Origin of the sequence: Actinotignum stranguriae, from assembly GCF_051265215.1 — a bacterium.
Lineage (GTDB): Bacteria > Actinomycetota > Actinomycetes > Actinomycetales > Actinomycetaceae > Actinotignum > Actinotignum schaalii_C.
In genome coordinates this window covers 1-57190 of sequence record NZ_JBOZCJ010000013.1, presented here as the reverse complement: position 1 = coordinate 57190, position 57190 = coordinate 1, and the positions used below count along the sequence as shown (strand labels likewise).

Here is a 57190-nt window from a genome sequence, read left to right as displayed (position 1 = left end):
GGTGGGGGATAAGGAAATTCGCGAGGGTTTCGCCGGCCAGGTAGCCGGCCGCCCCCACCACCCCGGTGGCCGCGCCCCGCGCGGGTGTGCTGGAAGCCAGCTAGCTGCGCCGTCGTTCTTAAAAACGCAGGCTGCGCATTTCCGGACCCCGCAAACTCGCGTAGCCGGCCGCGCAGATGAGGGCGGTAAGAGCGAGGCTCGTGTAGGCGACCGTCCAGCCGTAGCTGGTCACCAGGTGGGGGATAAGGAAATTCGCGAGGGTTTCGCCGGCCAGGTAGCCGGCCGCCCCCACCACCCCGGTGGCCGCGCCCGCCACATTATCGGGAACGAGCGACAGGGTAAGCATATTAATACTCACCTGCGGTCCGTAAATGAGGGCGCCCAGCAGTAGCGCTCCGGCCACCGAAGAACTGCTAAAAGCCAGGTGGGGCCAAGCGACGAGTACCACGGCGAGGGCAAGCATCGCTTTCATGGCGGCGGAGGAGGCCCGGTTGGGGTGGCGGGCCGCGTAGGCACCGAAGGCGAAAGAAGCCGGGATGGCGGCCAATTCGGCGCCCGCCAAGGCGATTTCTCCGTCGTGGTCGGTGGCGTGCTCGGCGGCGAAAATAACCACCCAGTTAATAACGCCGAAGCGGATGCAATACAGCAGGGTATTAATGCCGACCAGGGTGAGGATCCAGCGGTTGGTGAGGACGGCCCGCACCACCGTAGGCCAGTAGCCATCCGCGCGGGTGTTCAACTGCGGGGTACCGGCCGAACCGAACAGCATGGTGAGAGTGGGGAGGCCCTGGCGCCAGGGGCGGTCGGCACCGGTGCGGTAAGCCCATATTCCCACCGCGATGGTGAGCAGTCCGGGAATGAGGAAAATATGGAAACGGGCCAGGTGCCAGCCGGTGAGTGCCCCGGCTAGCAGCGGGAGCAAGGCGGCCCCGAGGTTCTGGGAAGTATTCCAGATCGCCACCCGTGCACCGCGGGAAGAATTGGGATACCAGGCACCCAAGAGCACCAGGGCGGCCGGGGCAAGAGCCGATTGCACCAGCCCGTTCGCGAAGGTGAGGGCCGCGAGAGCGCGGGCGGAGCTGGGAATCCCGGTGAGGATGCATAGAATTCCCGATATGATGAGCGCCCCGCCGAAAAGGCGGCGCAGCGAGACGCGGTCCGCCACCATCCCGAAAATAATTTTCCCGGTCCCGTACGCGAGGGTGAAAGCGCTGAGCACAAAGCCGACCTGGTAGAGCGACCATCCCTCCTCCGTGACGAAACGGGCGGAGACCACTTTGAGGTTATTGCGGGTGGTGTAGGCAAACACATAGCCGATATACACGACGAGGAAAACGTGGGCACGCCAGCGGTAGTAATCCGGGGCCGGGGTGGGGCCCGGTGGGAACCGCGTGGCGGCCATCATCCCTCCTTTTGGTGTATGCGGCGCGTGGGCGCGTGGAAACTGGCATTCGCGCGGGCAACCTTGCCCACCCGCCGCCAGCTGGCGCACGCGATGGCGTAAAATCACATTGGAAACTGACAGTCAGTTTACCTAGGATAAGGCGAGAGCGGGTACTCGCCCCGCTTGTTATCCCGCGCGATGGAAAGGAGCGCTTATGGCTCGCCGGCTTGCCGATGATCTGGCTGACCACCTGCGCGAACGTATCCTTTCCGGAAATATCGCGCCGGGGGAGCGCCTGGCCGAAGCCGCGATTGCGGAGGAGTATTCGGTGGCGCGTTCCACCGCCCGCATCGCGGTGGAATCGCTTATCGCGGATGGATTAGTGGAGCGCGAAGCGCGTAAACACCCGCGGGTCGTGACCGTGCGCAGCTCCGAAATTCCGGAGATTGTGGCGCTCTTGGATATCAGTGAATCCCTGGCCCTGGCGCGGATTATGGCCGGCCACCCGGATCTGCGCCCGCTGCGCGCGGCCCGCGGGGAGCAACCCAGTCGGGTGCTGCACACCCTGGTGGAAGTGTCCGGTTCCAAACGCCTGGAAATACTCCACCGCCCGCTCACGTTCCACACTATTTTGTATGCGGCTAGCTGCGCTGATGCCGCTTCTCCGAATACCGGGGTGCGCGGCACCGATACCGGCCGCGCTCATACCAGCCATCCCGCGGTTGAAGATCCCGCCGTGGCTCAGTCTCAACATCAGCTGATTGACGCGGTTTTGCTCGGGCAGGAGAGCGCCTGGGAGGCGCTACGCGCTTTGCAACGGGCGCGCCAGGCCCGGCTCGGCGTGGAGGCGGGCGCGGCGCTTTCGGGTACCGGCGGCGTTAGCCAGCAAAAGGCAAGGTAGGCTGGCCGGCTACCGGTCCGTCCATCCACCACAGTGCTCCCGCGCCCCGCGAATCATCATTTTCGCGCGAGACGGTCACGAAAACATCCTTGCCGTCCTTCCCGCCCAGGGTTACCGCGGTGGTCCCGGTGACCGGGAGTTGGTATTCCTGCACGGTCTGTCCGCTCGGATCAAGTACGCGGATGATTCCAGCCCGGTTGAGGGCTACCCACACACTTCCTTCGCTATCCACAGTCAGCCCGTCCGGGCTCGCGCCTTCCACGCGGTGGAAGTCGCTGCGGTGGTGGAGGTTGCCTGCGTCGTCGACCTCAAAAACAGAAATGGCGCGCGTGGAGGTGTCGATGTAGTAGGCGCGGGTGCGGTCTGGCGAAAAGCCGATGCCGTTCGAGGTGGTGACCGAATCCAGCACCACGCTGACCTCGAGGGCGGGGGAGATACGGTAGAGACGCGCGGTACCGCGGGTGGTGGCATCGCGCGTATACGGCATGGAGCCGGCGTAGAGGTAGCCCCACGGGTCCGCGGTGCCTTCGTTCATGCGGTAAGCCGGGCTGTTCCACAGGGTGGTGGCTTCGCGCGGGGCGGCCGTGGCGGTATCGGCTAAGGCCAGGCCGCGTTCGGTGGCGACGACGTAACCTCCGCCGGTGCGCGGGCGCACAAATGCTGCGATTTTCGAGCCGGTGGCCAGGCGATCCACCCCGCCATCGCTACGCAGGGTAAGCAGATCGCCGGCGAGCATATCCACGAAACGCAGCCCGCCCCAGGAACTCGACCACACCGGGCCTTCGGCGTGGAAAGCAACCACGTCGGTAATTTGTTCAAAAGCCATGGTCTCCAGCGTAGGCGAGCGCGCCGAGGCTGGCTAGCCGCACACGGTAGCGCGCCGAGGCTGGCTAGCCGCACACGGGTAGTGCGCCGGGTCTAGTTAGCCGCACACGGTAGTGCGCCCGCTACGCGGTAATGAAGCCGAGCACCCCGCTCGCCGCCAGCACAACGACGATTGTGAGGAGGGCGAGTAACCCGAGGGAATACGCAGCGCCGCGGCGCAGAAGCTCGGGTTCGCTACCCGGGGCGCGCACCGCGGTAGCCGCAATCGCGAGGTTTTGCGGGCTCACGATTTTCCCGAGCCCGCCCCCGAGCTGGTTGGCGGCCAGGAGGAGATGCGGGTCGATGCCGGCCCCGGCCGCGGCGGTGGCTTGCAGGTTCCCGAAGAGTGCGGCCGAGGAGGTGGCCGAGCCGGTCACCGCGGTGCCGATCCAACCCAGGAACGCGGAGAGCGCCGCGAAAGCGGTGCCGGCCAGGGCCATGAAAGCGCCGATGGCCTGGGTCTGACCGGAGAAATTCATGACGTAGGCGAGGGCCATAATGGTGGCAATCGTTCCCACGGTGACGGCCAGGTTCGCCACGGTGGCACCCAGGGTAGCCAAGCCGGTGCGGAAAGAATAGGGGTAACGCCCGCCGGAGGAGCAGCGTGCGTACACGGCAGTGACCACCACTCCGGTGAGGAAAAGCATTGTCCCCGGGGAGGAGAGCCAGTTGAACGTAAAGGTGGTGGTGCTCAGAGCGTTACCGGCCTGGTCCACCAGGTGCCCGTGCAGGCCGGGCCAACCGAAGCTGATATCGGTTTGGGCCAGGAATTCGATGCGGCGCGGGCCGGTCGGGCCGGGCACGGTGACCCGCCACAACTTCGTGACCGCGAGGACCACCACAACCAGCAGGTAGGGAAGCAATCCCAAAAATACCCTGCTCGCGGAAATCTTCTCGCGGGCGGGGGCACTGGCGAATTCGGCCGGGGTGTGGGCCGGGTGCCAGCGCGTGAGCAGCACTGCCGTGAGCGCGAAGGAGAGGAGGGAGGCGATCACCGCGATAAGTTCGTGCGAAATGAAATTCGAGGCGATCACGTGCCCGGCCACCATGCCGATTCCGGCGGTGAGGGCCACCGGCCAGGTGTCTTTTACCCCGCGTTTGCCATCCACGATAAAGACGAGGAGGAGGGGAACGCCCACGGCTACCACGGGGATAATGCGCCCGGCCACCGCGGCTACGTCCATGGGATCGGCCACCCCGCCCATGCGGGCCACGGTGGTGAGGGGGATACCCATCGCGCCCAGGGCCACGTTAATACCGTTGCCCACCATGGTGGCCAGCGCGGCCTTGACCGGGGGCAAGCCGATGGCAAGTAGCATGGCGCAGCTGATGGCTACCGGCGCGCCAAAACCGGCCAGCCCTTCGATGAGGCCGCAGAAAATGAAGCCGATGAGGATGGTTTGCACTCGCATATCACCGCGGCCCAGCGCTGCGAAAACGGCCTGGACGTCTTTGCTGCGCCCTGAACTTTCGGTGAGGTTATACAGCCACACCGCCATGATGACGATGTAGCAAATGGGGAAGAGTCCGAATGCCGCTCCTTGGAGTGCGGAGAGCCCCGCTAGCTCAGCTGGCATCCCGAAACCGGTCACGGCGATGACCAGGGCCAGACCGAGGGAAATAAGGGAGCACCAGTGGGTGGCGACGGAAAATACTCCCAGGAGCACGAAGAACACCAGGAGCGGAAGCGCCGCCAGGAGGGCGGAAAGCCACAGTTGGCCGCCGACCGCATCGGGCGCGGGCGTGAAGGTAGCGCTGGTGAGGAGCGTGGAAGGGGGGAAGAGTGCGGAAAGCGGGCTCGGTACGGCGAGCAGCGCGGGGCTACAAGGCATTCCTTTATCGTACCGGGGCGGGAGCTGCCTTTATGATGACCTTATGGCTAGCCCGGACGTGAGATTATCCGCCGCGATGCGCGCGGCGCTGGCGCAAGATGCGCGGCTGGCTCTGCCGCATTGCGGGCACGGAGAACCCGTTGCGATGCAGGCACGCTACGAAGCCGAGCACCGCTGGTGGAATGAAGGCGGCTCGGAAGTGGCCTGGCACGCGGAGCAGCTTTCTACCCGGCACGGCGTGGTCCCGGTGCGCTTTTATCGGCCCGGATGCCGGTCACTTTCACCCGCGGGATCAGGTACGACGACGCAGTTCCCGGCGGGTGCCACCCGGCCTATCATCGTGTATCTGCACGGCGGGAGTTACTGTGTGGGCAGTCCGGCCACCCATGACCGCCTCACCCGCGAACTTGCCGCGGCTACCGGATGCGTGGTGGTCAGCGTGGACTATACGCTGGCGCCCCGAGCGCGCTATCCGCGCATATCTGAGGAATGTGAGGATGCGGTTGTGGAGCTGGCCCGGCGATACCCCGGGTATCCCATCGTGCTGGCGGGGGATTCGTGCGGGGCAACCTTGAGCCTGGGAACCTGGTGGCGGCTAGCGCGGCGGGCTGGTGAGGATGGGGCCGGTGCGGATGCGTGCCAGCGCGCGGCCCGGAGGCTGGCTGCTAAGCCGATAGTCGCGCTCGTTTTGTACTACGGTGAATATGGTTTGCCCGCCGCTGCCGTGCCGCCCGATAGCGTAAGCGGTGCCGATGGCACAGGCGGCGCCGATGGTATGAGTCCCGCTGACCGCGCCTACTATGATTCCCTCTACTTTTCTTCTCCCACCGAACGGGCCGCGGCCCCGGATATTGCGCTGCTGCGCACCGAGCTGCGCGGTTGCCCTCCCGTTTTCCTCGCGGCCGGGGAGTGCGATCCGCTCGTGGCCGATACCCGGGCCCTCGCCGCGCATCTCGAGGCACGCGCCGTGCGCACGCACCTGGAGGTCGTCCCCGGGGTGATGCATGCTTTTCTCCAGCGGGTGCGGTTACTGCCCGAAGCTGAGCGCATCATCGCTCATACCGCAGCGTTTCTAGCTGACGTTCTGGACCGCTCTGGCGGTCGCACCCGCAGCAATCGGTAGGTGGTAGCGGCCAGCAACTTCCTGGGCGAGGCCGTCCTCGATGAGTGAGGCGAGGGCGGGAACGAATCGCTTTTCACTCAGGTGGCTAGCCCGAAGCAAGTCCGGGCGAGTATATCCACCACGGTGTTCACGCAAAACCGCCATGATTTTTCCGCGTGCTTCCCGCTGGGTTCCGGTGAATTTCTGGGTGGTGCGCGGGGCGGCATTCTGTGGTTTCCCAGCCGCTAGCCAGCGGCATTCCGCGCGCAGCGGGCATATTGCGCAAGCTGGTTCGCGTGCCGTGCACACCAGGGCACCCAGCTCCATCAGAGCAGCGTTCCAGCGTGCCGCGCCCGGACCGTCCGCGGGAACAAGCGCATCGGCCAGGGTGCGTTCCCGGACTGTTTGATGGGCGGGCGGCAGAGCGACGCCGTCGTACACCCGCGCGAGCACCCGGCGGATATTCGTATCGAGCACAACTGAGCGTTGCTGAAAGGCGAAGGCGAGGAGGGCGTCGGCCGTATAGGGACCGATGCCGGGGAGCGCAAGGAGGTCCTCGCGGGTGCGCGGGATCTGGCCGCCGTGCCGTTCCACCAGGGCGATGGCGCATTCGCGCAGGCGCAGGGCGCGGCGTGGGTAACCGAGGCGCCCCCACATAATGAGCACATCGGCGGGCGCGGCCGCGGCGAGGTCGGCTGGGGTGGGCCAGCGTTCCAGCCAGGCCCGCCAGGCGGGTGCGACCCGGGCGACGGGGGTTTGTTGGCTCATCACTTCGCATACGAGAATCGCCCACGGGGAAGTGCCGGGCGCGCGCCACGGTAGTGGCCGCGCTGCGCCGTCGTACCACGATAAAAGATTCTTGAGCATTATCTGTAGTGTGCCGGAAACGCGGGGAATATGCACGTTTTGGTACCGTGGATCCGTGAAAGAAACGGGCGGAGAGCGCCGCGCGCACAAGCGGCCCACGGGTGCTGCGCCGCGGCGTGGCCGCGAGCAGCGGGAGGATCAGGCTGGGCGAGCCGCGCGCATGAAGCGCGGGGAGAATCAGCGCGAGCGCCCGGTTCGCGGAAAAGAGCGCGGCTCGGAGCGTCGCGCAGCCCCTTCGGCAGCATCGGAGCGCGGGCAGCGCAGCAACCGGGCGGGCATGCCGGCAGCTCGGCAGCGCGCTGGCGAAGTACGTACCGGGCAGTCGCGCGGTGATCAGAAGCGCGGCGGGCAACAAAGGTCAGCTCAGCAGGGTGTAAGCCGGCAGCGGCGAAACCCCCGGGATCACGTAAACCGGGAGCGCGTCAATCGGGAGCGGGCGGGCCAAGCACGAGCGGGTCAAGAGCGGGAAATTCGGGAGCGTCGTGCGCGGGAACGTACTTCCCGGGAGCGCGCGCCCCGGGAACGCGCTGGGCAGGCGCGTGCCGGGCAGCGCACTAGCCGGGAACGCCCGGCACCTACCCGGCGGCGTCGTACGTTGCCGGCCGGATCGCGGCAGCAGAGGCAGGTCCGGGAAAAGGCTACGATTCTCGCCCGTTTGGAGCCGAAGCATTGGTTGTGGATTTTCGCTGCGCTCGCGGTGGTTATTGGTGCGGTTGTGACGTTTAGGTTCGCGGCTTCGCGCTCTCAGGAACATGCGGAAGCTCAGGCTGCGGTTCCGACGGCTTTTTATGAGCCGGTGGCCTGCACTCCGGATATGCTGCGGATGCGGGTGACGAATAATGAACGCGGTGCGGGAGCTCCGGTGTCTTTCTCCGTGGAGCTGACGAATAAGTCGACCACGAATCCGTGTTATGTGGATGCCGGGTGGGGCAACCTTAATGTGTCGATTACTTCCGGCGGGCACCAGGTGGCGAATACCGCGGCCTGCCGGGCCGGGGAGGAACACCGGCGTTTGCTGCTGGATCGTGGGATGGATGCCGTGACCACGGTGACGTGGCCGGGCGGGAACGAGGGCGCCGGGTGCGGTAGCTCGGGTTCGCTATCTACGCCGGGCACGTACAAGGCGGAAGCTATTTTTGCCGACGGCGCAGCTTCTCCCGCGACCGCGGTTTTTGAGCTGATGACCGGGGGCGGGGCGCAACCCGCTCGTCCGAATGATGAGGCCGGTTCTGAAGCGAGTACGGACGCCAGCCCGGCTCCTAGCACGGAGGCGAATCCCGCTGCGAACGGTGCGGAAGGCGCGCAAGGTGATCCTCAAGGAACGGCACCCGCTCCGGAAACTGGTAACGGAGAAGGCGCCGAGGCACCTGCCCCGGAGGGTGATTCTGAAGCTGCAAACTAACTAGCTAACCAGCTAGCTAGCCAGATCCTGCCGGTTGCTCTACTGCCTATGTGCGGTGGCTACCTCCTATTCGGTGGGGAGCACCGATTCCAGGGCCTGGCGTATATCCGCGCAGCGCTGCACCCGAATCCCCTCGGGTAGTTTCGAGCTATCAGTGCGTTCGGGCACAATCGCGAGGGTGAAACCGAGCCGTGCGGCTTCGTTGAGGCGTTGGGGGAGCCCGGTAACCGGGCGGAGCTCTCCGGTTAGGGCAACTTCCCCGATGGCGATCACTCCGGGGGCGAGTGGCAGATCCACGTAGGCCGAGGCCAGCGCCAAGGCAATAGCGGCATCCGCAGCCGGTTCACTGGCCTGCGCCCCACCCACCGTGGACACAAAAATATCTTTCTGATCCAAACTCAAGCCCAGGCGTGACTGGAGTACCGCGACCATCATGGCCACCCGTGCGGAGAGCACCCCGGAATTGGTGCGCTGCGGCCGCCCGGAAGCAGGTACCACCAGCCCCTGTACTTCCACCGGCATGGGCCGCCGCCCTTCGAGAGTCATGGATACGCAGGTGCCGGGCACCGTGTGATCACGGGCGGAGAGGAACAACCCGGACGGATCGGGAAGCCCCACAATTCCATTTTCGGTGAGTTCAAAACACCCCACTTCATCGGTAGCGCCGTAGCGGTTCTTCACCGCGCGTACCAGGCGCAGCCGCGAGTGTTTATCCCCTTCAAACTGGCACACCACATCAACCAGATGTTCCAGAACGCGAGGCCCGGCAATGGAGCCATCTTTCGTGACGTGCCCGACCAACACCACCGGTAGGCCGTGCGTTTTGGCCACGCTCACGAGCGCCGCGGTGACGGCCCGCACCTGCGCCGGGCCACCGGCCGTTCCAGCTACCTCCGCATCGGCCAAGGTTTGCACCGAGTCCACGATAAGCAGGGAAGGCCGGGCATTCTCAATATGCCCCAGAGCTCGCCCGATATCACTTTCCGAGGCAAGAAGCAGATGTTCATCCATCGCCCCGATGCGTTCCCCGCGCAGGCGCACTTGGGATGCGGATTCCTCCCCGGAGATATAGAGAACCGGCGCCCGCCCCGCGCCCGCAGCAGCGCGCGCGGCCTTCGCCGCCACATCCAAGAGCAAGGTAGATTTCCCCACTCCCGGTTCCCCGGCGAGCAATACCACTGCCCCGGGAACTAAACCACCCCCGAGTACCCGATCCAATTCAGATACCCCGGTAGGGATTTTTTGCGCGGCGGTAGCCGGCACGGAGGTAATAGGTTGCGCCGGTGAGGTAGGGGCTAACGCGGCCGGAGCTGCTGAGGGCGCGGCCGGACTCTGCTGCTCAAGCGTGCCCCACGAGCCGCACCGCGCGCAGCGGCCCATCCATTTGCCGGTGGACCACCCACACTCGCTGCATTCGTACACGGTTGCCGGTTGTTTTGCCATGCCTCCATCCTAGAGGGGGCCTCCGACATAAAAATCGCTACCGAGCTGAACCCACCGCAGGAATCCAGCCCTGCCTGTTGGCGAACTCCTCCAGCAACTCGGTATCGCCAGACACAATAATCGTGTCATCGGCCCCGATGAGGGTGTCCTCGGTGGCGTACTCGAAGGGTTGGTTCGGGGCCTTCACCCCGATAATCCGCACCCCGAAACGCTCGCGAATACGCGATTTTGCGATGGTGAAGCCGCGAATTTCCCGCGGCGGCCGCATTTTCACGATGGAGAAGCCGTCCTCCATCTCGATATAGTCGAGCATTCGGCCTGAGACCATATGTGCCACGCGCGTTCCGGCGTCGTACTCCGGATAAATAACGTGGTGCGCGCCGATGCGTCGCAAAATCCGCCCGTGCGCACGCGAAACCGCTTTCGCCCAAATCTGCGGAATCCCCAGGTCAACCAGGTTCGCGGTCACCAGCACGGAGGCCTCCAACGAGGTCCCCACGCCCACCACGGCCACGGTGAAATCCCCGGCGCCCACCTGGTCGAGCACCTCCATGCTGGTGGCGTCACCTTCCACCGCCCGCAGGCGGTGGCTCCAGCGCTGCGCGGTATCGGGATTCTTTTCGACGACGAGCACGTCACGCCCCAAATCATCGAGCGTGGTGGCGATAGCGGTCGAAAAACGCCCCAGCCCCACCACGAGGATGGCTTGTTCATCGCGCGTATCCGGCATAGCCGCCCTTTCTCCGGTCACAATATCTCTGGCTCGTAGTCTAACGCTCCGCGTCAAAATTCTTGTCGTAAGCCCGTGTCACCATAGAGTCATGCAGCAACCCTGCGTAAACATACTCAACCGATATCGAAGAAAGGTAGGTCATTATGGAACAGTATCTCGTGGTACGTGAAATATCTCGATGTAAAAGATGAAGGTTTGTCACGGGAACACTCGTGATGGGAACTTCGCACGGTTTAGGATAAAGGCATCCGCCGGTTATCGGCCCGGGTAGGTAGGGGATGTTATGAAGGATTGGCGCGCGCTTGCGCTAGGCCTTATCAATGCGCTCGTAGTGGCCGCGATTGGCGGCGGGGTTGCTTATCTGACGGTCACCCTTCTCAACCACATTTTCCCGCCGGCAACCCCGAATGCCATTGCCCCGGCCATAGTGGTCGCGGTGCTTATGTTCATCTCTTCTTTGCGCAGTATTTTTAGGAACGACGGCGGCGCAGCCGGCACGAAACACCGTGGCTCGCGTAGGTAAATTCTGGGATTAGCGGCGTACCAGCTCAGCCAATAATCGGTCGTTCCTCGGGCAGCCGGATGGTGCGGCGTCGTGACCGTAGCGCCAAAGCGGCCGCGAGCGTCATCGTGCCCGTGCGCCCAAAGAACATGAGGAGCACCAGCACAAACTTCGCGCTCGCCGGCAGTGCCCCGGTGATCCCGGTGCTTAAACCGCAGGTAGCGAAAGCTGAAATCACCTCAACCAGAATCTCGGAGAAGGTGAAATTCGTCAGCTGAAGCAGTGCCACCGAACCGGTCACCACCATGATCCCGCCGGCGAAGGTCGCTGCGATAGCCAGGCGCAACACCTCGGCAGGGATACGCTTACCGAAAGCTTCCGTATCGCGATCACCCCGCGCCTCGGCGCGAATGGCCAGCAAAAGCACCGCGAAAGTCGTTACCTTAATGCCGCCTGCCGCAGAAGCTGAACCGCCACCGATAAACATGAGGGAGTCCAGGAGAATCCACGACGTTTCACCCATTGCCCCCACATCGATTGTGGTCAAGCCCGTGGAACGCGCATCTACCGAAAGTGTGAGCGCGGCGTTGATTTTATCGGCTACCGCCAGATTGCCCAGGGTATTCGGGTTATTCCATTCCAGGACCGCCAGGAAAACCGCGCCGAGCACCGCCAAGCTGATATAGGTCACCAGCGTGATTTTCGTGGTCACAGACCATTTGCGCGGGCGGGCACGATGACGCCACATATCCAAGACCACCGGGAAGCCAATGGCCCCGGCAACAGTCCCCAAAATAATCGGGATAGTCAGCGCCCACTGACCCACATACGGGCTCACGCCCTCGGGCATGATCACGAAGCCGCCGTTATTAAAGATGGAGACTGCCATGAAATAGGAATGCGAGAGAGCGTGAAGGAGGGCCTCGCCATTACGCAAGAAGAAGGGGAGGAGGGCCAGGAATAAGATGGCCTGCGCCGTCGAGGCCACAATAATAACCGCGCGCAGCAGCGTACCCACTTCGCCCAGGCTCGATTGATTTTCTTCCGCGGTGAGCATGCGTTGGGTGAGCCCCACGTGTCTCGAAACCGCCCGCCCCAGAATCGAGGCGAGTGTCATGACGCCCAAGCCACCCACAATGAGCCCGAAAGAAATGAAAAGCTGTCCCCAAACCGACCAATACGTGGCGGTATCAACCGTCACCAAACCGGTCACACATACGGAGGACGTCGCGGTAAAGAGTGCATCAATAAAAGGAGCGCTCTTTCCCGTGGTGGTAGCCAAGGGCAAAGACAGTGCGGCGGTGAGAAGCAAAATAATGAGCGCGAAGATCAACAGAGCCAAACGAGCTGGCCGATCCCGCGCCACTCGATCCACGCGCCCACCCGCAGCCGCCAGGCGATCACGCCAGCTCAGGCGTGCGGATGCCACCTCAGGGTGTGCTGCCATGGGCGTCCTCCGGGTCCTCGAGCTACCGGCTGCGGCCAAGAAAAGCGCCGCGTACCTGTTCCGTAGTATATTCCCCTGCCGTCAAGATCATGGTTAAAAAGCTGTGAACGCTGAGAATATGGGATATCCTTGCTGTAGCTGTTGCCGATGTGGCAAAAAATTACTCCAGGATGATGGGATGAACCAGATGCAGATGCCTTCGTCTCCGCAGTTTTACACCGTCGCGGAAGTGGCTGAATTGACGCGTGTCTCGAAGATGACCGTCTATCGCATGGTTCACGCCGGCGATCTGCCGGCCGTGCGGGTGGGAAGTTCCTACCGGGTACCCGCCAGCGCCGTCGAAGCGCTCCTGTCCGGAAATAGCGCCCCGCAACAGCGCGTGGTGGGGGAATAGTTCGGCGCGCGGCCGGTACGGCGTCGTTACCCGAAACGGTGGCGGTCCGGAGCGGTTGTGAATTTAACCGTGTTCTGATTCACGCGCTACGCATAGGCGGGCGCGGGCCGGTAAGATACTGTGATGTTCCATCGGGGCGATTCCCCGCGATCTAGTTTTGGAGGTGCCTGTGGGTTCCGTTATTAAGAAGCGCCGCAAGCGTATGTCGAAGAAAAAGCATCGTAAGCTGCTGCGTAAAACTCGCCACCAGCGTCGGAACAAGAAGTAGTTCCCCGCGTGCGGAAGGGCCTGGATGTCCGGGCCTTTTTGTTTTGGTACGGCGATACCGTAGAAAATCGGTAAGTGAAAGTGCTCACATATTTATGAGGTATTGCCCGGATGAACCTTGACAATTCGGGCAAAGATACATATCAATATGACTATTGAGGTAAGGCTCGCCTTTCTTAAAAAGAGAATGTAACTCTGAGTTATGTTCGTACAAAGGTGTACTTCACATGATGCTATGGTTTGCGGTGTTGCACAGGCATGCAGATGCCGGGTGCGGCACCGTGAAACAGCACCGCTTAAGGCCTTTCGCCCCAGCGTTCCCACGTGGGAAAATGAGGAGAAGTGGCATCATCGTTCACCCGGTGGAAGCCGGGTGCGTTGCGTCCGGCGCGGGCGCAACGACGTAATGAAGACTCGCACGTCCCGTGTGAGTTGCCGTTAATGTCACGACGTGACATCGTGCCTGACGAAGGGAAGAATCTCATGGCCGCGGAAGTTCGCTGGCTTTCTGAAGAGGAACAATTTGCCTGGCGCGCGTATCTGCGCGCGACAGCCGTGACCGCAGAGGCGCTTAATCACGCACTCATGGTCAATTACAATTTGTCATTGAACGAATATGACGTTCTCGCCCGTCTCTCCGAGGCGGAAAATCGCTGCATGCGGATGTCGACTCTCGCTGATGTGATGGTACATTCCCGCTCGCGGCTCACCCACACCGTCCGCCGCCTCGAGGCGCGCGGCTTGGTAGCCCGTTCCGCCAACGCGCATGACCGGCGCGGGGTGGATTGCACTCTCACCGATGCTGGTTTCGCGCTGCTCGAGAAGGCGGCCGCCACCCACGTCATGTCAGTTCGCGCTCACCTCGTGGACAAACTCGGTCACGATGACTTTCTCAAGATGGGCGAGCTGTGTGCCCGCCTCGTGGGTAACCCCGCGGATATTTGGTAGACGTTCGGGCACGCCGGTCGGAGTGAGCTCCCCCAGGGAACTTAGCTTTGTCCGGCCGGCAGCTCCCGGTGCCGTAGACTGGCATCATGATTGACGTAACAGTTGTTCACCTGGTCCGCCACGGAGAGGTGGATAACCCCAGCGGCGAACTTTACGGCCGCCAACCCGGTTTTCACCTCACCGATCTGGGCCGGGAGATGGCCGGCAGCGTTCGGGATTTCTTTCGCGGGCATGATGTCCGCGCGGTGATATCCTCTCCGCTCGAACGGGCTATTGAAACTGCCACACCTACCGCGCACCTCTTCGACCTCGAGATTAGCACCGACGCCAATCTCATCGAAGCGGGCAATAATTTCGAGGGCATCAACGTCAACCGGAATCGGTGGATCTTGGCCTCCCCGAAATTCTGGCCGTGGTACATCAACCCCTTCCGGCCCTCCTGGGGTGAGCCATATACGGATATCGCAGCGCGTATGACGAATGCGGTGCGCAGCGGGCTCGCAGCAGCGCGCGGCGGCGAAGCGGTACTTGTGTCCCATCAGCTTCCAATTTGGACGCTGCGCTCCTTCGTGGAGGGGCGCTCCCTCGCCCACGACCCGCGCCGGCGCCAGTGCGCGCTGTGTTCGGTGACCTCGTTAACATTCCAGGGCACCAGTTTGGTGGCGGTGGATTATGCCGAACCCGCGGCTGAACTCCTGGCCCGGGCACGCGATATCACGCCGGGGATCTCCGCGGCTGATGAAAACCGCGGAGACTGATCTGGAACTCCGCGGGAGTTACGGTGGCTAGACGCTAACGGAAGCGTGTGCCGCGCGGTTCCGCGCGGCGGCTAGTCCTGCGCGGGCCGCGTGGGTTGCGACCCTTCAGAACCCTCAGAATCCTCGGGATTATCCGGGTGCTTTCCGGTCGCTTCGGGCTTGCTTGTTCCGTGAGACTCACCCGCGGTGGGGGAGTTCGATGCGGCGTCGTTCTCACGCTGTTGCCGTTCCCATTCGCGGAAACGGTTTTCCGCGTCCAAGCGGGACAGGAAGTCCGGATCGTCGTCGGGTGCAACGGGGCGACGGCGCCGCTGCGAAGAGGAGCGACCCCGCCCAAAAGAACCGAGTGAGATATTTTGCTGCGGGAACTTGACCGGGAAAGAAAAAGCGATCCATAGCAGTGACCCGAGAACCGGCACCAGAACCGTGAGGGCGAGCCATGCCGGCTTACGCAGTCGGCCGGGCATGCGGGTGGTGTCTGTGCGGATGACGTCAATGATGCCGTAAATCCAGATGCTGATGGCAAGAAGTGCCATAATTACTCGGGCCATGCCACCATCTTAGTCGTTCGCACCGGAGGCTACAGCCGCCTAGACCAAGAGCGAACTGGCCCAGAAAGACACCAGGACCGCCAACGCGAAAGCGAGCTCGGTAATGCCGGTGGTTTTTAGCACCGGGATGAGACCCCGCCCCTGCGCGCGGGAAGGACCGCGGCTCAGCATCCGCCAGCTATTGCGGAAAGCAATAGCGAAGGCGGGTAGATAAAGGAGGAGGGAGGCCTGGTGGGTGCTCGGCGCCAAAGCCAGAACGACGCCGCATCCCATCGCCACCGCGAGCATCACAACATAGACGCGCCGTGCCCAGGTATCGCCCAAGCGCACCGCGAGGGTATGTTTCCCGGTGACGGCGTCGGTGGGAATATCGCGAATATTATTGGCCATGAGGATGGCGCAGGCAATGAGGCCAACGGCGCTAGCGGCAACCCAGGCTTGCCAGGGCACCGTACCTCCCTGGATATAGACGGTGCCGGCGGTAGCTACCAGACCGAAGAAAATGAAAACAAAAACTTCGCCCAGGCCCATATATCCGTAGGGGTGGCGCCCGCCGGTATAGAACCAGGCGGCTAGCAGTGCTGCCACGCCCACTCCGATCAGCCACCACTGCCCGCACCAGGCAATAATGATGAGACCCACGAGCGCCGCGAGGGCAAAGCAGGTGAGGGCCACCGCGAGCACCACCCCCGGGCGTACCGTTCCGCCACCCGTGAGGCGGGGCGGGCCGGTGCGGTGATCATCAGTGCCGCGGATCCCGTCGGAATAGTCGTTCGCAAAATTCACGCCGATCTGCAAGAGCAGAGCGAGAACGAAAGCCAAGGCAAGAATCGGGCCGTATAGCGTCCCTTCCCACAGCGCGATTCCAGCCCCGGCGATCACGGGGGAAACACTCGCGGGAAGGGTGCGAACGCGCGCACCTTCGAGCCAATCAGTAACAGTTGCCACGGCCGCTTATTCTATCGAGAGGAACCCCTTGAGCGCATCACCCGCACCGCGAGGGATTTACGCCGGGTACTCCGGGTGCAAAGCCACGCCGCCCGGGGCTCCGGGCACGGAAGGATGATGCGGGATATCCGAGGCGTGCGGGGTGAGGTATCCCGTTGCCATCGTTTCGGGCGGGCGGGTGCGGAACAACCGCGAGAAAGCTTCCACCACGAGGCCGAGGCCAATCCCGATGAAAATGAGGTACCAGTGCAGGTCGTAACTGGCGCTGGCCAGCTCCATTCCCTGCGCCGTCATCTTGGCCGAACCGCGGGTGATACCCCAGATCACCGCGGTGGTTGCCCCGAATCCGAAAGGCATAACCGTCCAGGCGATAGCACCAAATTCCATGCGCGGATCGCGCGAACGGCCCCAGCGGTAGGCCGTCCACACCAGGGCGAGAGCCATCGAGATCATCGCAACGATGGCGGGGACGGTAGCCAGGTGCTCCCAGAGCAGCAGCGTGGTATCACCCTGGGCATTCGGCCCCATTCCCACGCCGGTGGCGTCATACATCGCGGCGAAGGAGGCCCCCACCGCCCCGAACATGGTCATAACTCCGGTGGTGAGGAAGAAGGGGAAGGCCACGAGGAGCAGCTCGATACTTGCATCCTTGCGGACGATGAGGTCAATTCCGAAAGCGAGGGCGGAAATGCAGCTCACCAGGATAAAAGCGGTGAAGGCCAGGCGTACCGCGTGCGCGTAGGTGGGAATGGAGGAAGCGGCCGTGAGGGTGAAGCGGTTACGCGGCGTGGATTTCACCGTGGTCATGCGCCCAAATCCGGCGGCGAATAGTCCGAGCGGAAGGCAGGTGAGCGCCGTGAAAAGAGGGCTTGCCTGCAAGGCAAGTGGCGGAATCGCCTGGCCCATGAAGGAACCGCCGGGGCTCAGATCCACCTGCATGAACGCAGCTAGCCCGGCACCGATGGCCGCCAGCACGCCTGCCGATACCCAGGCCGGAATCCATACCAGCAGGGTGGAATTTCGCTTGCCCCGACCCACCCACTGGTTGAGGAAGTAGATGATGAGACCGATGAGGAGGGTGAGGGTGAGAGCGGGAACGAAGAAACTTATATCAAAAAGATTCGGTTCCGCCACGACTCTCGCGGTGCCGCCCAGGGCCAGCAGCAAGGTAAGGGCCGCCCACTTCGGGGCGGTGAGGATCTCAGCGAGGTTCACCCCGCCCATGTCGAGACCGCTCATGCCGCTCATGCCGCGCAGCCCGAGCCACGCGAAGAAGAGCGTGATAAGGAAGGTGACCGCCACCGCGATCACGGGGCTGAGCAGAGCTACAACCCAGGTACGGGCGCCAAAATCGCGGCGCACATCGGCCAGCAGCGGCGGTGTCATAGCTGGCATAGACGTGGGCAGGGACATTATGACTCCTCAATTCGTGACTTCTTTTTCAGTCTAGTCGCCGCTTGACGGAAAATCGCCGGTTTGAGGTCCCGCGGGGCGCCCGCAGAACCCGCGGACTCCCCGTGGATGCGCCCCGGCTGGAATTTCACTCTTGCCAAATACGCCCAAGCTGGTTGAATAGAGGGCATGTCTGCACGTGCACAACTCAGCAAAGATCCGCGCGCCGTCGCCGGAATGTTCGACCAGGTCGCTCCGCGCTACGACCTGAGCAATGACCTGCTTAGCTTCGGGCAGGTGCGGCTGTGGCGCCGCTACGTCACCGAAGCTCTGCGTATTGAGGAGGGGATGGAGATCCTCGACCTGGCCTGCGGGACCGGCACCTCCACCGAACATTTTGCCCGGGTAGGGGCGCGTGTGGTGGGTGCCGATTTTTCGGATGGAATGCTCGAGGTTGCACGCCTGCGCCACCCTGATCTGCGTTTTGTGCAAGCCGATGCCTGCGATCTTCCCTTCGCGGATAACACGTTCGACGCCGTGACCATTTCCTACGGCCTACGTAATATCCACGATCCCCTGCGGGCCCTCCACGAAATGGCCCGCGTGACGCGCCCGGGCGGGCACGTGGTTATCGCGGAATTTTCCACGCCGACCTGCGCGCCTTTCCGCACCCTCTACCACGGCTACCTGCGCCACGTACTCCCGCGGGTGGCAGCCCTGGCCTCCTCGGACGGTCCGGCCTACGCCTATCTCATGGAGTCGATTATCGACTGGCCCGATCAACGCACGCTGGCCGGTTGGCTGCACGAAGCCGGGTGGCGCGACGTTGAATACCGTAATATGTGCAACGGGATCGTTGCGCTGCACCGCGCTACCCTGCCGGCGGCACACTGAGGCATCGGGCCGCGGGCCGGCGCACCATCGGAAAGCTAGGATTGGCTATCGTGAAAGACCTGACTGTCGAAGAGCTACTCACCCGTGTGGGGGAGCGGCTCGGCGTCGTCGAAAATAAGCTGGACGCGGCCACGCGTTTTGGTGACCTGCGCGTGGATCCGATCACCACGTATCTTGCCGAGGCGGGTGGGAAGCGGATGCGGCCGGCCTTGGCCTTGCTCTGCGGGTATGTGGGCCCGGAGCCGGAATCCGAGCGGGTCGAGCACGTGGCGGTGGCGATGGAGCTCACGCATCTGGCCTCGCTTTATCACGATGACGTCATGGATGAAGCTCCGCTGCGGCGCGGGGTCCCGGCCGCGCATCGCAATTACGGGAATTCCGCGGCGATTATGGCCGGAGATATTCTCTTTTCGCGCGCCTCGTCCATGATGGCGGACCTGGGGCCGCGGGCGGTTAAAGATTACGCGGAAACTTTCCGGCGCCTGTGCACCGGGCAGCTGCTGGAAACCGTGGGGCGCGCACCGGAGGTGTCCCCGCGGGCGCACTACCTGGAGGTTCTTGCCGGGAAAACCGGGTCGCTTATTGCTGCCTCGGCACGCGAAGGCGTTTTTGCCGCGGCGGGTAACCGGGAGGCCGAGTACGCCGCAGTTGCCGCCCAGGTGCAAGAATTCGGTGAAAACGTGGGGATCGCCTTCCAGATCGCCGATGACTATATCGATGTTGTTTCCGAAGAAACCGGTAAAGAACAGGGCACGGACCTGCGTGAATCGGTGGATACCATGCCCACGATACTGCTGCGCGAACGTGCTGCCGCGGGGATATTGGACGACGACGGCCAGGCGATCTTGGCGGAATTAGACCGCGGGGACTTGGCCGGGCAGCGCCTTGACACGGTGCTCGGCGCGCTGCGCAATCATTCGGTTATGGCAGAAACCCGCGCGCTTGCCGAGGAATGGGCGGCGCGGGCCGTGGCCGCCATCGCTAACCTGGAGAACGCGGCGGTACGGGAAGCCCTGACGCAATATGCCCGCTCGGTGGTGGACCGCACGGTCTAGGTAGCCGGCTGGCCGCGCCGGTGAAAAACTGAGCGTAATGAAGAACGCAAAGCTAATGGTGAAAGAGGTGGGGCGGGGCGCGCTTCTACCCCGTACAATTGCATCCGTATGCCCACGGTAAGGAGCTCGACGAAGTGGCACGCTTGATTGATCGTATCCTTCGCGCCGGCGAAGGCCGCACGCTGAAGAAGCTGAAGAACATCACCGCGCAGGTCAATGCGCTCGAAAGTGATATCTCGGCAATGAGTGATGAGGAGTTGCGCGCGCAAACTGATAGCTTCAAGGAGCGCCTCAGCGAGGGAGAAACCCTCGATGACATCCTCCCCGAAGCTTTCGCCACGGTGCGCGAAGCGGCGGTGCGGACCATCGGCCAGCGTCCCTATGACGTACAGGTTATGGGCGGGGCGGCCCTCCACCTGGGCAATATTGCCGAAATGAAAACCGGTGAAGGTAAAACGCTCGTGGCAACTATGCCCGCCTACCTCAATTCGCTCACCGGTGAGGGCGTGCACGTGGTCACGGTTAATGATTACCTGGCCTCCTACCAGTCAGAACTCATGGGGCGCGTCTACCGCTTCCTCGGGGTGACCACCGGGTGTATTCTCACCGGGCAAACTCCCGAACAGCGCCGCGAACAATACAATGCGGATATCACCTACGGAACCAATAATGAATTTGGTTTCGATTACCTGCGTGACAATATGGCCTGGCGTACCAGTGAGTTGGTGCAGCGTGGGCATAATTTCGTCATCGTTGACGAAGTTGACTCCATTCTTATTGACGAAGCGCGTACCCCGCTGATTATTTCCGGCCCGGCCGAAGGCGATGCTAATAAGTGGTATCGCGAATTCGCGCGCCTGGTGCTACGGATGCGGCGCGATACCGATTACGAAGTAGATGAGAAAAAGCGCACCGTGGGTGTGCTCGAAGCGGGAATTGACAAGGTCGAAGATGCCCTGGGTATCGATAACCTTTACGAATCCCTCAATACCCCGCTTATCGGCTACCTGAATAATGCAATTAAGGCCAAGGAGCTTTTCGAACGGGACCGCGATTACGTAGTGCTCAACGGCGAAGTGCTTATCGTGGACGAACACACCGGGCGTGTGCTGCCCGGGCGGCGCTACAACGAAGGCATGCACCAGGCGATTGAAGCGAAGGAAGGTGTGGAGATCAAGGCGGAGAACCAGACTCTGGCCACGATCACCCTCCAGAACTACTTCCGCCTGTACAACAAGCTTTCGGGCATGACGGGTACGGCAGAAACCGAAGCTGAGGAATTCGCCTCGACATATAAGCTCGGCGTCGTTCCTATTCCCACGAATAAGCCGATGATCCGCAAGGACGAACAGGATCTTATTTATTCCACTCGTGCCGGCAAGCTGCGCGCGGTGGTGGAAGATATTGTGGAGCGCCACGAAAAGGGGCAGCCTGTTCTTGTGGGTACTGCCTCGGTGGAAGCTTCCGAAGAGCTTTCCGATTTGCTCGCGCGTGAAGGCATTGAACATCAGGTCCTCAACGCGAAGCAGCACGAACGCGAAGCGCGCGTGGTGGCCGAAGCCGGGCGTAAGGGCGCGGTGACGGTGGCTACCAATATGGCCGGCCGCGGTACCGACATTATGCTGGGCGGCAACCCCGAACACCGCGCGGTGGATGCGCTGGCCGCTCGGGGCCTGAGCCCGGAAGAAACCCCGGAAGAATACGAGGCTGCCTGGCCCGCAGAGCTGGCGCGCCAGCAGGAAGCCGTTAAGGCCGAACACGAAGAAGTGGCCGAATTGGGCGGCTTGTATGTGCTCGGTTCGGAGCGGCACGAATCTCGGCGTATCGATAACCAGCTGCGCGGGCGCAGTGGGCGCCAGGGCGACCCGGGCGAATCCCGCTTCTACCTTTCCCTGGAAGATGACCTGCTTCGGCTGTGGGGTCAGGGCATGGCCGGGCGGATGCTCAGCTACGCTGTGGACGACGACGCTCCTATCGAAACGAAGCAGATGTCGAAGAACGTTTCGCGGGCCCAAACTGAAAATGAGGCGCGGAACGCGGAAATGCGTAAGAACGTCCTCAAGTACGACGACGTTATGAACGACCAGCGTACCGTGGTGTACACCGAGCGGCGTTCCATCCTCGAGGGTGAAAATATGGAGTCCATGGTGCAGGGCTTCCTCGATTTCGTGGTTGATGACGTGGTCAGCGCCCACACCTCCGATGATAATGAGGAAGCCTGGGATCTTTCCGCGCTGTGGACGGACCTCAAGGGCTACTACACTCCCGGTTTCACCGCGGAGGAATACCTCGATGAGATCGGTGGGCCTTCCCAGCTGGATCGCACCGCACTCAAGCGCGAGCTCACCGATGATATTCACGCCCATTACGAGGAGCGCGAAGCGGAAGTCGGTGAGGAAAATATGCGCGAACTGGAACGCCAGATCGTGCTGTCCGTGCTCGACCGCAAGTGGCGCGAACACCTCTACGAAATGGATTACCTCAAGGAAGGTATCGGCCTGCGCGCCATGGCGCAGCGTGATCCGCTCGTTGAATACAAGGACGAGGGCTACCGCATGTTCCAGGCGATGAACGACAATATCATGTCGGAAACCGTCCGGTACCTCTTCAAGTTCGAGCTTCCTTCCGAACGTGCAGCGCGCCTGGAAACTGAGGCTCAGGTGACCGGCCCGGTCACCGTTGCGGGGAATGCTGCGGCGGGCATGGCTGGCCCGGGGGTGGCGATTCACGCCAGCGGTGCGGGGAGCGCCGAACAGGTGTCCGCTTCCCAGCAGGCCCTGCGTGCCGCACAGGAACAGCAGCGTGAGTTGCTGGCGGAAAAGCAGAGGGCTTTGCAGGCCGCGGTGGGCGAGGGCGCGGCAGGTGCCTCCGGTCAGCGCGTGACCGCGGAATCCCTCGGGATTAAGCAGCCGAAGCGCCAGCAGAACGTTTCGTATTCCTCGGCGGCGAAGGATGGCTCCGGGGAGACGGAAACCACCGGTTCGCGCGGTGCCGCACGCGGTGGCCGCGGCGGTGCGGGTGGTTCCGGTGGCGGTAACCGGGCTCAGCGCCGGGCCGCGGCGAAGCAGAATAAGAAGCGGCGCCGCTAGACGGTAGGCCGTTAGGCGGCAAGCCAGGCGATAAGCCGCTAGGGCGATAGACATACGGGAGCCGGTCGGTCACGTGCGCGATAGTTACGTGACCGACCGGCACTTGTGTTTAATCGCTTTGGGTTCGTGTTCTTTCGTCCTGCGTTTCGTTTACCCAATTTCAAGGGCGACGACGATCCAGCGGCCCCTGAGGAATTCCAGGCGCATCGCAACCGCATGGTTTCGCTCGCCCGAACATACGCAGGCGATGACCTCGGCTACGCGCCGGCGCGGATGCGTTATTTTGAGTGTGGAAATTCGCAGGTCCCCGAGCCAGGGCGCTTTCCCCTTAATGCGCATCGCCAGACCCGCCCGGCGTACCAGTGCCGCGAAAACCTCCGGGATGAGGTGCGGGCGCACATATCCGGGAGCGCGGTGGCCCAGCAGCACCTCGATGGAGTAGGTAATCATTCCGGCGGCGAAGCGATGCGGTGGCCGGATTCCGGGCGGCAGTGGATCATCGAGGGTTGCCATTTCTTCACGCCAAATATCCCGGTAGGGTGTGGCGGATAGCGCGAGCCGGTTCCATTGGTGCAGTTCGGGTTTACCCGGCGTGGCCGCGGGGCTAGTGGTGTTACTACCGCTATCGGTGGCCTCAACGTCGGTGGTCGGTTCGCTGGTATCTACGCGCACGATGCCATGGCCGGGTGGTACGCCGTCGGTGGGATCCGCATCGGTGGAGTTCGCGTTAGGGGGATGCGCGTTAGGGGGATGCGCGTTAGGGGGATGCGCGTTAGGGGGATGCGCGTTGGTGGAGCCCGCGTTGGGGGCGGGTTGGCTATCCCGAGGGGTAGCGGAAATTTCCTCGGATTCGGCGGTGCCCGGCGGCGCGTTCTCCGCTACGCAGGTGTCTTCCTCGTGGGGCACGTGCGGGAAAGGCGGGTGGCGGGTGACCGCCCGATATTGTGTCACTTCCGCTAGTTGTACCTGATCGAAGGCAGAGACTATTTCATTAATCTCTGGCTGCGCATAAACGGGAGGTGGTGCGGGTGGGAGCCGGGATACCCGAATTGTTTCCGGTTCTTCTGGCTCGTGGTGGGGAGTCGAACCCGACTGGCTCTCCGATGTGACTTCTTCAGGAGACGGCAGATCCTGACCCGCAGCGCTGGATATGGGCGGCGGCTCGGGGTGCGCGGGCGCCGTCGTTTCGGTAGCACCGGGGGTATTTTCGGTATGCGGGGCAGTGGACATGTCGTCTCCTTGAGAGCGTGGGATAGGGGGATAGACCTCGGTGACCGAGGCAAGCTGGATGGTGGTGAAGCTGAATGGTGGTCAAGCCGGATGCGGGGTGCCAAGACGTGACGATTATTCGCGCGCGGGTGGAAGAATAAAGTGCTCGCCAGGATAAATGAGATCGCTATTCTCGATGGTATTGGCCGCGGCGATGGCGTGTACGTAGCTGAGGATATCCGCGTCGCTCGCGCCCGCGCCGAGGTGAGTAGCAGCGATATCCCAGAGAGTATCCCCGGGCTGCACCATGTAGGCCGGCGCTGGTGCGGCCCGCGGTGCATTTGGCGCTTGCAGGTCCGGGGTGCGGATAGCGGCGGCCGGTCCGGCCAAAGGACTCCCAGCAGAAGGCACGGGCGGGTGCAGATAGTAACCACCTGCCGCGTCTCGATACGAGACATCACCGAGTAATTCATCAGGGTTCACGCGGAAAATCCCGGTGGGATCTGCACTGGGCGCAGGTGGTGAGGTGAGGAGAGCGGAATAATCACCACCCCATCCGATATCAACGGCGCTACTAGAATCTGGCTCTGCGGCCCATGCCCCGGGTACGGACACCAGCGTCGTGGCGAGGGTGCTGGTGAGAGCAGCGCGGAAACGGTGTCCGCCGATGCGGCGGGCGAGGCGGGTGACGGCGTCGTCTTTCCCACGGGTGAAACGCGCAACCGCGCAATAGCAGAGGGTGAGCCGCGCGCACGCCAGGCACGCGACGATGCATACGCCCACGGTGAGAATCCCGGTGAGCTGGGCGACGCTCCCGGGCGGGGCATGCAGGCGGGCCGTCGCGACCGCGAAAAATGCGGACGCGAGCCCTGCGAACGCTGATAGTAGCGCTTTGATCGTTGCCGACATCGTTAACCTCTTCGGTGGGGTTTCCGGTCAGGACCAAGAACCACGCGGTCCGTCCGTGATGAAGAACGGGTGGCACGCGGTTCTCACCGTGGTGGTATGAATAAATGTCCCGTGTGTATCAACTATTAATCAGCCGGGTATACCCAGCATCGTTTCCCTGTGGATAGCTCATATAAGAGACGGCGAGGAAAGAGGTCGATATCCACAGGCTGTGGATGGGGACTTGGCGAGTTGCGCGCCACCTGTCACACTGACACCACGGCGCGAGCAGTCTTGACCGGGCCGCGATGGCGGTCATATTTGCTCGCTCCCACTTGCTCCCATTTGCGTCCGGTCGCGAATATTCGCGGTCACGTGCACAGAATCGGATAAGGAGGGCAGATGCGTGAGAAAACGGGGGCGCGGTGGAAAGATCCGCGCCTGGCAGGAGGAGTGGCACTGATTGCTGCCGGTGCGCTCGCGGGGGCATATGTGCTGCGCGGTCCGGTTACTGTCCCTGTTTATCGGGCGACCGAAGCGGTGGTTCCCGGTACGCCTTTGGACCAGGCTGGGCTCGCGGTGGTCGAACTTCCAGCCGGGCTTGCTGATGCCTATATTCAGGCAGGTCACGCGGGTACCGTTGGGCGCACGATTTATCCTGGTGAATTGGTGGAAAAGTCAGCTTTGCGCATATCGGGGGAGCGGGTGGTGGCGATGCTCCCTCTCAACGGCGCGCTCCCCGCAGCTTTGGTGCGCGGCGCGCAGGTGCAGCTGTGGGCCCTTCCGGCCCCGGGTAGCGCCGCGGAAAAAGCCCCCGCCCGGCTTATCTCCCGAGAGGTCATTTTCGCGGGAACGGTCAGCGACTCGCATTTCGCGGGCACGGCGGCGGTGGAAGTACATATCCCGCGTGCTGAGCTCGGGATCGCACTGGAGGAAGTCGCGGCGGGCTCCTCGTTCACGCTGGTAGGTGAGGTGCAATGAGCACGAACCCCGACCCCGGTTTTCTGGTGGCGATCTGGGGGAGCGCGGGGGCACCAGGGCGTTCTACTTTGGCGCGTGATCTTTCCTGGGTACTGAGCGAGCGGCACACCGTGCTGCTGGTGGACGCGGATACCCGCAACCCCTCCTTGGCCCAGCTCATGGATTTGGGTGAGGAACCGTCCGGGCTTATCGGGGTGGCGCGCGCGTTGCATACCGGCGATGCTATTGAGGAGCAACTTCCGCGTTATATTCGGCACGTGCGTAGCGGGCCACGCGGTACCTTGCACTTTCTCCCCGGTCTTAACCACGGTGGGCGCTGGCGTGAACTGACGGGGCCCGGTATGGGTGGGCTCTGGGATAAGCTCCGCCCCTTCGCGGAGATCACCATCGTCGATTGTGCCGCGGAACTTCCCGCTTTTCTTGACGATGCAGGTGTTCACGCGGGTAGATACCCCCTACCGCATGAGCACAACCAGCTAGGGCGGCGCAAACACCACAGGGAGGAAGCCGGGGCTGCGGGCGAGCGCGATAGCGTGACTCTCAGCGCCCTCCGCGCTGCGGACCTCGTTGTGGTTGCGTGCCGCGCCGGACCGGTGGGTTTGCGCCGCGGCGTGGAGTCGTGGTGGCAGGCCCGGGCGGTAGCCCGTGCGGCCGTGCCGGTAGTTACCCGTGCCGGTCTGGAAGATCGCTTTGCTTTTGCCGAGCTCGCGGAGGAAGAGCTACCCGCCGTGGTGGGGGTGCGCGACGACGGCGCCCGTTACTCACGGGCCGAACGGGCCGGCATAAGCGTGGTGGCCTTAGCCCCTCGCAGTGGGGCGAGCCGGGATGTGCGGCGGCTGGGGCGTGCTGTTCTAGATTGTCGCGGTAGATGCGGTGAGTAGACTGGACGCATGAGGATTTATCTTCCGGCTACTCCTGCCGATGTGGCGTTGTCCGTGCTTTCCGGGCGTGTGGTGCACGCGGCAACGGAGGCTCTGGCGCGTGAAGTAAATGATGAAGATCGTGACTACCTCGAGGCTATTGCTTTCAATGCCGCCGCGGACGATTCTTTGCGTGCCGTCTTTGCGGTATTCGCCGGGAAGGCCGATCACCAGTTCGGGGTAGTGCTGCCGGAACGAGGTGGCTTGCGCCCGCGCCGAGTCGTGATTGCCGCTGAGGTGGCACCTGAGAAATGCCGAGATCTTGCCCAACCGGAAGAGTATTTGCCCACTGCCCTGGAGCTTTCCGAAGGGCTCTCCTGGGATGAGGTGGTCTCCATCCACGTGGACGGAGCAGACATGGAAGCATATGTGTTGGCAGGGCCAGATGACGAGTCCGCTTTCGAGGTGCTCGCCGAGGAAGACTTGCTCTGGTATGACGTTTCCGAACGCCTTGAGCTAGCCCTCGACCTGGGTGCGGCGGTGCAGGCTTAGGGCCCGATAGGTGCGTGATATTGATTCCTACCCGGGCCGAGCACGCAAGCGCTCATGCACACGCGGGGCCGGTCAGGTGGGCGGTCAGGTGGGGCTGATCAGTGCAGCCGGTGCCAGCTGCGTTAGGCAGTCACGCGTATATGTGACGTGCCGTCGTCCCCCGGGATAACAGAGATGCGTTCGCTGATCATCTGTTTCATTTCGGATACGTGGGAAACAACCCCCACGGTGCGCCCGTTTTTCCCTAGGCCATGCAGCACCCCCATGACCTGATCGAGTGCTCCGTCGGAAAGCGAACCGAAGCCTTCGTCAATGAGGAGGGTGTCAAGGTGGATCCCACCGTTTTCCGCGCGCACCACTTCCGCCAGGGCGAGGGCCAGGGAGATAGACACATAGAACGTTTCCCCTCCCGAGAGCGTGCGAACGGAGCGCTGGACCGGTTCGGGGCCGGCGTGGTCAATAACAGCCAGCCCGAGACCGGTTTTCGACTGGTGACTGCCTTTCTCCTTTTCGTCCGTTCGGATGAGTTCAAAACGCCCGAGCGAAATATCAGCGAGCTGCTCATTAGCGACATCCACTACCTGTTCGAAACGGTGTTGCAACACGAAGGTTTCCAGGGGCACTTTCGTGACCGATTCGGGACCTGCGGTAGCTAAGGAAGCTAAACGCACAACCGCTCCGGAGTGTTCACGCACCGCCCGCCACGCTTGTAGATCCCGCTGGGTGGTATGTAGGCGTTCTCGCCCGGAGCGGGCCTGATTCTCCGCCCGGGTGGCGTGTGCCCGCGCTTCTTGAGCAGCGTGGCGTGCCAGCGCACTGGCTTCTTCCGCTTCCGTGACATCAGCCCGGGCATTTTCGGGAAGCTCAGCGAGCTCCGGTTCGGCAAGTTTGCTCTGAACATCGCGGCATTCCTCAGCAAAGGCGGTGATGGAATCCTGAAGGTGTGCTTCTTCCGCATCGTTGAGCACGGCAGCGTTCACCGACTCGGCATCCGCGAATTCAGTGCCGGCCAGAGCCGCCGTGAGTTCTTCGCTGCGGGTCTGTTCATCTTCACGTGCCGTGAGCATCCCGCTGGCCGCAGTGTTCCACGCATCCTGGGCTTCGCGCAGCGCGTCAAGAGCCGTGCGGCGTTCCGCGATAGAAGCAAAGCCGGCGTATTCCGCGCTGAGGCGCGCGAGTTGCGCGCTGATATCACGGGTACGGGAGGTATTCTCAGCCTCTAATTGGGTCACGTCGGTGCGTAATTGTTCCAGAGATGTTTCCCGCGAACTAGCTTGTTCAGCGAGCTGCGCGATTCGCTTCTCCACGTCGGTAACGCGTAACGCTGCCTGCTGTGCCGCACTCAAGTCCGTGCGGGCGGCAGCTAGTTCCGCGCTGGCTACTTCCACGGTGGCATCCCCCGCCGCCGCACGTTGCTCAGTAAGCTGGGCTTTTATTTTCTCCACGTCAGCTAGGCAGGTGCTGTACTTTTCCCGGGCAGCTGAGGCTACTTCTTGGGAGGCTTTCACCTGCGCGGCGGTGGCACGGACAGTTTCCGGGGAAGCGGGCGCCGGGTGGGTGCACGATCCGCATACCGGGCAGGGTTCGTTCTCACGCAGTTGCCCCGCTAATTCACCGGCGGTGGACTGCACCCACGCATCGGTGATTTCCCGGGCGGTACTTTCCGCTTCCCGGACCCGGGTGAGAGCCTCAGCCAGGGCGGCGCTGGCTTCTACCTCCGCGCGTTCACTAGCAGCAACCCGCTCCAATACTTCGAGAAGTTCCGTGGCGCTGCGAGCCCGCTGCGCAGCAGCGGGCTCCCCACTGGCGATGGCGCGGGCCGTATCTAGTTCCTTCTCCATGGCTTCGCGTTCAGTTGCGGCGGCAGCTGCTTCATCGCGTAGTTTTTCCACCGAGCTGTGGAGTTCGACAATCTGTGCGGCAGCGCGGGTGGCTTCTTGCTGTTTGCGCTCTACTTCGTGTTCGGTACGCTCCAATTCGGCCAAGCGCCCGCTAGCTTCGCTTAGCTCCGTGACCGCACGCCGCCCGGATTCCACCCCGGCAGGGGTGATATCAGTAACGGGGCCATCAACCCGCCCGGTGCTCGCTCCAAATTTTGCGAAAGTAGCCACGAGGCGGGCCTGGGCTGCCGCGCAGGCGCCGGCGCAATCGCGGCTTTCTTGGCGAGCGCGCGCCAGCGCATGCACATACGGGAGTAGCGGGGTGGCGGCGCGGTGGGCCGCGAGGCGAGCGCGATCCGCGGTGATCGCATCTTCGCGTTCACCGAGCTGGCCGGCCCGGACGCGCAGCTCCTTGCGGCGTTCGATGCGGCTAGCCAGGGTGCGCTGCGCATTTTCGTGTTCCCGGGCCCGCTCAAATACGCCTTCTGCTTCTTCGGCCCGGGCGAGTGCATCGCTAGCGCGTTCCGCGGCAGCGGCGAGAGCCTGCTCCAGAGTGACGATCACCGTTTCACCTTCGGCTGGCAAATCGACCCCTTGGGCAGCGCCGATGAGGGAGCCACCCTCCGCGGGGGGAAGTTCCAGGGCGGTTGCGGTATTCGAGACAGCCCGCACGAAGGTTTCATGAGCGCTCGCAATAGCTCCGCGCGCTGCGCGGGCATGATCCGTGAGCCACTGGGTGACAGAACCAAAAACACGGGTGTCGAAAATTTGGGTGAGAAGCCGGGTGCGTTCTTGGCTTTCTAGCCGTAGAAATTCAGCGAACTTCCCCTGCGGGAGCACGATAGTTTGCAAGAACTGTTCCGCATTGAGCCCGAGCAGGTTGCTGATATACACCCCGACATCACGAGCTTTGGTAGCAATCGGGGTACCGCCGTCTATATCACCGAGGTCCACCGCGGTTTCGGAGAGCTTCCACAATTTCGCAGTGGCGGCGGTGGGGGAGGAATTACCCGGTTTCGTGAAGCTAGGGGTGCGCCGCACCCGGAATGTGCCCGCTTCGATGGTGAAAATAACGTCCGCGTAGCTGGTGGTGGAAGGAGCAACATGCGTGGAACGCAGGCGCTCGGTTGAACTTTCTTTCCCGCCGGCTACCGTACCGAAAAGCCCGAAAACGACGGCGTCAATAATGGTTGATTTGCCCGCTCCCGTGGGTCCTTCCACCAGGAAAAGACCGGATGCGCCCAGGGCATCAAAATCAATGACTTCCCGCCCCGCGAAGGAGCCGATACCTTGAAGTTCTAAGCGGCGCAGCTGCATGAGCTCTTACTCCTTTTCCCCGGTGCGAGCGGCTTCCCATGCCGCTACCATGACCTGATCTTCTTCCTCCGTAAGATCCCGGTGCCCACTTTCTGACATGAATTGGCGCAGCACGCTCAAAGCATCACGACGCCGGGTATCAGCTGCGCCGTGGCGGGTAGCGGCCGGATCTACCACGTGGCGAATTTCCAAAGCGTGCGGGAAAGCGGCCCGTACCCGGGTGGTCAGATCTGCCGGGCGGGCTGGATCGGTGACGAGAATGCGAGCGAATTTATCCCGATCATCACGATGCGCAGGACCGAGAACTTCGGCTAGTGGCGCTTCAATCGTGACGATGGGGCGCCATACCGGAGCGGGAATGAGTTCTTCTTCCACTAGCACTCCGCCTTCAAAAGTGAGAAGAACAGAAGATTTAGGCCTGGTTTCCGAGAAAGAAAAAGCGATAGGCGAGCCCGAGTAGCGCATGGGCGGCAGCTCGCTACATTCGCAAGCACCCGGTTCTGGTGCGCCGCCTACCCGCTGCGGAGAATGCAAATGACCGAGAGCCACGTAGCTGAGGCCCGGAGTGGCGCATTCCCCCGCACCACCCAGGGCGAAAAGCGCGGCGGGAACAACTTCCACCCCTCCCACGGAAATATCGCGTTCGGATTCACTGGCTGCCCCGCCGGCAACGAAGGCGTGTGCCATAGCGATACGTGCTAACGGTTTGCCGGCGTGCGGGCCGTGCTGGATATCCGCGGCAATGCGCCCCACAGCTGCGTGCATCACCGCGGCGTGCGAGCGCTCCAGCAGCTCCACACCCTCCGAATCATCCGAATTGCCCGCACCGGTGTGAGCATCACCGCCCGCCAGGCGGCGCCGTTCCACATCGGGATCCAAATAGGGAATGGGGTAGACCAGCGCTCCGAGATTCCCGGCGCGATCACGCAGCTCTACTGGCTGAGCGCAGCGCAGCGGATCGGTGCGAATAACAATGCGCTCCTGGAAAAGTTCCGCCCCGAATCCCAGGCGCTGGGGGGAATCGTGGTTCCCGGAGATCAAAATGACGGTGGTGAGCTGCGCGAGCCTACGTAGGGTGCGTGAAAAAAGCTCAACCATGGGAGCGGGTGGGACACTGCGATCATAGACATCCCCGCTGATAAGGAGGGCATCTACCTCACGTTCCCGCACGGTATCCACGACGTGATCTACCCACATCTCAAAGGCGGGAGTGAGATCCGCCCGGTGCAGGGTGCGCCCGAGGTGCCAATCGGAGGTGTGCAAGATCTTCATGGCTTCAGCCTACTGCCGAGCTACGACAAAAATTTTTAGGCTTCTGCCTGACCCCCGTTGACCGGGTCCTTATCCGACCACGGGAAGGCAATCCACGAGTCGGTGTGCAAATAGGCGTAATCGGGTTTGAGCACCGAGCGTGACTTTTCGTAGAGGACCGCCACGCGAATCTCCGTGGCGTACTCTTCGCAGAGTTCCTTGACGAAGCGGAGGGTACGCCCTGAGTCAGCGACGTCGTCGACAATTAAAACCTTTTTGCCCGCCATGCCGCGCACGTCACCGGACGGTTCCACCAGGCGCGGATCTTTGAGTGTGACCCCGATACCGGTGTAAAACTCGACGTTGAGGACGAGCATGCTCTTGAGGTCTAAAGCGTAGGCAATCGCACCGGCGGGAAGCAGTCCGCCGCGGGCCACGCTCACGATAATGTCCGGGCGGTAGCCGGAATCCCAGATGTCGCGGGCGAGTTCGCGGGTGACCTCACCGAACCGCTCCCAGGTGAGAACTTCGCGCGCGGGCGCACTGGAAGACGCACTGGTAGACGCACTGGCAGGCGCACTAGCAAGCGCACTGGCAGGCACGCCGGCCGGCGCGCCCGCGGGGAAGCCCTCGTTCTCGATTAGCGGCTCGGCCTTATCACTGCGTCCCACAGTTCCTCCTTCGGCTAGTTTCGGCTATCCGGGCGCGTCTCTTCCCCGCCGCCCGGCTGCATATGTGTCTCATTAATAATTGCTTGGGCGGCCGCGTGCAACTTTCCATTGGTCACCAGCGCGCTTCCCCACCAGGGGCCCGGCTTGCCCTCCAGCGAGGTGAAGGTTCCCCCGGCCTCTTCCACGATCGGCACCAGCGCGGCCATATCGTAAACATCCAAGCCCGGTTGCGCGGCAATATCGAAGGCGCCCTCGGCGAGCAACATATAGGGCCAGAAGGCCCCGTAGGCACGAGTACCCCAGGTGGCGCGGGCGAAAGCGATGAGGGTGGCCATGCTCCCGGTTTCATCCCAGCTGGAGAGGGAAGAAAAACCGAAAGCAGCCCGGTCCATTCGATCAATATCGGAGACGCGCAGGCGCTGGGGTGCGCCCCCGTTTTCACTCAGCCACGCCCCGCCGCCGCGGCTCGCCCACCAGCGCCGCCCGAGTGCGGGAGCCGACGCCATACCGGCCACCATCTTCCCATTTTCCTCCACGCCGATGAGAGTGGCCCAGACCGGGTTGTGGCGCACGTAGTTGCGGGTGCCGTCAATCGGGTCAATGATCCAACGCCGCGGGGCGTGCTCAAGGCTGCCGCCTTCCTCTTCCCCGTAGACGGCGTCCCCGGGGAAATCCCGCTCCAGGTACTCGCGGATGAGCCGCTCAGCGGCCCGATCCGCGTCGGATACCGGCGAATTATCGGGCTTCGTATCCACGGTGAGGCGGCGGCGTTCATAACGCTCCAGGGTGAGGGCATCCACGGCATCCGCAACGGTGTGCAGAAAGGCGATAGTGGCGCTAGCATCCATTTATTTCTCCCATTCTTCAAAGCCGCGCGAGGCGAGCACGCGGCGTAAGGAACCCACCCGCTCGCGCAGGCGTGGATCGGTGAGGGTATCGAGGGCGCATTCGGGTTCGGTAGCGGCATGGCTGCATCCGCGCGGGCATTCCAGCGCGGTTTCTTCCAGGTCGGGGAAGCCGTGGAGGATATCGGTGGCGTCCAGGTGGGCCAGCCCGAAGCTGCGCACCCCCGGCGTATCAATGAGGTGCCCACCACCGGGGAGCGGGAAAGCAATGGCGGAGGTGGAGGTGTGCCGGCCTTTTCCGGTCACCTCATTGACGTGCCCGGTTTCGCGTGCGGCGGCCGGCACCAGCGCATTGAGAAGAGTGGATTTCCCCACCCCGGAATGACCCACGAGCACCGTGGTTCGCCCGCGCAGCGCCGCACGCACTGCGTCCAGGCCCGCTTGCGTGGCAGATTCCCCGCAAGGCGCAGCGGCGGCGTCGCCCCGCAAAGCTGTTGCGAGAATCGGTACCCCGAGCGGTTCGTAATACGCGCGCAAGGCATCCGGGCACGCCAGATCCGCTTTGGTAAGAATAAGGAGCGGATCCATCCCGGCATCGTGCGCGGCCACCAGGCAACGGTCAATCATGCCGCGCCGCGGTTCGGGTTGCGCGAGCGCCGCCACGATCGCCATCTGATCCGCGTTCGCCACAATGGTACGTTCGCGTTCGTTTCCTTCGTCCGTGGAACGCGTGAGTTGCGAGCTGCGTTCCTCGATAAAAACGATGCGGGCCAGGGTGTCCTTGCGTCCGGACAGGTCACCGGTCAGGCGTACTTTATCTCCAACGACGACGGCGCCCCGGCCCAATTCCCGCGCTTTGACCGCAATGATGCGGGTGCCGTGGTTCATGAGCACGGTGTAGCGCCCGCGGTCAATGGTGACGACCTGGCCGAGGGGCCGGTCGGAGTAATCGGGCCGAATCTTCGTGCGCGGCCGCGAGCCCTTTCCGGGGCGCACCCGCACGCGCGGATCGTCGGTACCGATATCCCTCATCGGCCCACCAGGTCTGTCCACATATGGGCGAAACGCGGCATGGTTTTCCCGGTGGTGGCAATATTTTCCACGCGCAGTCCGGGGATGCGCAGGCCGAGGATCGCCCCGAAAGTTGCCATGCGGTGATCCTCGTAGCTGCGGATGACCGGGCCTTCGCCCGTGGCTCGCGGGGCCGGCCCACCCGCCCCGCTCGGCACCGCTGGCGGGGTGATGATAATGTCATCGCCTTCTTCGCGGGCGGGAATTCCCACGCCGCTCAGTTCCGCCGTGATCGCGGCCAGACGGTTGGTTTCATGCCCGCGTAACTGCCCGATATTGCGCAGCGCGCTCGGCCCGGTCGCAAAAGCCGCCACCGCGGCGATTGTGGGCGTGAGCTCGCCTACATCGCTGAGATCCGCGTCAAGCGGGGCAATGTCCCGCGGCCCGGTGAGTTCGAGGACGCCATCCGCGCGCAGGTGGGCGCGCGCTCCCATGGCCGTGAAAATATCGACGATCTGCGCCCCGGGTTGGGTGGTGCGTTCCGGCCAGCGCGGAATTTCCACGGTTCCACCCGTCACCATAGCGGCGGCCAGGAAGGGGGATGCGTTGGAAAGATCCGGTTCTAACACCACTGTTCCCAGTTGCGGTATGCCAGGATGCACATGCCATTCCACCGCCGGGTGCTCGCGATCCGCAGGCGCCCCGCCGGCCGCGAATTCTTCAACCTGAATACCGGCCCGGCGCAGCACGTCCACCGTCATAGCCAGGTGGAAAGCGGAAGGAACCTTGGGCCCCACCGAGCGCAGCACCAGCCCGCCTTCGCAGCGCGGACCCGCCAGCAGCAGTGCGGAAATGAATTGCGAGGAGGCGGAGGAATCAATCTCCACCGTTCCTCCGGCCAGATGCCCCTGTCCGTGGACCCGCACCGGGAGGACCGCCCGCCCGGCGCTATCGCTGGCGGCATCAACCTCCACTCCCAGGTCACGCAGGGCCCGCACGACCGGGTCCATGGGGCGCACGCGGGCGGCGTCGTCGCCATCAATCACAACCTCACCGCGCGCGAAAGCGGCCAGCGGCGGTACGAAACGCATGACCGTGCCGGCGAGCCCCGCGTCAATGGTGGCGCCGTGGAGGGGAGCGGGGGAAATATCGAGAATATCCTCAGCTTCGGTCGCGCCGCGCTGCCAGGCCACCCCCACGCCCATATCCGCGAGGGCGCGGGCCATGAGCTCGGTATCGCGGGCGCGCAGGGGCGCGACGATACGCCCAGCCGTGCCGGCTTCCCCCAGCGCGGCGGTGATGAGGAAACGCGCCATAAGCGATTTGGACCCGGGAACGTCCACGCTGCCGCGAACGGGGGATGGGTGGAACGGTGCTGGCCACAGGTCAGTCATTTAGGAACGCTTCGCCTCTCTGATTTGTTCGCGTGCTTGCGCCCGCACATCCGCGAGCTCATTGCGCTGATCGCGCCATTCGGAAACACGGTACCCCAGGGAAGGCTTGCCTTTGCGATCCGTCCACGCCAGCGCGGCGCCGCCGGCCAGCCCGAGCGCGCCGAGCAGCCCGCCCAGCACCTCGCGGCGTTCGCTCTTTTCAGCTGCCCAGACCGGGTGATTGGCCAGGGCTACCGGGATTTGGGTGAGGGCGAGCGCAGCTCCGGACAGGCGCTGGAATTTGCCGATGGAGAGGAAAGCCCCGCCGATAAGCTGGACGGCGCCCAGTGCGCGAGTGAGAGTGGTGGTGTCAACGGATTCGAGATCAACCCCGGCCATGCCGGCAAGGCCGGCGATGTTCTCCACCCGTTCCTGGTGGTCCTCGGGGTGGCGTACCGCGGATAACCCTTGTGCGATAAAGGGCGCGGCGAGCAGGGGCCGCGCGAGGAATCGAATCATACCCATACCTATATTGTTACACTAAATCGGGGAATATACCTGCGTTTTCCGGGCGTTATACCCATGTTAGTCCAGCAGACGGGCTAGGCTAGATCATGATGAGCACAGACCTAATAAGAAGCGCCCCCGATGAAACCGCCGCCGAACGCGCCGCGCGGTTCGAGCGGGATGCTCTTCCGTATCTCGACCAGTTATACGGGGCCGCGATGCGCCTCACGCGCAATCCTGCCGACGCTGAAGATTTGGTTCAGGAGGCCTACGCCAAAGCCTTCTCGGCTTTCCACCAGTATCGGCCGGGCACGAATTTGAAGGCGTGGCTCTACCGCATCCTCAATAACACCTTTATTTCTAATTACCGCAAGGCGCAGCGCCAGCCCAAGCAGGCTGATTCCTCGGAAGTGGAGGATTGGCAGGAATATCGGGCGGCTTCGCACGCGTCCTCGGGGATGATGTCCGCGGAGGCGGAGGCCCTGGAGAATCTGCCGCAATCGGAAATTCGCGATGCTTTGAGTGCGTTGCCGGAGGACCGCCGCATGGCTGTCTACCTTGCGGATATTGAAGGCTTCTCCTACCAGGAGATTGCGGACATCATGGAAACACCGATCGGAACGGTGATGTCCCGTCTGCATCGCGGGCGTAAGCAGCTGCGGGAATTGCTCGCGGACTACGCGCGTGAACTCGGCTATGGGAAGAAGGAGAAGCAGTGAGCGGTGAGGATAGGTTGCAGCGCGGGGTAGAAGACTCGTTCCGGAACCGCGGAGTTGAATTGGATAGCGCGGCGGGGGAGTGTTCCTGCAGGGATATTACGGATTATCTTTTCGAGTATCTTGATCACCAGCTTTCGGCGGTGCAAAGCGAGCGTTTGCAGGCCCATATTTCGGGCTGTTCGCGCTGCACGGAACGGGCCGAAGCGGAAACTCACGTGCGTGATATTTTACGAGCTTCGTGCCGGGAGGTCGCGCCGGCGACGTTGCGGGTGCGGATTGCACAACAGATTTCGATCTACCGGCGCACTACCCGCGATTTCGGGTAGCGGGCGCCGTTTCGGGTAGTTTCGCCACATTGTGCCGGTTTTATTTACCAGACCGGCCGCCCTTGGTAAGCTAATGTGGTTGCTCGTTTACGAGCTGAGAAAACGTGACGTGAGGAGAGAACATGAGCCAGCGTGGTCGTAAGCGCAAGGATCGCCGCAAGAAGAAGGCGAACCACGGCAAGCGCCCCAATTCCTAAAGTGGGGTGCTCGCTGTTGCGAGAAGCGTAGAGGGCCCGGTTTCCGGGCCCTTTATTTTTTTGTACGACGGCGCCGCTAGTTGGCGGGGTGGGTCTCGACGGGGTACGCCGCCGCTCGACTCAATCCAAGACCTCATCTCAATATCTCAATAATCCCAATAGTCACATTAGTACCAGCGGGGAGGGGGCGTGTTTTCATAGCTGTACTGCGATTGTTTTACAGGTGCAGTACACCTCGGAAAACACCCCCGAGCCGGCGGGGTATATCCATCTGGCGAATGCCGCGGGTGGGCGGTTGCACTTTGCCTGGCTGACAAAATGTACGTGGGTGACCATTTTCCTTTGATTTTCTGTCGTGGGCGTACACTCTGTGGCCCTTAATGCTCAGGATGTACATTCTGTAGGTCTTGAGTTTGCGAGGGCGTTTCCGCTAGCGGGTTCTGGTCTGACTGGTCGGTTAACAGACAGGCCAGTGTGAATGTCACTATGCAGAAAGTATGCGGCGACGAAGGTGTGGCTCGCGCGGTGCTTTGCGAGTAGAACGAGTAGAAGTTGCGGGCCGCGGGGTGGGATCAGCCACCCCTGCCGAGAACGGCTGGCCGGTCATCTATATTTTCCTTATGGGGAAACGTGTATTGGAAACTAGTGGTGACCACGGCGTGCAGGGATCTTTGCATCGATACGGGTCTGGTCGGCACAGTGTCGCGTTTCCGGGCTACCGCATCTTCGACGAGGGGCAAACCGGTGTTACCTTCGATTTGCTATTTGCCTCCTATCTGCGGGGATGTACGGATGTTGAATTACATGACCCATTCATCAGCTATTCGTATCAGGGACGTAACCTCGTTGAGTTCATGGCGGTTGTGGCCCTGGTGAAAAATCCCGAAAAGCGATGCCGCTTTCGGTTGTTCACACTGAGGGCGAAGAAAGATGAGCATCACGAACTTCAGGTTCGGATGCTCGATAAGATCACGGAAAATGCCGCTGAGCAGGGTATTGACCTCGATGTGATTTTCGATTCGCGTGCGCATGACCGCTGGTTGCGTGCCGATACGGGATGGCTCATCTTCTTAGGCCGCGGCCTCGATATCTACCACAACTTCGAGGGTGGCCACTATGCCTTCCCTACCTCGCGTCAAGAATTCCGAAAGGTTCGGGGTTTTAGCATCGCCTATTCCCTGGATAAAAAGTAAAAGGAACCGGTAATGGGGGGGCTAGGCCCCAAACTCATCCGTGGGTAGAGGATCAGCCCACACCGAGGAACCTCGGGCGGGCTGAACTATTGGCCCGATAGTAGCGGAGAAACTGCTGGATTTCTCATATCCTGAAAACTCGCCGCGCTACTGTGCCATCCCTACTACTATGTGATGCATACAAGCGGTGTGAATGTGCAGACGGAAACGGACCAAGCTAGCACCTGCGCCGCAGTGACTGAAAGGGGGAAGTGGTGGCTGATTCCCAGCTTCGTAAAGGCGTGCTTGAACTTATCGTGCTCGCCTCGCTTTCCAGAGCGCCGGCTTACGGCGGGGCGCTGCTCCAGCGCCTGGAAAACGCGGGTGTGGCGGTATCGGCCGGCACCCTCTACCCGCTTCTCAACCGCCTCAAGAAGGCTGGCCACCTGGCCATTCACTGGGAGGAATCCCCGGCCGGGCCCCCGCGCAAGATCTACACGATCACCGCGGCTGGCCGAACCTACGGGGAAAGCCTCGCTGGCGAATGGCGCCATCTTGCCGCCGTCGTCACATCCCATCTCACCGCCCTCACAACCGACCGAGGTGATAACAATGCCGGAGCCTAGCTCGCCCACTACTCCCACGCCTACCGCAACTCCCACTGATTCCACAGTTCCCACGGTCTTCGGGATCCCCGCCTCCCTGGAAGCCCTGCGTTGCCGCGAGGCTCGCTCGCGCTGGTTCGAACCGGAAAATCCCCGGATTTTTGTGCCGCGCAGCTTCGGGATTGGCTGGGATATTAATATGGGGGCGCTCGCGGTACGCCTGGGAATAATCCGCCCGGATGATTCCCTGCCCGACCTTGAGGGCTATATTCCGCTCCGCACCCGCCGCGCTTTCACCTTCGCGCCTGCTCTGGGCGGACTCCTCGCCGTGGGAGCGGCTACTCTGGTGGCTCGCCGCCACCGGCTCCTGCCTTCCGGTTTTCATGCCAACCTGCGCCCGCGCAACATAGTTCCGGCGCCGCAGGCCGTGGCGCCCGCAGCGCTCCTCGGAGTTGCTGGCACGGCACTCGCCGCCTGGAGCAATCGCGAACGCGTGGATGTTGCGGCTACCGCGCTCGCGGTCGGATTGCAATCCACGGCGATCCTCTCGGTTGCGGCACAGGATCGCAGTGCCAGCCACCGCCCGGCCTCAGCATCCCTCCTGGCCGGATGCACTGCGGTGGCACTTCCCGCTGTGGCAGCTGGCGTCGTCGTCGCTACGACGCGCGGAGCACTGCGGAATCTGGACCGTGTGCTCAAACGTAAGCACCCGGAAAATCCTGCCGAAAACGAGGCGAGTGCCGCAAGCGCCGCCACTACCGCACACGGCACCAAGCGCTCATCCGATACGAAAGGAACTGAGTAACCATGGAAGATTTTCTTGCTTTGCCCCTGCCGGCGCAGATCGCCCTGGGAATCGTGGCACTTATTCAACTCGCCCTGCTGATCACCAGCCTGGTGCTGCTCTCACGGTGGCCGGAACGGCAGCTCGCCGGAGTGCCGCGCCTGGGCTGGGTGGTGATTGTTCTACTCGGCTCGCTGGTGGGCACGTTGCTGTTCCTCTTTATGTACGCGCGGGCGCGCACGGCACTGGCGCAGCGGCGGGCCTGGGAAAAACAGCGTGCTGCCGGAGCTGGAACGCACACGGCCGGAACTCAAACGGCTGGAACGCACACGGCCGCGGCGTTGGGAACAACGCAAGGCGCGGCGCAAGCGCCCGCAACACAAGCCGCCAGCGCGAGCGAAACGGTGCGTGAGCTTTATGGATAAAACGTACGCGGTTCACACCGAAAATCTCAGTAAAAATTTTGGGGGACTCGCGGCCCTCACGAATGTCAATGTGCACGTGCCCGAGGGCTCGGTTTACGGGTTGATCGGCGGAAACGGCGCCGGGAAAACTACCACAATTAAAATTCTGCTGGGGCTTATCGCCGCCAGTTCCGGCACGGCGCGGGTGCTCGGGCGTGAGCGGGGGACGCTGCCGGCCGCCCCGGTGCCCGGCGTCGCCTATCTTCCGGACGTGCCCAGCTTGCCGGGGTGGATGAGCGCGCCGCAGGCCCTCGAATTCTTCGGTGAGCTTTCTGGGGTAGAACGCGCGATTGCCCGGCGCCGCGCCGCCAATCTGCTGGAGCTGGTGGGCTTGACCCGCGCCCCGGGGAATATCGGCGGATTTTCCCGCGGCATGACGCAGCGCCTGGGCATCGCCTTGGCCCTGGTGGGTGCCCCGCGGCTCCTGGTGCTGGACGAACCGACGAGCGCCCTCGACCCGCTGGGGCGCGCGGATGTGCTCAATATTATTCGCGAGCTTTCCGGGCACACCACGGTGCTTCTCACCTCGCATCTGCTCGCGGATGTGCAGCAGGTGTGTGACCACGTGGGGATGTTGCACGAGGGCACCCTTCTTGCCGAAGGCCCCCTCGATGAGGTGCTCGCTCTTTATCGGCCCGAACGCGCCACGGTGCAGGTGAGCGTGGAGCGCGCGAATACCGCGGCGGCCCGTACCGCCATCGCGGCGGCGTGCGAGGCCGCGGGTGTGGAAGCGCGCCTGGAAGTCGCCCTGCCCTCGCTTCAGCATGTGTACGAGTACCTCTCGCGCGGAAAGGTAAGCCAATGAATTCTGCGGAAATTCGTACCGGAAACCGCGCGGTGCTGCGGTACGACCTGCGCAGGCTGGCGCGGGTGCCCAGCACGTGGGTGGTACTCGGCCTGGCGCTGCTGCTCGCGGTTATCTCCCCGCTGACGGCGCTTTACGCCCCGGATATTATTGCTGCGCTGGCCGGGCCTGATACCGCGGCCGCACTCGGCGCGGCCATGCCCGAGCCGACCTGGATCCAGGCGCACGCGCAATGGGTGAAAAACCTCCACCAGATTTTCGGGATCCTTTTTGTGATGCTCGGCGCCTACCAGATTGTTACCGGGCTGCTCGGTGGCACGGTGGTTGTGATCGTCACGCGTTCGGTGAGCCGCGCGGCAGTTTTCGCCGGGAAAATGCTGAGCACGGTTCTGTTGGTGGCGGCGGTGGCCTTCGGCGGGAGCGCGGTGGCCGGCATCCTCACCCGTATTCTTTTCGACGACGGCGCCGTGTGGGCGCTCCTAGGAGCCGCGGCGCTCTGGCTGCTCGCGATTATTTTCCTGCTTTCCGTGGTGGTGCTGGACGCGGTGGCGACGGGAAATATGTTGGCCAGCGCCGGTATCGGTTTCGTTGCCTACCTCGTGCTGGCTTTCGGCGGCATGTGGGAGGCGGGCGCGCGCTATAGCCCGCTCGGTTTGAATGATGCGGTGGGTGCCGTGGCGAGTGGCGCTGCGGTCCAGGGGCTGTGGTGGATAGTAACGACGACGGCGCTCGCTACCGGCGTGCTCCTCTGGCTAGCCCTGCGCCTCTACCGGCGCCGCCCGCTCGGGTAAGCGGGAGGGAAGTGCCTCTAGAGAGTTCGTACGGAATGGCGTACGCTACCGGTATGAACGTTATAACCACGACCGCGGCTAGAGCGAATCTGTATCGTCTTATCGATGAAGTAAATGAGGAAAGTACGCCGGTCACTATTTCCGGACAACGCCATAACGCTGTCCTGGTTGGGGAAGATGACTGGCGTGCTATTCAAGAAACCTTGTATTTGTCGAAGATTCCCGGTTTCGTTGAGTCGGTAAAGGAGGCTCGGCGTGAGGGCGGCACGAGTGAGGCTCTCGATTGGTAGAGGCGTGGTCGTTAGAATTCTCTCGTCAGGCTCGAAGGGACGCGAAACTTCTCTCTCAAAGCGGCCTTAAAATCAAAGCCGCCAAGTTGCTCGAAATCTTAACGCGCGATCCCTTTGAGACACCGCCGCGATACGAGAAGCTTATTGGTGAACTTTCGGGATGCTTTTCGCGAAGGATCAATATTCAGCATCGCCTTGTTTACGAAGTGGATGAAGAACGTAGGTGTGTCACGATTCTAAGGATGTGGACGCACTACGAGTAAATCTGGCAAGTGTTAGGAAACCCCAGTTTCACTGCATCGGTGAGCCAAGCCCGTCGCGCGGGCGGGGCAAGCGGTTCGCTTGAGCAGTAAAACTAGGCCGCGCTTTAAACAAGGTACGTGCGGATGTCGAATTATTTGCGCTTATTACTGGCGCTTTCCGTACAAAAGCAGCGCTTCGCTCACCCGAGCCTGGGAATCCGGGCTGAGCCGCAAAAGGCTAAATTCTTTGAGAATACGGCGCACGAAATCCTCATCAGGGAATTGGCCCCACTGGTATTCTCCGGGATACTTTTCCACCAATACGCGCGCCATATTATAAATTTCGCGCAGCGGAATCTCACTGAGAATCCGGCCAGGATAGGGCCGGTAGTAATGCCAATTCTCCGGGTAGACATCCTCAGGCCATACGAATTCTTGGCCCTCGGAATCATCAACGAAAATCTGATCCTGAGGGATGAACGTATCGAGTATTTTGTTAACCTTCTCGGAAGTCCGTTGCCGCCCGAACCTCTTAACAATCGCTACCCGCAAGGACTGCAAAGGAAGTGGTGCACTCTCTTCGATCATCTCCCGCACAGCTTCGCGTACTTCGGCTGTTCGCGCGGTAGACATGGGGAATTCCAGCTCCTCCCGACTCCCCAAGGGCGACGTGTCCGGGAGGGTTAGAGGTGCTGGGCATGGCGGAATATCCGCGCCCCAGTCATCAACGCTCGCGCTTGTTTGACGGGCGGATTTTCCGGGTTGCGTGCCGTGTTTTTCCCACGCCTCCCCAAAACGCCAGCGTTCCTCAGAAGTATCAGTGGGATTTTCCGGGGTGGCTGGTTTGAGAGCGACCCGAATTGTACTTCGCTTCGGTTGCGGGGCAGATTGCGGGGTTGGTTGCGGATCCTCCTGGGTGCCGCGTTGAGCTGGCTCAGCCGCACGTTTCGCTTTTGTGGGCGTGCTGCGCTGCATAGAAGGTACTTCGCGCCAGGTGAGGGCCGGTTCGACATCCGGGTCCTGGTGGGTGCGTACCGGGGCGCGGTTGGCACTTACCGGGTCGCGGCGGGTGAGGTCAGGCTTCGGAGTGAGTTCCCCATGTTGAGAGAGATCCTCGCAGGGCGCGGCATCGCTATCCGCGGCAGCCTCGCGGGTGAGTTTGGCTTTGCGGCCAGCCAGCTTTTTCGCGGCACGCTCCTGGCGTTTTTCTGCCTTCCGTTCCTCTTCCTGGTACCGTTCCCTGGCTGCGCGCGCCGAAGCATCAATGCGGTCAATAACCCCAGCCGCATCGCGACGCAGCTCCGGAAGCCACACTCGTTCCACCGCGAGCCAACCCATCATAGAGGTGAGAAGCTGCGGAGTGATGTCACGATCAGTCACGGTGGGGAGCGAACTCCATTTTTCGTCGTCAAACATGACAGCCAGAAGCCACACCTTGCTCCCCGGCTCGCGCACCACGATATCGAGGGTGTAGCTCGAGAGGCCGTAATCGCCCTCCACTTCCCAGCCGCGCTCACGCAGCTCGTGCATGAGTCGGTCACGGACCGGGTTGTCATTAATGCTCAGGGCGCGGGGAATTGCGGAGCTCCCTTCCGCATCCGTATCCGCTGGCGCGGCAGCAGCGCCGTCGTTGTGAGTGCGGGCGCGAGCCCGCAGCATATATTCACGCAAGTCCTGCATTCCGCGCGACCGGGTGCGATTGAGATCGATGTCTTCCGGATCAAACGAGGTGACCACCAGAACCTCACTGCGCGCGCGGGTAATGGCCACATTGAAACGGCGCTCACCGCCTTCGCGGCTGAGCGGCCCGAAATTGAGGGGGAGTGGTCCACCGGGCTCGCGCGGTGAAAATGCGGTTGAGAAAATAATGACATCGCGTTCGTCGCCCTGGACGTTCTCGAGGTTCTTCACGAAAAGTGGATCTTTTTCCTGTTCCATTGCGGCGCGGATAAGCGGATCGCGCGAGTCTTCAAGCAAGTCCAGGATAAGGTTGCGCTGCTGGATATTAAAGGTGACGACACCGATTGACTGGTGCGCTAACGCCGGAGAATTAAGGCGCCGGTGAATATCACGCACAATTTCTTCGGCCTCCACCCGATTGGTTCGGAACGTGGCACCGCGGCTGCGGTCGAATGTTCCATCCACACGCCGCATACTCACACCCGCGCCGCCGAAAAGTCCCGCGCTACCGGGTGACGGGAAACTGGAGAGTTTGCCTTCGTAATATGCCTCATTAGAGAAGGCGATCAGGGATTCATCCCGCGAGCGGTAGTGCCAGGACAGCCAGAGGCGCGGAAGGCCCGATTCAACGGCCTCAGAAAGAATAGACTCCAAATCGCTTACGACTGTCTCCACAAGCGGGCGATCTGGATCGTCGAGGTCCTCATCGTCGCCGCTGAAAGGACCGGTTTTCCCGAAACGAGTAGGCGGCATCTGCCGGCTGTCTCCGGAAATAATAACCGCTTTGGCACGGCCGATAGCACCCATTGCCTGATCAACGGTAATTTGGCTCGCTTCATCAAAAATGACGACGTCGAAAACTACGGCAGTGGGATCTACGAAAGTGGCGAGCGATGCCGGACTCGCAAAGAAACAGGGAGTGGCTTCTAGGATCTCCTCGGTGAATTCTTCAAGCAACGAGCGGAAGCTGCGCGCCCCGCGTTTGCGATCCAGGTTGCGCCGCAGAGTGCCTACTTTTCCGTGGAGTTCCCCGGGGCGGAAGGAACGACGCGCCATGAGAGTGGCCGGCAGTGCCTGGGTGGCTTCACCTTGAATGGTGGCGAACGCTTCCTGGAGACGTGCAAGATCCGAGCTATTTTGTTCCGATAGGGAAATATGACCGCTGAAGGAACGCATGCGTTCTTCGGCGCTGGTGGAGGCTACTCCACGGCGGAACGCGAGGGAGATATCGCGGTCTGGCACTTCACCCATTTCGATTTGGTGTTGGAATTCTTCCAGACCGTTGTCGCGCAAGATAGCGGTGGCGCGGCGCCACTCAACCGCGGCAGCTAGGGAATCTCGCCCGGCTGCTGACCAGCGCGGATACCATTCTTTAAAAACGCTCATCCACCGGTTCTCCGCGGGGAGCTGTAGATCGGCGGCATGCACCCAGGAATTCCAGCTGGCGCTGATCACCTCGAGCGCGGCGCGCACATCATCCATGTTGTTTGCGCGGCGAGTCAACTCAACCAAGGCGGGGAAGCGGGTAGATAGTTCCACAGAACGCTCGAGAGAGCTCGCGGCCTCCGCGAGAGCTGCCGGAGCGCTCGGGTCGCTGAGGGGAACGCTCACTCGCTGCCGGGCTCCTGGAATACTCTCTAATTCGGTCTCCAGATCCGCAACCGCGCGGCGCATATAGCTGAGCCGACCGAGCGCTGCTCGGACTGTATCGGGAGAGTGCTCTCCCTCGATATCTGGCTCTTTACCTGCGGGCAGCGCCGGGATGAGGGCCGAACGATAGGCAGCCAAGCGTTTCTTTTTCCCGAAGAAGCCGCCCTCCGCGAGATCATCGAGCGCGTGAGTGAGTGAGTGAGGAGGTCTCGCCGTACGCGAAGAATGTGGGAGAGAAAAGGTCGGTGAAAAACTTCAGTTCGGGAGCGAGCCGGGCAAGTTTATCGGCAACTGAGGCGATTTTCCACGTGGATGAGGCCAGATGCCGTGCTTCAGCCGGATCCAATAAAGGCGTTGTGCCATCGAGTGCTTTGCGCACGTCCGCAAGCGGAACACTCTCGAGGGTATCGACAATCTCCGGGTAGTGCTCGCAGTGCGCGGCCATGATCGCGAGCCCGTCAAAAGCGCGTATGAGCTCAGGGAGCGGGGCGTGATGAGGGCCTACCAGCCGCCAGGCGGACATAGCGGCCAGATCGGTACTGCGCGCTCGCACCGCGATATTGGGCAGAGCTTCGTCAATAGCAGCAATAGTCGCACGTGCATTCGGATCGGTGACACAGCGTTGCGGAACTACCGCTACCGCACCCTCGCCAAGATCGAGGGAGGCGGTGACAGCTGACCATAGCGAATGCCCGGCCGCATTCATTCCGTGCACGAGCGCCGGATAGGCCGCGAGAGGTTCTAAACGGGAGCGTAAGAGTGCGCGCGCATTATCCCAGCGGTGCATATCGTAATGAACACTCGCATCAATCGCGCCGCGCAATTGATCCCGAATCGCCTGCGGGCGCTGCTCTCCACCGTGTAAATCGAGAATAAAAGGTGCCAGGCCGATACGCTCCATACGTGTTTTAACGACGTCGAGCGCAGCCTGCTTCTCCGCTACGAACAGTATCCGTTTCCCCTGTTCTAGGAGATGGGCCAGAATATTCGTAATTGTTTGAGATTTCCCGGTTCCCGGAGGGCCTTCCACCACGAAGCTATATCCCTTGCCGGCAGCCGATACCACGCGCATCTGCGCGCCATCCGCGGGAATAGGAAGATTAAGCTCCGCCTCATTCGGGGTAATGTCCTCAATCGGTGGGAGGTCCCCCGGTTCCACAAAGCTTTCCCCGGGATGCAGCGTTAGGTGTTCAAACACCGGAGATTCCATAAAAATATCCCAGTGATCGCGCAGATCACGCCACATTCCGAACGTGGAGAACTTTGCGATCCCGAGGTACGCATCCCGGGTGACGGTAAAGGGAAGATTTTCGCGGACAAGGGCGGCAGAAATCTCACGGAGAACGTAGTCGATGTCGAGACCGGAGTCATCAAGCTTCGGTTCGGAAAGTGCGGTGATATGCACGCCGTGTTCCTGATGGAGCCATTCCACCAGAGAGTGGTTGGGGGTGGCCTCGGCACTGTTATCGGCTTGGATCGTGAAACGAGAACGGCCCGAACCGCCCCGTAGCCGTACCGGGAGCAGGAAAAGCGGTGCGCGGGCATCTTTTCCGTTTTTGCTCGTATAGCGCATCGTTCCGAGCATGAGGTAAAGATTGGCGGATCCCGTTTCTTCTGCAAGAGTTTTCGTGGTACGGGCCAAGTTTTTAAAGAAGTCGGCGTAACGGTAGTCCGTCACGTGCCCGAAAAGGATTCCACGTTCGCTCAATTCGGAGCTCACCTCAGAATCGGATAAATCACTGACATCCGTGGTTCCGCGTAGGAAACGATTATCGGAAAGATCATCCTGAGCTCGCATCGTAATACGATCCCCGCGCGAGATGCGATCGTCGATATCCGCCAGCATTCCGGCCCGGACCTCGAATTCAAGAACTTCCTTAGCCGGTTTGATATTGAGGAGTCGGTTGCGCAAGGTGAGATCCAATAGCTCGCGCTTCCAGCGCTGGACACGCGCGGGGGCCGGATCTGCTGTATCCAAGGTGAGATGATCCGCGGAGTCTTCCAGCCGCAATTGCTGTACTAGCTTTCCGGCAGCCCGAATATCAGCCGCGGGGGAGGACAACTGAGTGCTAGAAGTGGAGGTGTCTCCTGCGGTTGCGGTGTCCGGCAGCGCGGAGGCCGGCGGCGCTTGGGTGGGAAGCGGGCGCAGGCCGTCTCTATGGGATTCTGTCAGTCCGATGAGGGCAAGGACGGTACCGTCTGTGAGCTGTGCCTTGGTGCGGTTGAGATTATCGGAGAAGCTGAGTGAGGCATCGTAAAAAGTGGCATCTAAGGCAAGGACCGCACCGGAGCGTAAATAATTATTGATGGCGGCCGGTTCGGTAATAACCGGTTCGCGCAGACCATCCTCCGTGGTTGCAATGCCGACAAGGGCATGGCCCGGCACCAGGATAATAACCGGAAGAAGGCCGCATGCCTGCGCTAAAGCCGCATACGCGAGGACCAGGTCGATACAGGTCCCCGCTTGTGCGGTGAGAACTTCCTCAGTGGTGCGAATGCGCTGGCCGGTATTCTCGAAAGAGGCAGGCGGGGTGACGTAACGGATATCTTCAGCAGCTAAGACTGCGTAGACCGCGGACATAATCTGGAGAACCCGCTCGGTACCGGCCTGGTACCCCTGCACTGAGGCATCCCCGGTAGCCTCTTTGAGCAAATCAGAAACCTTGCGCACAAGCGCGGGAATTTGCGGTGCATTGGGCTGAGCGAAAGCTGCCAGGGACTCAAAATACGCCGGAGCGTGGAACCACTCATTCGGAGCGAGGATACGCAAACTGGTGCGGGCGCTTTCGGCCGTGCTACTTCCTTCGCACCGCAGGTGTGCCTCAAGGGTGCCCGGTTGTGATTCGGTAGCTTGTAACAGAGGATTATTCGGATCTAGGCGAGTCTGTTCAAGGAAACGAGGCGCTATCGCGGTAGTTTTTCCGGGGCGAAGTTCGGGGACGGGAACGGTGATGTCAAATAGTAGATTCGAGCCAATGCGGGCGGTGAGTTCCAGATGTGCGCATTCGCTCGCCTCGCTTTCTGAGCTATTGGAAACGAGGATATTTTTGACAACCGGAACCTGGTTATGGGCGAGTGCCCAGCCAGTTTTCCCGGCATAGGAGATCTCAACACGGAGGATTCCGGATTCCACAACAAGAACGTCGACTCCCTCAGATCCCACTCCGCTCATTCCCGCTAGTGCCTTTCCGTATGGTTTTCATTCGCCGTGTCCCCATTGGCAAACGGCAATATCCTCGACAGTCCACGTGCTATGTTACTCCGGATAGTCCCCGCACAGGCGGGTATTTTGATCCGCGGAACACTTCCCGAACGTCCAGAATGTGAACAAGATGTCTCAAAATCTGGAATTTACATTAGTCTCGAGAGCGCGCGGTTTCCCCGGCGCGGCACGCGCCGGGCGGCGTCGTACCGAAAAGAACGCGGCAAGGAACCTTGCGTGAACGTTTCGCGGAGAAACGCAAGCACCCACGGATGAGAGAAATAAGGAGGCCCGCGTGGCTGAAGGATATGTGCACTGGAATGGCGAACTGAATACGGAAGCCACCCAGCTACTTCGCGCGGGCGGCGCCATGTGCGTGCTCCCCACCAAGGTCGGCTATATTATCGCCACCACGGATTCGGCCGGGCTGGAACGGAAATTTGCGGTGAAGAATCGCAAGCGCAATAAGCCCGCCGTGGTGCTGTGCGGCTCTATGGAAGAACTGGAAACCCTGGCGCAGCTGACCCCGGAGATCCGCGATTTTTACCAGAAGAACTGGGATGCAGATATCCTCATGGGCTGCATCCTGCCGTGGCGGGCCGAGGCGGCTGAAAAATACATTCCCGAAGAAGGTGAAGCGCGTAACCTGGTGCGCGACGGGCGCGGAACCTCCTGCTTCGTGATCCGCTACGGCAAGGCCGCCGAGCAGATCGCCGCGGAGCTGTGGGAAAAAGATAAGAAGCTCGTTTTCGCCTCCTCAGCGAACCCCTCCGGGCGTGGGAACCGTGGCAAAGTGGAAGGGATAGGAACCGATATTGCCACCGAAGCGGACCTGGTGATCGAAGCCGATGATTACGTGACGTCCATCCAGCCTGATGCCTCCGAAGCTACGCGCTGGGAGCAGGGCGTTATGGTGTCCTTCGTTGATGCGGCGGGGAACCTTGTTCCCGAGCAGAACGGGCAGCGCATGGTCACCCCCGCGCCGGTGCTTATCCGCAAGGGTGTGTACCTGGATCGGATTCTCCAGCTGCTTTCGGAATCCTTCCTCAGCTGGGATTTCCGGCAGGGAGCGTACTACTAAAGAGCTTCGCGAATCCCGAGCCACTGGTTCCACCCGTGGTGGAGAACCAGCCAGGCCATGAGCCCGTAACCGGCCTGGCGGGGAGTGTAACCCCCGCTCAGGTCCATATCGGTATTCCACTGTTCGTGATCAACGAGTGGGCTGAAAGTATCAACGAAGGGGAAACGCCGTCGCTCCGTGACATCCCGGTAGGCATTGGACAAATTGAGCTGCACATCGCGGGGCAGATCCGGGCGCGGAGGCGGGCCTACCACGAAGGGGCGCATCCGCATCCGGTCCGCGGAATCCAGCAGATTTGCCAGGTGCAGGCGTGCCCGCGCCAGGGTGCCGCCGCGCTCCAGATCGTGACTGCCCAGCCCGATCACCAGGCGTGCTTCAATTTCCGGCCCGGTACGTAAAGCAACTTCCCGTTCCCAGCGCTCGGCCATCTCCGAAATGGTTTCACCGGGAACCGCCAAGGTGAGAGGGAGAAGCGGAGGATCGGTGAGAGTGCGTGCCATAACGCGGCCCGTCCACCCGAGCGCCCGCGCATCGCCGTACCCGGCCACCAACTCATCGCCTATGAAGATGACACGTAAAGAATCCACGGCTGCCTCCCTTGTTACTACGTAAATCCTACCGTGCTTGCCGCGGGGTCCGGTTACGTATGCGCGCGCCCGCGCGGCTCACCCACGCGGTTCTGCTCACGCACGCGCTTCGGCTCACGCCCGCGCTTCGGCTCACGCACTACGGCTCCCGCGCGGGAGGTGGGAATCGCTAGACTGCAAGAAGTACCTATCTTGGAGTTTATGTGACCAACGCTCTTCTCTTACTTCTTGGCATCCTCCTCACGCTGGGAACCGCGCTTTTCGTGGCCGCGGAATTCTCCCTGGTGGCCCTGGATCCGGCCGCGGTGGAATCGCGTGCTGCGGAGGACCCGGCTGCCGCCAGCGTGGCCGGACGCCTCCACCACCTCTCCCTTTTCCTGTCCGCGTGCCAGGTGGGCATTACCATCACCACGATCTTGCTCGGCTACGTGGCCCAGCAACCCCTCACGGAGATACTGACGGGCTGGCTCGGTGCGGCCGGGGTGGCACGTGCCGCGGCGGTTGCTATTGCCGCGGCCGCGGCCTTCCTCCTCGTCAATCTCTTCTCCATGCTCTTCGGGGAACTGGTGCCAAAAAATATGGCGCTGGCCGAACCGCTGCGCACGGCGGCCCGGGTGGGCGGCCCGTTGCACGCCTTCAGCGTGGTCTTCAAACCCGTGATCGTTTCCTTTAACGCCACCGCGAACTGGCTGCTGCGCCGCATGGGTGTGGAGCCGGCCGATGAAATCTCCGGGGCGCGCTCGGGTCCGGAACTGGGCGCTCTGGTGCGCCAATCCGCGGCGGCCGGCACCCTGGAGCCTTCCACCGCGCGCCTGCTCACCGCCTCCATTGGCGCGGGCGGGCTCACCGCCATCGATATTATGACCGACCGCGGCCGGGTGGAGTACCTGGAAGAAACAGCCTCGGCGGCGGATGTTATTACCGCGGCCCGCACCACCGGCTTCTCGCGTTTCCCCGTGGTGGGCGAGGGTGGCCTGGACGATATCCGCGGTTTCGCGCACCTGCGCCCCGCGGTGGCCATTCCCGCCGAGCGGCGCGCGGATGTGCCCGTTACGTCTTCCTCGGTGATGCGCGAAGCATTTGCGGTGCCCGAAACGATGGAATTGCCCGAGCTCCTGGTGGTGCTCCGGGATATCGGTGGCCAAACGGCCGTCGTCGTTGATGAATACGGCGGCACCTCCGGAATCGTGACGCTCGAGGACGCCGTGGAAGAAATCGTCGGCAATATTTCGGACGAACACGACCGCCGCGGCGGAGGCGCGCGCCGCACCGCACCGGGAACCTGGGTGGTGCCCGGATTGCTGCGCCCGGACGAAGCTTTCCGTATCTGCGGGGTGCGCCTGCCCGAAGACGGTCCCTACGAAACCCTCGGAGGGCTGATTATGGCCGAACTTGGCCGCATTCCCGTGGTGGGGGACACGGTGGAGGTCGACGACGCCCAGCTGACCGTGCGCGCTATGGACGAGCGGCGCGTGGAAACGGTGGAGGTGAAAATCCATGAGTAATACCCTCGCCCTTATTCTCACCGTGCTGCTGCTCGCCGGAAACGCTTATTTCGTGGCCTGCGAGTTTGCACTCACCGCCTCGCGGCCCTCTCGCCTGGAACCCCTGGCGGAAAATAATCCGCGCGCCGCGAAAACCCTGGCGGCCTCCCGCAACCTCAATGAAATGCTGGCCGCCTGCCAGCTCGGCGTAACCCTGTGCTCGGTGGCTCTCGGGGCGCTCGCGGAACCGGCGCTCGCGGCACTGCTGCTGGTACCACTGGCTGCTGTGGGTGCTGGGGCGGTTCTCGCCCACACCATCGCTTTTGTGCTGGTCCTGCTCCTGGTGACCGCCCTGCACGTGATCCTGGGAGAAATGGTGCCGAAGAACCTGGCGGTCACCCATCCCGAACGCCTCGGCATGCTTTTCGTGCCTTCGCTACTGATTTTTGATCGCATCTTCCGCCCGGTAACCGGATCCCTCAACTGGCTCGCGGTACATATCGTTTCCTGGATGGGTATGAAACCCAAAGACGAGGTCATCTCCGCTTTTACCGCCTCCGAAGTAGCGGCGATTGTGCACGCGTCCCAAGCGGCCGGGGTGCTCCAAGATACCCAGGGACTCATTACGGGGGCGCTGGAATTTTCCGAACATCAGGTGGGGGACACCATGCTGCCTCTCGATAGGGTGGTGACCTGCCCGCGCACCGCTACGCCCGCGCAGGTGGAACGGCTGGTGGCGGACCACGGGTATTCGCGTTTCCCGCTGGTCAGTGGCGGAAATATCGTCGGGTATATTCACGTGAAAGATATTCTCGACGCCGCCCAGCGCGAACTGCCCATTTCCGCCCGGTTGGTGCGCCCGGTGCGCAGCCTTGCCGCCAGTACGGGTGTGGAGGATGCCCTGCGGACTATGCAAACCTCGGGTACGCATATGGCCATCGTGGAAGATAACGGAAAGGTAACGGGTGTGATCTTCCTCGAAGACGTCATTGAAGACCTCGTCGGGGACGTGCGTGATTCCATGCAGCGCCGTTCCTAAAACCGCGAGATAGCGCCGATATAGTGGTGTGTCATGGGTGTGCTTCGGGAGCGGGATGGCGTGGTTAGCGTGCGGGGCACGACGGCTCATGTGGCGAAAACTCTTTGCCTTTCGAGCGCTGACCGTTATCATTTTGTAACAGTAATAGGCCGGTGGAATGACCGGTCTCAGGGCGGAAATAATAAGGGGAGCAGTGAGCGCGGCACACCACACCTCTCGCGGCGGGCGCAGGGCTGTCCGGGCGAGTGAGGCTCCGCAGGAGCGCGTTGGGAAACGCGCCGTGCGCAGCACCGCGGATGTGGGCGCGGAAAGCTCGCGGCCTGCAGGCTCGCACACGGCCCCGTCACACGCCGCGCGCGCATCACACGTAGCGCCTGCTGCGGATGCGATTCCCACGTCGCATGCCGTGTCTGCTTTGCCTGAAACTTCTGCCGGCCGTGCTCGCCGTGCCGCCATGTCGGTATCCCGCTCAACTTCCCGGGTGGTGGTTACCGCAGAAGATACTGACCGGGTGCGCACCCCCGGCAAACGGGCTGAAGCTTCGCGATCCCCGCGTCGCGGGCGTCGCGCCGCTCCCGTCGCCCCGGTCGCAACCGTAGAAACGGCCGCAACGGTAGCAACAGTCACAGCGCTCGCCCCGGTTGTCTCAACCTCAACACACGCACCGCTCGCACCGGTGCGTGAACTTCCCGCGCGCGGCAAACGGGCCTGCACCGCGGTACCCGCAGGCAGCAATTCAGATATCGCAGCGCTCCCCACCCCGGAACTGAAACCGCAGGTAGAAGTGGGGCGCGGGGCCGCTTTCGGCGTCGTTCTTCCTTCCTCTTTAACCCTCGCCGCCCGCGAGGCAGCTCCCGCCGTGGGAATCACCACCGATAGCGAGGGCACGGAAGTCCTCTCCGAATCGGATATCGACGCGGCGCTGCGTGCGGGTGAAGCCCGCGGGCGCGCGCACAACCGGGAACGTTCAGACCGCATCCTGGCCGGGGCTGCCGCGCAATGGGCGGTGGCGCGTTCCGTTTCCCCTTACCGAAATATTCTTATCGGAGCGGTGGCCTGCCTGGGCATGGTGCTTCCCGTCATGTCCACTTTGCAGGGGAATGCGGCGCAGGCCGCCAACCCGGCTTTTGTGGCACCCGTGGCGGAAGAATTCACCACCCCGGCCCAGCTCACCGGGGAAGTCGGCGCGATTCAGCGCGCCCAGGCCCGCACCGCGGCAGAAAATCCGCGCCGGGCCTGCCCGACTTCCGCCGGGGCCTCCGGCACCCGTGCCGCTTTTGATATCCCCACGGATCGCCTCATCGTTAAGCCGCTCCCCGAGGGTAGCTACCGCCTCACCTCGCCTTTCGGTACCCGCGTGGATCCGATTTCCGGTGAGGTGTCCTCCCACGCCGGGCAGGACTTCGGCGCTCCGGCCGGTACCCCGATCCATGCCATTGCCGACGGTGTGGTCAAGCACGCCGGCGAAGGCATCCAGGGTCGCTCCAATAATCTCATTATTATTGAGCACACCATTAACGGGGAAAAGTTCAGCTCCTGGTATATCCATATGTACGACGACGGAGTTTTCGTCAAGGCCGGTGACAAGGTCAAGGCCGGTGACGTGATCGGAGCGGTGGGTTCGAATGGCTATTCCACCGGCCCGCACCTTCACCTGGAGATTCACGCCGCCAATGACGAACTCCTCGACCCGCTGGCCTTCCTGGAAGAACGTCAAGCCCAGCCTCTCGAGGCGGATTGTAAGTAATGGGGCGACTCTACGATATTGATGGGCCGGCGCTCATCATCGCCCACCGCGGTGGCGGTAACGAATACCCGGAAAACTCCCTGCGCGCTTTTGATGCTGTTTACCGCGCGGGATTTCGGCATATCGAATCGGATGTGCATACCACCGCGGACGGGGTGGCGGTTATCCTCCACGATCCGCTCCTGGACCGCACCACGGACGGGGTCGGCCCGGTCAGTGCGCACACCTGGGCGGAAGTTGCGCAGGTCCGTAACGAAGCCGGGGAACGCCCGCCGCGCCTAGACGAAGTCCTCGACGCCTTCCCGGATGCTGTTTTTAATCTCGACGCGAAATCCGATGCGGCCGTGGAACCGCTGGTGGCGGCGGTGCGGCGCACCGGGGCTGCCAGGCGGGTTTGCCTGGCAAGTTTCTCCCAACCTCGCGTGGAGCGTATGCGTAGTCAGCTCCCGGGAGCCACATTTTCACTGGGCCGTTCCGCGGTGGCCTGGCTCATGGCTCTCTCCCGCTTGCCCGGGGTGCAGGGGGTGCGCATCGCCAAATTCCCCGGCTCGCAGCGCGGCTTCCAGGCCGTTCAGGTGCCGGTTGATATCGCGCTGCCCCGCCCGCGCTCGCTACCCCGCCCTCTTTCACGCTTGCGCCGCCGCGAGGGCGAGGACGGCAAGCTCGGGCGCCCGGTTCCCGTGCTCACCGCTCGTTTTGTGCAGCTCGCTCACGCGCAGGGTCTGGCGGTACACGCCTGGACAATTAATTCGGCCGCGGAGGCGGAGAGACTCCTTGACCTGGGTGTTGATGGCATTATTACCGACGAACCGAGCACTATGCGCAATTATTTCGACCGCTCGCAGTACTCGGTGCGGATTTAAACCCCGGTAGCGGGAGGGGAGCGCGGCAGGTAGCGGCGGCGTCGTACCATCTCCCGACCGCGCTCGCACCTCACGCTCTCAGCGCAACCACCGCGCAAATAGTGACGAAACAAACAAGAAATGCTAGGCTTAAAGTCCCTTGCGGTGCATCGAAGCGCCGCACCGCCACATAAAAGGAGTTGTGATGAAGGCTTGGCAATTTACCAATACCCATGAACCTCTTGTTCTCAATGAGGTTCCTGAACCCACGGCCGGTCCGGGCGAAGTAGTTCTGGAGATGAAGGCGGCCGGTATTTGCCACTCGGATGTTGGTCTGCTCACGGACGAGGGCTGGCTATCTATGCTCGCCAAACGGCCCATCACCATCGGGCATGAAAATTCGGGCGTTGTGGCCGAAGTGGGCGAGGGCGTCACCGAATACCGGGTCGGGGACCGCGTGGGTGTGTGCCCCACCACCGCGGCCGGTGCCCCGGGCTACAGTTTCGATGGCGGTTTCGCTCCAAAAATGGCGGTTCCGGCCGAAGCGCTTGTCCCGCTTCCGGACGGGGTTGATTTTGTTCTGGGCGCCGCGGCAACCGATGCCGGAATGACGTCCCACGCGGCGGTTGTGACCCAGGGTGGCCTGCAGAAGGGCCAAACCGTGGGAATTATTGGCCTGGGTGGGCTCGGGCAGATCGGTGCGCGGGTGGCGGTCCTCGCCGGCGCGGATGTGTACGTGGCTGAAATTAACGAAAAGGTGTGGCCGCTGGCCGAAAAGATCGGCGCCAAGGGCGTAAAAGGGAGTATCAAGGACTTCTCGGATATTACCTTTGATCTCATCGTAGACTTTGCCGGTTTCGGCACCACCACCGCGGACGCCGTGGATATTATCCGCCGTGATGGCACCGTGGTGGTTGTGGGAATGGGCAAGCTAGAATCCCTTATTTCCACGAAGAGTCTCATCCTCAACCAGTGCCGCCTCATCGGCTCCAACGGCGGTACCAAGGCGGATATTGCCGGGATTTACGAGTTCATGGCCACCGGGAAACTTACCCCGCAGGTCACCACCATCCCCTTCGAGGAGATTCCCGAGGGTATCGAGAAACTCAAGAACCACGAGGTTGTGGGGCGCCTGGTTGTTGAGTATTAAGTAGCGGTGGCGTGTTGCGCCCGCGCGCGTTGCGGAACGACGGGGCGCTTGCGGAACGACGGCGCAGCTAGGGCCACCAGCGTAGCGCGATGGGCCCGCATATCTTTCGATACGCGGGCCCAGGGCTAATAGACAAATGGGGGTGCGGACGGTTTCCTAGAGATTTTTAAGGAGAACGTTCAATGAGTAAGCGTACGTATACGAGCGAGCAGATC

At 62.3% G+C, this 57190-nt stretch carries 53 protein-coding genes; 31 read left to right on the top strand and 22 right to left on the bottom strand.

What is annotated here, in order from left to right; translation table 11 throughout:
• Positions 1-118: 118 nt before the first annotated feature.
• On the bottom strand, positions 119-1405 hold the full coding sequence (locus ACRQEG_RS05860) for an MFS transporter (RefSeq protein WP_435733812.1): 1287 nt from the start codon (positions 1403-1405) through the stop codon (positions 119-121).
• Positions 1406-1598: 193 nt separating this feature from the next.
• Here ACRQEG_RS05860 and ACRQEG_RS05855 point away from each other — a divergent pair, with 193 nt between their 5' ends.
• Positions 1599-2285: a GntR family transcriptional regulator gene (locus ACRQEG_RS05855; protein WP_016441794.1), complete on the top strand. Its 687-nt coding sequence runs from the start codon at positions 1599-1601 to the stop codon at positions 2283-2285.
• Here ACRQEG_RS05855 and ACRQEG_RS05850 read toward each other — a convergent pair.
• Together ACRQEG_RS05850 and ACRQEG_RS05845 are read right to left on the bottom strand one after the other, a co-directional pair.
• Entirely contained in the window at positions 2263-3111 is an 849-nt protein-coding gene (locus tag ACRQEG_RS05850; protein WP_016441793.1) for an SMP-30/gluconolactonase/LRE family protein, read from the bottom strand. The genes ACRQEG_RS05855 and ACRQEG_RS05850 overlap by 23 nt on opposite strands.
• A 121-nt stretch (positions 3112-3232) precedes the next feature.
• Entirely contained in the window at positions 3233-4981 is a 1749-nt protein-coding gene (locus ACRQEG_RS05845) for an L-lactate permease (protein ID WP_016441792.1), read from the bottom strand.
• A 43-nt stretch (positions 4982-5024) separates the two neighbouring features.
• Here ACRQEG_RS05845 and ACRQEG_RS05840 point away from each other — a divergent pair, with 43 nt between their 5' ends.
• The gene (locus ACRQEG_RS05840) at positions 5025-6104 is read left to right on the top strand and encodes an alpha/beta hydrolase fold domain-containing protein (protein ID WP_274732393.1); all 1080 of its coding nucleotides are present in this window, start codon (positions 5025-5027) and stop codon (positions 6102-6104) included.
• Here the strand turns inward: ACRQEG_RS05840 and ACRQEG_RS05835 are convergent.
• Positions 6054-6950, bottom strand: a complete 897-nt coding sequence (locus tag ACRQEG_RS05835) for an HhH-GPD family protein (protein WP_016441790.1) — start codon at positions 6948-6950, stop codon at positions 6054-6056. The genes ACRQEG_RS05840 and ACRQEG_RS05835 overlap by 51 nt on opposite strands.
• Before the next feature lie 655 nt (positions 6951-7605).
• Between ACRQEG_RS05835 and ACRQEG_RS05830 the strand changes: the two genes are divergently transcribed.
• Entirely contained in the window at positions 7606-8352 is a 747-nt protein-coding gene (locus ACRQEG_RS05830) for a hypothetical protein (protein WP_196800214.1), read from the top strand.
• Between the two features lie 66 nt (positions 8353-8418).
• On the opposite strand, the gene radA is transcribed toward ACRQEG_RS05830, so the two are convergent.
• Both radA and ACRQEG_RS05820 read right to left on the bottom strand, forming a co-directional pair.
• On the bottom strand, positions 8419-9795 hold the full coding sequence (gene radA, locus ACRQEG_RS05825; protein WP_016441788.1) for a DNA repair protein RadA: 1377 nt from the start codon (positions 9793-9795) through the stop codon (positions 8419-8421).
• 37 nt (positions 9796-9832) lie between these two features.
• Complete coding sequence (locus tag ACRQEG_RS05820; protein WP_435733811.1) at positions 9833-10525, bottom strand: potassium channel family protein; 693 nt, start codon at positions 10523-10525, stop codon at positions 9833-9835.
• 286 nt (positions 10526-10811) lie between these two features.
• Between ACRQEG_RS05820 and ACRQEG_RS05815 the strand changes: the two genes are divergently transcribed.
• Positions 10812-11051 (top strand): hypothetical protein, encoded by a 240-nt coding sequence (locus ACRQEG_RS05815; protein ID WP_016441786.1) that lies wholly within the window; start codon positions 10812-10814, stop codon positions 11049-11051.
• A gap of 25 nt (positions 11052-11076) precedes the next feature.
• On the opposite strand, the gene ACRQEG_RS05810 is transcribed toward ACRQEG_RS05815, so the two are convergent.
• Complete coding sequence (locus ACRQEG_RS05810; protein WP_016441785.1) at positions 11077-12477, bottom strand: TrkH family potassium uptake protein; 1401 nt, start codon at positions 12475-12477, stop codon at positions 11077-11079.
• Positions 12478-12664: 187 nt separating this feature from the next.
• On the opposite strand from ACRQEG_RS05810, the gene ACRQEG_RS05805 reads away from it, so the two are divergent.
• The 4 genes from ACRQEG_RS05805 (at position 12665) to ACRQEG_RS05790 (ending at position 14844) form a co-directional block, all read left to right on the top strand.
• Positions 12665-12871, top strand: coding sequence for a helix-turn-helix domain-containing protein (locus ACRQEG_RS05805; RefSeq protein ID WP_039898405.1), 207 nt, complete (start codon positions 12665-12667; stop codon positions 12869-12871).
• A 163-nt stretch (positions 12872-13034) separates the two neighbouring features.
• The gene (locus ACRQEG_RS05800; RefSeq protein WP_425541650.1) at positions 13035-13139 is read left to right on the top strand and encodes a 30S ribosomal protein bS22; all 105 of its coding nucleotides are present in this window, start codon (positions 13035-13037) and stop codon (positions 13137-13139) included.
• A gap of 440 nt (positions 13140-13579) precedes the next feature.
• Entirely contained in the window at positions 13580-14086 is a 507-nt protein-coding gene (locus tag ACRQEG_RS05795) for a MarR family winged helix-turn-helix transcriptional regulator (protein ID WP_435733810.1), read from the top strand.
• An 86-nt stretch (positions 14087-14172) separates the two neighbouring features.
• Complete coding sequence (locus ACRQEG_RS05790; RefSeq protein ID WP_016441782.1) at positions 14173-14844, top strand: histidine phosphatase family protein; 672 nt, start codon at positions 14173-14175, stop codon at positions 14842-14844.
• Between the two features lie 71 nt (positions 14845-14915).
• On the opposite strand, the gene ACRQEG_RS05785 is transcribed toward ACRQEG_RS05790, so the two are convergent.
• From ACRQEG_RS05785 to ACRQEG_RS05775, 3 genes are read right to left on the bottom strand one after another with little or no spacing between them, the layout of a single operon-like run.
• Positions 14916-15395 carry a PLD nuclease N-terminal domain-containing protein gene (locus ACRQEG_RS05785; RefSeq protein ID WP_274732395.1) on the bottom strand — a complete coding sequence of 160 codons (480 nt, stop codon included), beginning with the start codon at positions 15393-15395 and terminating at the stop codon, positions 14916-14918.
• Positions 15396-15434: 39 nt separating this feature from the next.
• A complete protein-coding gene (locus ACRQEG_RS05780; protein WP_126135908.1) occupies positions 15435-16343 on the bottom strand; it encodes a 1,4-dihydroxy-2-naphthoate polyprenyltransferase in 909 nt (302 codons plus the stop codon).
• A gap of 57 nt (positions 16344-16400) precedes the next feature.
• A complete protein-coding gene (locus tag ACRQEG_RS05775; protein ID WP_274778309.1) occupies positions 16401-17756 on the bottom strand; it encodes a hypothetical protein in 1356 nt (451 codons plus the stop codon).
• A 168-nt stretch (positions 17757-17924) separates the two neighbouring features.
• Between ACRQEG_RS05775 and ubiE the strand changes: the two genes are divergently transcribed.
• The 3 genes from ubiE (at position 17925) to secA (ending at position 22773) form a co-directional block, all read left to right on the top strand.
• Positions 17925-18629, top strand: a complete 705-nt coding sequence (gene ubiE, locus ACRQEG_RS05770; protein WP_274732397.1) for a bifunctional demethylmenaquinone methyltransferase/2-methoxy-6-polyprenyl-1,4-benzoquinol methylase UbiE — start codon at positions 17925-17927, stop codon at positions 18627-18629.
• Positions 18630-18679: 50 nt separating this feature from the next.
• Positions 18680-19684 carry a polyprenyl synthetase family protein gene (locus tag ACRQEG_RS05765; RefSeq protein WP_274778308.1) on the top strand — a complete coding sequence of 335 codons (1005 nt, stop codon included), beginning with the start codon at positions 18680-18682 and terminating at the stop codon, positions 19682-19684.
• A 134-nt stretch (positions 19685-19818) separates the two neighbouring features.
• The gene (secA, locus tag ACRQEG_RS05760; protein ID WP_274732399.1) at positions 19819-22773 is read left to right on the top strand and encodes a preprotein translocase subunit SecA; all 2955 of its coding nucleotides are present in this window, start codon (positions 19819-19821) and stop codon (positions 22771-22773) included.
• A 150-nt stretch (positions 22774-22923) separates the two neighbouring features.
• Here secA and ACRQEG_RS05755 read toward each other — a convergent pair whose 3' ends face one another.
• On the bottom strand, positions 22924-24003 hold the full coding sequence (locus tag ACRQEG_RS05755; protein ID WP_435733809.1) for an Rv3235 family protein: 1080 nt from the start codon (positions 24001-24003) through the stop codon (positions 22924-22926).
• A 114-nt stretch (positions 24004-24117) separates the two neighbouring features.
• Entirely contained in the window at positions 24118-24891 is a 774-nt protein-coding gene (locus ACRQEG_RS05750; RefSeq protein ID WP_274732401.1) for a LysM peptidoglycan-binding domain-containing protein, read from the bottom strand.
• A 381-nt stretch (positions 24892-25272) separates the two neighbouring features.
• Here ACRQEG_RS05750 and ACRQEG_RS05745 point away from each other — a divergent pair, with 381 nt between their 5' ends.
• The 3 genes from ACRQEG_RS05745 to ACRQEG_RS05735 are packed head-to-tail and all read left to right on the top strand — an operon-like array spanning position 25273 to position 27263.
• On the top strand, positions 25273-25851 hold the full coding sequence (locus ACRQEG_RS05745) for a hypothetical protein (RefSeq protein WP_274732402.1): 579 nt from the start codon (positions 25273-25275) through the stop codon (positions 25849-25851).
• Positions 25848-26732, top strand: coding sequence for a CpaE/TadZ family protein (locus tag ACRQEG_RS05740; RefSeq protein WP_274732403.1), 885 nt, complete (start codon positions 25848-25850; stop codon positions 26730-26732). The genes ACRQEG_RS05745 and ACRQEG_RS05740 overlap by 4 nt, the downstream gene beginning before the upstream one ends.
• A gap of 9 nt (positions 26733-26741) precedes the next feature.
• Positions 26742-27263, top strand: coding sequence for a DUF6912 family protein (locus ACRQEG_RS05735; RefSeq protein WP_274732404.1), 522 nt, complete (start codon positions 26742-26744; stop codon positions 27261-27263).
• A 122-nt stretch (positions 27264-27385) separates the two neighbouring features.
• On the opposite strand, the gene ACRQEG_RS05730 is transcribed toward ACRQEG_RS05735, so the two are convergent.
• From ACRQEG_RS05730 to ACRQEG_RS05700, 7 genes are read right to left on the bottom strand one after another with little or no spacing between them, the layout of a single operon-like run.
• The gene (locus tag ACRQEG_RS05730; RefSeq protein ID WP_274732405.1) at positions 27386-30460 is read right to left on the bottom strand and encodes an AAA family ATPase; all 3075 of its coding nucleotides are present in this window, start codon (positions 30458-30460) and stop codon (positions 27386-27388) included.
• A 6-nt stretch (positions 30461-30466) separates the two neighbouring features.
• Positions 30467-31732: an exonuclease SbcCD subunit D gene (locus ACRQEG_RS05725; protein ID WP_274778307.1), complete on the bottom strand. Its 1266-nt coding sequence runs from the start codon at positions 31730-31732 to the stop codon at positions 30467-30469.
• A 35-nt stretch (positions 31733-31767) separates the two neighbouring features.
• Entirely contained in the window at positions 31768-32382 is a 615-nt protein-coding gene (locus ACRQEG_RS05720) for a phosphoribosyltransferase (RefSeq protein WP_274732407.1), read from the bottom strand.
• Between the two features lie 14 nt (positions 32383-32396).
• Positions 32397-33230, bottom strand: coding sequence for an inositol monophosphatase family protein (locus ACRQEG_RS05715; protein WP_274778306.1), 834 nt, complete (start codon positions 33228-33230; stop codon positions 32397-32399).
• On the bottom strand, positions 33231-34259 hold the full coding sequence (gene rsgA, locus ACRQEG_RS05710) for a ribosome small subunit-dependent GTPase A (RefSeq protein WP_274778305.1): 1029 nt from the start codon (positions 34257-34259) through the stop codon (positions 33231-33233).
• The gene (gene aroA / locus ACRQEG_RS05705; protein ID WP_016441765.1) at positions 34256-35632 is read right to left on the bottom strand and encodes a 3-phosphoshikimate 1-carboxyvinyltransferase; all 1377 of its coding nucleotides are present in this window, start codon (positions 35630-35632) and stop codon (positions 34256-34258) included. Before aroA ends, rsgA begins: the two co-directional genes overlap by 4 nt.
• The gene (locus tag ACRQEG_RS05700) at positions 35633-36136 is read right to left on the bottom strand and encodes a DoxX family protein (RefSeq protein ID WP_039898130.1); all 504 of its coding nucleotides are present in this window, start codon (positions 36134-36136) and stop codon (positions 35633-35635) included. It lies immediately after the preceding gene.
• A gap of 89 nt (positions 36137-36225) precedes the next feature.
• Between ACRQEG_RS05700 and ACRQEG_RS05695 the strand changes: the two genes are divergently transcribed.
• The 11 genes from ACRQEG_RS05695 (at position 36226) to ACRQEG_RS05645 (ending at position 42534) form a co-directional block, all read left to right on the top strand.
• Positions 36226-36837 (top strand): sigma-70 family RNA polymerase sigma factor, encoded by a 612-nt coding sequence (locus ACRQEG_RS05695; protein ID WP_016441763.1) that lies wholly within the window; start codon positions 36226-36228, stop codon positions 36835-36837.
• Positions 36834-37163: a mycothiol system anti-sigma-R factor gene (gene rsrA, locus ACRQEG_RS05690; protein ID WP_016441762.1), complete on the top strand. Its 330-nt coding sequence runs from the start codon at positions 36834-36836 to the stop codon at positions 37161-37163. The genes ACRQEG_RS05695 and rsrA overlap by 4 nt, the downstream gene beginning before the upstream one ends.
• Positions 37164-37285: 122 nt before the next feature.
• The gene (locus ACRQEG_RS05685; protein WP_096334972.1) at positions 37286-37360 is read left to right on the top strand and encodes a 50S ribosomal protein bL37; all 75 of its coding nucleotides are present in this window, start codon (positions 37286-37288) and stop codon (positions 37358-37360) included.
• A 620-nt stretch (positions 37361-37980) separates the two neighbouring features.
• Entirely contained in the window at positions 37981-38553 is a 573-nt protein-coding gene (locus tag ACRQEG_RS05680; protein WP_274732410.1) for an MIT C-terminal domain-containing protein, read from the top strand.
• A 254-nt stretch (positions 38554-38807) separates the two neighbouring features.
• A complete protein-coding gene (locus tag ACRQEG_RS05675) occupies positions 38808-39158 on the top strand; it encodes a PadR family transcriptional regulator (RefSeq protein ID WP_274732411.1) in 351 nt (116 codons plus the stop codon).
• Complete coding sequence (locus tag ACRQEG_RS05670) at positions 39145-39942, top strand: DUF5808 domain-containing protein (RefSeq protein ID WP_274732412.1); 798 nt, start codon at positions 39145-39147, stop codon at positions 39940-39942. Before ACRQEG_RS05675 ends, ACRQEG_RS05670 begins: the two co-directional genes overlap by 14 nt.
• Before the next feature lie 2 nt (positions 39943-39944).
• Positions 39945-40346: a hypothetical protein gene (locus tag ACRQEG_RS05665; protein WP_274732413.1), complete on the top strand. Its 402-nt coding sequence runs from the start codon at positions 39945-39947 to the stop codon at positions 40344-40346.
• Positions 40339-41190 (top strand): ABC transporter ATP-binding protein, encoded by an 852-nt coding sequence (locus ACRQEG_RS05660; RefSeq protein WP_274778304.1) that lies wholly within the window; start codon positions 40339-40341, stop codon positions 41188-41190. Before ACRQEG_RS05665 ends, ACRQEG_RS05660 begins: the two co-directional genes overlap by 8 nt.
• A complete protein-coding gene (locus ACRQEG_RS05655; protein WP_274778303.1) occupies positions 41187-41981 on the top strand; it encodes a hypothetical protein in 795 nt (264 codons plus the stop codon). Before ACRQEG_RS05660 ends, ACRQEG_RS05655 begins: the two co-directional genes overlap by 4 nt.
• A gap of 53 nt (positions 41982-42034) precedes the next feature.
• A complete protein-coding gene (locus ACRQEG_RS05650) occupies positions 42035-42271 on the top strand; it encodes a type II toxin-antitoxin system Phd/YefM family antitoxin (RefSeq protein WP_274732416.1) in 237 nt (78 codons plus the stop codon).
• Positions 42265-42534 carry a Txe/YoeB family addiction module toxin gene (locus tag ACRQEG_RS05645; protein ID WP_274732417.1) on the top strand — a complete coding sequence of 90 codons (270 nt, stop codon included), beginning with the start codon at positions 42265-42267 and terminating at the stop codon, positions 42532-42534. Before ACRQEG_RS05650 ends, ACRQEG_RS05645 begins: the two co-directional genes overlap by 7 nt.
• 144 nt (positions 42535-42678) lie before the next feature.
• Here the strand turns inward: ACRQEG_RS05645 and ACRQEG_RS05640 are convergent, their stop codons facing one another.
• Together ACRQEG_RS05640 and ACRQEG_RS05635 are read right to left on the bottom strand one after the other, a co-directional pair.
• The gene (locus ACRQEG_RS05640; RefSeq protein WP_435733808.1) at positions 42679-45981 is read right to left on the bottom strand and encodes an AAA domain-containing protein; all 3303 of its coding nucleotides are present in this window, start codon (positions 45979-45981) and stop codon (positions 42679-42681) included.
• 37 nt (positions 45982-46018) lie between these two features.
• The gene (locus tag ACRQEG_RS05635) at positions 46019-49015 is read right to left on the bottom strand and encodes a DUF4011 domain-containing protein (RefSeq protein ID WP_435733807.1); all 2997 of its coding nucleotides are present in this window, start codon (positions 49013-49015) and stop codon (positions 46019-46021) included.
• A gap of 325 nt (positions 49016-49340) precedes the next feature.
• On the opposite strand from ACRQEG_RS05635, the gene ACRQEG_RS05630 reads away from it, so the two are divergent.
• On the top strand, positions 49341-50126 hold the full coding sequence (locus tag ACRQEG_RS05630) for an L-threonylcarbamoyladenylate synthase (RefSeq protein WP_274732419.1): 786 nt from the start codon (positions 49341-49343) through the stop codon (positions 50124-50126).
• Here ACRQEG_RS05630 and ACRQEG_RS05625 read toward each other — a convergent pair.
• A complete protein-coding gene (locus ACRQEG_RS05625; protein WP_274732420.1) occupies positions 50123-50713 on the bottom strand; it encodes a GDSL-type esterase/lipase family protein in 591 nt (196 codons plus the stop codon). The two genes, ACRQEG_RS05630 and ACRQEG_RS05625, sit on opposite strands and share 4 nt — an antisense overlap.
• Positions 50714-50916: 203 nt before the next feature.
• Here ACRQEG_RS05625 and ACRQEG_RS05620 point away from each other — a divergent pair, with 203 nt between their 5' ends.
• The 5 genes from ACRQEG_RS05620 to ACRQEG_RS05600 all read left to right on the top strand — a co-directional run bounded on the left by ACRQEG_RS05620 (position 50917) and on the right by ACRQEG_RS05600 (position 56975).
• A complete protein-coding gene (locus ACRQEG_RS05620; RefSeq protein WP_435733806.1) occupies positions 50917-52218 on the top strand; it encodes a hemolysin family protein in 1302 nt (433 codons plus the stop codon).
• A complete protein-coding gene (locus ACRQEG_RS05615; RefSeq protein WP_320757582.1) occupies positions 52211-53236 on the top strand; it encodes a hemolysin family protein in 1026 nt (341 codons plus the stop codon). Before ACRQEG_RS05620 ends, ACRQEG_RS05615 begins: the two co-directional genes overlap by 8 nt.
• Before the next feature lie 415 nt (positions 53237-53651).
• Positions 53652-54983, top strand: a complete 1332-nt coding sequence (locus tag ACRQEG_RS05610; protein WP_320757581.1) for a M23 family metallopeptidase — start codon at positions 53652-53654, stop codon at positions 54981-54983.
• On the top strand, positions 54983-55846 hold the full coding sequence (locus ACRQEG_RS05605) for a glycerophosphodiester phosphodiesterase family protein (protein ID WP_274735312.1): 864 nt from the start codon (positions 54983-54985) through the stop codon (positions 55844-55846). The genes ACRQEG_RS05610 and ACRQEG_RS05605 overlap by 1 nt, the downstream gene beginning before the upstream one ends.
• Positions 55847-56030: 184 nt before the next feature.
• Entirely contained in the window at positions 56031-56975 is a 945-nt protein-coding gene (locus tag ACRQEG_RS05600; protein ID WP_320757580.1) for a zinc-binding dehydrogenase, read from the top strand.
• Positions 56976-57190 lie beyond the last annotated feature (215 nt).

Bases quoted from the DNA above. Each gene is read 5' to 3' on its own strand.
- ACRQEG_RS05605 (WP_274735312.1), top strand. From the start codon at position 54,983: ATGGGGCGACTCTACGATATTGATGGGCCGGCGCTCATCATCGCCCAC.
- ACRQEG_RS05750 (WP_274732401.1), bottom strand. From the start codon at position 24,891: ATGTCGGCAACGATCAAAGCGCTACTATCAGCGTTCGCAGGGCTCGCG.
- rsgA (WP_274778305.1), bottom strand. From the start codon at position 34,259: ATGAGGGATATCGGTACCGACGATCCGCGCGTGCGGGTGCGCCCCGGA.
- ACRQEG_RS05860 (WP_435733812.1), bottom strand. From the start codon at position 1,405: ATGATGGCCGCCACGCGGTTCCCACCGGGCCCCACCCCGGCCCCGGAT.
- ACRQEG_RS05775 (WP_274778309.1), bottom strand. From the start codon at position 17,756: ATGTCCCTGCCCACGTCTATGCCAGCTATGACACCGCCGCTGCTGGCC.
- ACRQEG_RS05835 (WP_016441790.1), bottom strand. From the start codon at position 6,950: ATGCTCAAGAATCTTTTATCGTGGTACGACGGCGCAGCGCGGCCACTA.
- ACRQEG_RS05850 (WP_016441793.1), bottom strand. From the start codon at position 3,111: ATGGCTTTTGAACAAATTACCGACGTGGTTGCTTTCCACGCCGAAGGC.
- ACRQEG_RS05740 (WP_274732403.1), top strand. From the start codon at position 25,848: ATGAGCACGAACCCCGACCCCGGTTTTCTGGTGGCGATCTGGGGGAGC.
- ACRQEG_RS05735 (WP_274732404.1), top strand. From the start codon at position 26,742: ATGAGGATTTATCTTCCGGCTACTCCTGCCGATGTGGCGTTGTCCGTG.
- ACRQEG_RS05650 (WP_274732416.1), top strand. From the start codon at position 42,035: ATGAACGTTATAACCACGACCGCGGCTAGAGCGAATCTGTATCGTCTT.
- ACRQEG_RS05655 (WP_274778303.1), top strand. From the start codon at position 41,187: ATGAATTCTGCGGAAATTCGTACCGGAAACCGCGCGGTGCTGCGGTAC.
- ACRQEG_RS05845 (WP_016441792.1), bottom strand. From the start codon at position 4,981: ATGCCTTGTAGCCCCGCGCTGCTCGCCGTACCGAGCCCGCTTTCCGCA.
- ACRQEG_RS05600 (WP_320757580.1), top strand. From the start codon at position 56,031: ATGAAGGCTTGGCAATTTACCAATACCCATGAACCTCTTGTTCTCAAT.
- ACRQEG_RS05695 (WP_016441763.1), top strand. From the start codon at position 36,226: ATGATGAGCACAGACCTAATAAGAAGCGCCCCCGATGAAACCGCCGCC.
- ACRQEG_RS05670 (WP_274732412.1), top strand. From the start codon at position 39,145: ATGCCGGAGCCTAGCTCGCCCACTACTCCCACGCCTACCGCAACTCCC.
- ACRQEG_RS05730 (WP_274732405.1), bottom strand. From the start codon at position 30,460: ATGCAGCTGCGCCGCTTAGAACTTCAAGGTATCGGCTCCTTCGCGGGG.
- ACRQEG_RS05820 (WP_435733811.1), bottom strand. From the start codon at position 10,525: ATGCCGGATACGCGCGATGAACAAGCCATCCTCGTGGTGGGGCTGGGG.
- ACRQEG_RS05725 (WP_274778307.1), bottom strand. From the start codon at position 31,732: ATGAAGATCTTGCACACCTCCGATTGGCACCTCGGGCGCACCCTGCAC.
- ACRQEG_RS05805 (WP_039898405.1), top strand. From the start codon at position 12,665: ATGCAGATGCCTTCGTCTCCGCAGTTTTACACCGTCGCGGAAGTGGCT.
- ACRQEG_RS05715 (WP_274778306.1), bottom strand. From the start codon at position 33,230: ATGGATGCTAGCGCCACTATCGCCTTTCTGCACACCGTTGCGGATGCC.
- ACRQEG_RS05795 (WP_435733810.1), top strand. From the start codon at position 13,580: ATGTCACGACGTGACATCGTGCCTGACGAAGGGAAGAATCTCATGGCC.
- aroA (WP_016441765.1), bottom strand. From the start codon at position 35,632: ATGACTGACCTGTGGCCAGCACCGTTCCACCCATCCCCCGTTCGCGGC.
- ACRQEG_RS05665 (WP_274732413.1), top strand. From the start codon at position 39,945: ATGGAAGATTTTCTTGCTTTGCCCCTGCCGGCGCAGATCGCCCTGGGA.
- ACRQEG_RS05615 (WP_320757582.1), top strand. From the start codon at position 52,211: ATGAGTAATACCCTCGCCCTTATTCTCACCGTGCTGCTGCTCGCCGGA.
- ACRQEG_RS05680 (WP_274732410.1), top strand. From the start codon at position 37,981: ATGGGGAAACGTGTATTGGAAACTAGTGGTGACCACGGCGTGCAGGGA.
- ACRQEG_RS05660 (WP_274778304.1), top strand. From the start codon at position 40,339: ATGGATAAAACGTACGCGGTTCACACCGAAAATCTCAGTAAAAATTTT.
- ACRQEG_RS05700 (WP_039898130.1), bottom strand. From the start codon at position 36,136: ATGGGTATGATTCGATTCCTCGCGCGGCCCCTGCTCGCCGCGCCCTTT.
- ACRQEG_RS05790 (WP_016441782.1), top strand. From the start codon at position 14,173: ATGATTGACGTAACAGTTGTTCACCTGGTCCGCCACGGAGAGGTGGAT.
- radA (WP_016441788.1), bottom strand. From the start codon at position 9,795: ATGGCAAAACAACCGGCAACCGTGTACGAATGCAGCGAGTGTGGGTGG.
- ACRQEG_RS05840 (WP_274732393.1), top strand. From the start codon at position 5,025: ATGGCTAGCCCGGACGTGAGATTATCCGCCGCGATGCGCGCGGCGCTG.
- ACRQEG_RS05815 (WP_016441786.1), top strand. From the start codon at position 10,812: ATGAAGGATTGGCGCGCGCTTGCGCTAGGCCTTATCAATGCGCTCGTA.
- ACRQEG_RS05785 (WP_274732395.1), bottom strand. From the start codon at position 15,395: ATGGCCCGAGTAATTATGGCACTTCTTGCCATCAGCATCTGGATTTAC.
- ubiE (WP_274732397.1), top strand. From the start codon at position 17,925: ATGTCTGCACGTGCACAACTCAGCAAAGATCCGCGCGCCGTCGCCGGA.
- ACRQEG_RS05635 (WP_435733807.1), bottom strand. From the start codon at position 49,015: ATGAGCGGAGTGGGATCTGAGGGAGTCGACGTTCTTGTTGTGGAATCC.
- ACRQEG_RS05810 (WP_016441785.1), bottom strand. From the start codon at position 12,477: ATGGCAGCACACCCTGAGGTGGCATCCGCACGCCTGAGCTGGCGTGAT.
- ACRQEG_RS05755 (WP_435733809.1), bottom strand. From the start codon at position 24,003: ATGTCCACTGCCCCGCATACCGAAAATACCCCCGGTGCTACCGAAACG.
- ACRQEG_RS05855 (WP_016441794.1), top strand. From the start codon at position 1,599: ATGGCTCGCCGGCTTGCCGATGATCTGGCTGACCACCTGCGCGAACGT.
- ACRQEG_RS05745 (WP_274732402.1), top strand. From the start codon at position 25,273: ATGCGTGAGAAAACGGGGGCGCGGTGGAAAGATCCGCGCCTGGCAGGA.